The sequence below is a fragment of the Glycomyces sp. NPDC046736 genome (genome assembly GCF_040645615.1).
GTDB lineage: Bacteria > Actinomycetota > Actinomycetes > Mycobacteriales > Micromonosporaceae > Glycomyces.
The window spans coordinates 1-55,115 of record NZ_JBEYYO010000005.1; the positions used below are offsets into that span (position 1 = coordinate 1).

A 55,115-nucleotide genomic window follows, 5' to 3' on the forward strand; every position below is an offset into this window, starting at 1 on the left:
TCTTGGGTCACGAATCCCTTGACGCCGCCGAAGTGGTCGGCGTGGGAGTGCGTGTAGGCCCTGGTCCGATTTCTCGACGCCGCTGGCGGAGGCTCAGACTTCGAGCACGTGCGGGACGATCATGGGGCGGCGGCGGTAGGTGTCGTTGACCCATTTGCCGACCGTGCGCCGCAGGATCTGCTGGAGCTGGTGGGCTTCGGTGATGCCGTCCTGGGCGGCGCGCTCCATGGCGTCGTCGATGAGCGGGAGGACACCGTCGAAGGCCTTGGGGTCTTCGGAGAAGCCGCGGGCCGAGACGGTGGGGCCGCCGACGATCTTGCCGTTCTCGGAGTCGATGACGACGGTGGCGGCGATGAAGCCGCCGTCGCCGAGCATGCGGCGCTCGGAGAGGACCGGTTCGCCGACGTCGCCGACCGAGAGGCCGTCGACGTAGACGAGGTTGTTGGGGATGTGCCCGACCAGGCGGGCGACGCCGTCGACGAGGTCGACCACGTCGCCGTTCTCGATGACGATGACCTGGTCCTCGGGCACGCCGGACTCGATGGCGAGCCGGGCGTGGGCCTGGAGGTGCCGGGCCTCGCCGTGGACGGGGATCATGTTGGAGGGCTTGACGATGTTGAGCACGTACAGCAGCTCGCCCGCGGGGGCGTGGCCGGAGACGTGGACCTTGGCGACGTCCTTGTGGATGACCGTGGCGCCGGTGCGGGCGAGGCGGTTGATGACGCCGTAGACGGCGGTCTCGTTGCCGGGCACCAGGGACGAGGCGAGGATGACGGTGTCCTCGGGTTCGACGGTGATGTGCCGGTGGTCGCCCGAGGCCATGCGGCCCAGGGCGCTCATGGGCTCGCCCTGGGAGCCGGTGGACATGTAGACGATCTCGTCGGAGTGCAGGCGCACGGCCTCGTCCATGCTGACGAGGATCCCTTCGGGGACGTCCATGAGGCCGAGGTCGCGGGCGATCGCCATGTTGCGGACCATGGAGCGGCCGACGAACGCGACCTTGCGGCCGTGCGCGTGGGCGGCGTCCAGGACCTGCTGCACGCGGTGCACGTGGCTGGCGAAGGAGGCGACGATGATGCGGCCCTTGACGTCCTGGAAGAGCTTGTCCAGCACGGGGCCGATCTCGCGCTCGGAGGTCACGAAGCCGGGGATCTCGGCGTTGGTGGAGTCCGACAGGAGCAGGTCGACGCCCTGCTCGCCGAGGCGCGCGAACCCGGCGAGGTCGGTGATGCGCCCGTCGAGCGGGAGCTGGTCCATCTTGAAGTCGCCGGTGCACAGCACCAGGCCCGCGTCGGTGCGCACGGCCACGGCCAGCGCGTCGGGGATGGAGTGGTTGACGGCGAGGAATTCGAGGCCGAACGGTCCGAGCTGGAGGGTCTCGTTCTCGGCGACGACGATCCCGGCAGGCTTGATGCGCCGCTCGCGGAGCTTGGCCTCGACGAGGGCCACGGAGAAGCGGGAGCCGACGACGGGGATGTCGTTCTTGTGCTCCAGCAGGAACGGGATCGCGCCGATGTGGTCTTCGTGGCCGTGGGTGACGACGATGGCCTCGATGTCGTCGAGGCGGTCGAGGATCGGCGTGAAGTCGGGCAGGATCAGGTCGACGCCGGGCTGGTCGACGTCGGGGAAGAGGACCCCGCAGTCGACGATGAGGAGCTTCCCGTCGTATTCGAACAGGGTCATGTTGCGGCCGATGGCGCCGAGGCCGCCGAGCGGGAGGACCCGCAGGGCGCCGTCGGGGAGGGCGCCGGGGGCGCCGAGGTTCTTGGGTCGGGTCAGGCCCATGAGGCCTCCTTCAGGTCGGCGATGCGGGCGGCGATCAGGGCCGCGAGGTCCGGTTCGGCGGGGAGCAGCGGCAGGCGCGGCTCGCCTCCGGGGAGTCCTCGCGCGGCGAGGCCGGACTTGACGGCGATGATGCCGGGGCCCTGGCTCATGAGGGCTTCGGTGGCGGGCAGGAGCGCGTCGTTGATGGCGTTCGCGCGGGCGGTGTCGCCCTCGTCGAAGGCGTCGAACATGGTGTTGAGGTGGCGGCCGATGAGGTGGGCGGTGACCGAGACGACGCCGACCTGCCCGGTGGCGTAGGCGGCGAGGTTGAGCTCGTCGACGCCGCAGTAGTAGGCCAGGCCGGTGCCCACTCGGATGCGCTGCGCTTTGGGGATGTCGCCGGTGGCGTCCTTGACGGCGATGATGCGGTCGTGGCGGGCGAGGCGCTCGAAGGTGGCGTCGTCGATGCCGATGACGGTGCGCGGGGGGATGTCGTAGAGCATCACGGGCAGCTCGGTGGCGTCGGCGATGGTCTCGAAGTGGGCGGCCACGCCGGCCTGGGTGGGCCGGGAGTAGTAGGGGGTGACCAGGAGGAGGCCCCCGGCGCCGGCGGCTTCGGCGGCCTTGGCCAGGCCCACGGAGTGGCGGGTGTCGTAGGTGGAGGCGCCGGCGATGACGTGGGCGCGGTCGCCGACGGCCTCGACCACGGTCTGGACGATCTGGGTCTTCTCGGCGTCGGTGGTGGTCGGGGATTCGCCGGTGGTGCCGTTGACGACCAGGCCGTCGCAGCCCTGCTCGTCGACGAGGTGGCGGGCGAGTGCGGCGGTGCCGGGGACGTCGAGTTCACCTGAGGGTGTGAACGGCGTGATCATGGCCGCGAGTGTTCGCCCGAACGGGCGCGTTGCGTTGCGCATGTGCTTTCACCAATGCTGTGTCCGGCGGCCGGGGCGCCTCGCCTCGGCCGCGCGTTGCGTATTAACTGTCTCAAGTCGCACCGCTTCGCCGCTGCGGTTCGCCGCTTCGCGGCATGCGCGGGCCGGGGCCCGCGGTGCCCGGGGAGGGCGGCGGGCGGGTGCGGGTGTGCCTGTCGGCTCTACCCCTCGGTGACGTAGGGGCTGGAGGCGACCTCGGTGCCGTCGCCGAGTTCCGTGATCTGGAAGTCGGCGAAGACGTTGGGGGCCTTCTCCTTGAGCTGCTTGAGGCATTCGATGGCCAGCGCCCGGATCTCGACGTCGGCGTGCTCGGAGGCGCGCATGGCGATGAAGTGCCGCCAGGCGCGGTAGTTGCCGGTCACGACGATGCGGGTCTCGGTGGCGTTGGGCAGGACTGAACGCGCCGCTTGACGCGCCTGCTTTCGGCGCAGGGTGGCGTTGGAGACGTCGGCGAACTTCTTCTCCAGGCCTTCGAGGAGGTCGTCGTAGGCGCTCTGGGCGGCTTCGGCGGCGGCGAGGAAGCGGTCGTGGAGTTCGGGGTCGGCGGCGATCACTTCGGGCTCGACCATGTGCGCGTCGCGTTCGGGGACGTAGCGCTGCGACAGTTGGGAGTAGGAGAAGTGTCGGTGGCGGATCAGCTCGTGGGTGAGGGAGCGGGAGATGCCGCTGAGGTAGAAGCTGACCGTGCCGTGTTCGAGGACGGAGAGGTGTCCGACCTGGAGGATGTGGTCGAGGTAGCCGGCGTTGGTGGCGGTCTTGGGGTTGGGCTTGGTCCAGGACTGGTAACAGGCGCGGCCGGCGAATTCGGCGAGGGCTTGGCCGCCGTCGGCGTCGGTGTCCCATGGGACGTCGGCCGGGGACTCGAAGTGCGTCCAGGCGATGAGTCGGACGTCCATCGGTACGATTTCGGGCATCCCCGCTCCCCCTCGTTTCATGTTCGGTGCCTGTTAGTGCTGGTTCTCGACTCCCTGAGGGTACTCGTGGTGGGAGTGTGGTCCTGCACGCGCCCGGCGGCGCGCGGAGGTTTCGGTGTTTCGGGCGTGGCGGGGGTGGTGGGTGCGTCGCGGGTCGCACCGCTGGTTTCAGCGCGCCGCTTGACAGACGTCAGAAATGATGTCATCATGGTGTCATGGACTTGACGCCGTATATCGAATCGCTCCGCCGGAGCCTGACCGCCGCGGCCGCGCCCGGCGGCGAGGACGCCGCGCGGACCGCTGAACTGCTGTCGGAAGCACTCGACGCGGGGGCTCGCCTGGCGCTCATGGAGGCCCTCTCCGAAGCCGCCGCCGAGATCACCGCCGGGCTCGACCAGGCCGGTTCCTCGGCGTCGGTCGACCTGCGGGTGCGCGGGAAGGAAGTGGACCTGCGCGTCAGCGGCGGGGAGACCGCCGAGGCCACGCCGCCTCCGGCCCCGCCCATCGACGACGATGTGGCCCGCATCACCTTGCGCTTGCCGGAGTCGTTGAAGGAGGACGTCGAGCGGGTCGCCTCCGCCGACGGGGCCTCGGTCAACGCCTGGCTGGTCCGCGCGATCAACACCGCCGTCCACGCCTCGCGGACCTCCGGGCCCACCGGCGGCGCGAAGTACAGCCAGCGCATCACCGGCTACGCCCGGGCTTAGGGAGCACCAGCGATGAACGAGTACACCGAATTCACCCACGACGGGCCGATCACCGCGGCGATCACGCTGGCCGACGGCTCGGTCACCGTCACCGCCCACGAGGCGAACACGGTGCTGGTGGAGATCAAGCCCGCGCAGCGCCGGCCCGAGAACGAGGACGCGGCCGACCTGGCGCGCGTCGAGTTCGAGAACGGGCACCTGCGCGTGGTCGCCCCCGAGAAGCCCTCGAACTGGTTCTTCCGCAAGGAGATCGGGGTCCACCTCGCGGTGAAGGTCCCGCAGGGATCGGAGGTGTCGGTCAAGACCACGTCGGCGCCGATCAGCCTCCACGGGAAGCTGGGAGCGGCCTCGATCAACACCGTGGCCGGTTCGGCCACGGTCGAGAGCGCCTCCAGCGTGCGGGCCAACACCGTGTCGGGTTCGATCAGCGTCATCGACGCCACCGAGGACTTCCGGGCGAACACCGCTTCGGGCCAGGTGCGGGCCGACCACGTGGGCGGGGACTTCTCGGCGAAGACCGTCTCGGGCGCGATCACCGCCGAGCGGCTGGACGCGAACGCGAACGTGAACACCCTCTCGGGCGGGATCGAGCTGTCGGCGCTCAAGTCGGGCGCGGTCAAGGCCAACACGGTGTCGGGGCGCATCAGCCTCGGGGTCGTGGCGGGCACTGACGTGTGGGTCGACCTGGACGCCAAGGCCGGCACGGTCACCTCCGAGCTGGCCACCGGCGACACCTCGCCGTCCCCGGCCGGCGGCGGCACCAGCCTGGAGGTGCGGGCGCGCTCGGTCTCGGGCGACATCTACCTGCACCGCGCCAGCGCTTACGCCTAAGACTTTCACTCAACACCCACTGCATGCCCGGTCACCGCGAGGTGGCCGGGCTGCTTCGCGTTCACACGTAGAAGAACGTGAACGGTTCCCAAGGGAGGTTGCGGGCGATGAAGAAGACGCCCCAGACGATGAGGAAGACCGTGAGCGCGTTCGGGGTGAGGTGGAAGGTGGGCAGGCGCCAGGTGCGGCGGGTGACGAGGCGCGGGAGGGCCCAGGTGAGGAACATCCACACCAGGAACGGGGCGGCGAACACGGCCATGAGGTGGTGGCGGGCCGCTTCGGGGAGGTTGAAGGTGAGCACGTAGTAGAACGCGCGCGTCCCGCCGCAGCCGGGGCAGTCGAAGCCGGTGGCGATCTTGAACAGGCAGGTCGAGGGGCCGGTGTCGTCGGTCGGGTCGGTGGCGAGCACGCCCGCGGCGGCCGCGGAGAAGCACGCGAGGAGCGCGACGGGCGCGAACCACGGCTGCCCGAAGAACCCGGTGACCCACCGGCGCACGGGATTCCCCCGCGGCTGCTCACTCTGGTCCCGCAGCGTGGACTCCTCGACAGCGCACACATCGCCTCCTGCCCGACAGCCTAACGGCTGGAGGCGAGTCGGAGGGGCGGCGGGAGGCGCAGAACGCGAGAGAGGCGAACGTTTCCACTGGGCCCCCGGTATCAACGATGCGACACGGGTACGACATCGCCTCGGGGACAGGCGGCGCGAGGGTCGAATGCGAGGGCGCCAAGTGTTTTCGATGGGCCCCCGGTTTCAAGGGTGCGCCGGGGGTACGACATCCGTTCGGGAGCGGCGGGCGGTCACGAACGCCAAGGCGGCGAGCGTTTTCGGTGGGCCCCCGGTTTCAAGGGTGCGCTCGGGGTACGACATTCGGTGTCCGGGAGTCGGCGAAAACGGTGGTTCGGGCGTTTCGGGCGCTTAGGCTCGGTTTCATGGTCGGTATTGCTCGTCGGGTCCTCGTCGCCGCCGCGGCGGTCGGTCTGCTGTTCGCCGCTTCGGGGTGCCTGCGCCTCGACCTCGGGCTCCAGGTGCGCTCCGACGACACCGTGGGCGGGACCTTCACCGCCGCGTGGAGCGAGGACTTCATCGACCGCGCAGACGAAGAGGGCCTCGACAAGCGCCAGCTGGATGCGTTCCTCGACGCCCTGCTCGACGGCATCCCCGGCACCGACCGGACCCCTTACAACGAGGACGGGTTCTCCGGGTGGACGGCCACGTTCACCGACCGGCCGCTGGCCGACTTCGCCGAGTTCGGCGGCGACGACTGGGGCTACCTGCGCATCGACCACTCCGGCCGCGAATACGACCTCGAAGGGCACTGGGACCTGCGCGCCGCCGGGTTCCTCGACCCCGACGCGTTCACCGACGCCGAGATCCTCATCAGCGTCGACTTCCCCGCCCGCGTCACCGAGCACAACGGCGAGCTCAACGGCCGCACCGTCACCTGGGTCATGACCCCCGGCGCAGCCTACGACCTCGAGGCCACCGCCGTAGAGAACAACGGCTGGGTCTTCGCCGCCGCGGGGGTCGCGTTCCTGGTCGTGGTGGTCGGTCTGCTGTGGCTGTGGCAGTGGAGCAGGCTGCGCCGGTACTCGGTCGGGCAGGCCCGGAGCTGACCTGTCGACTCCGACACAAACCGTGGGCACCCCGCTCACGCCCCGTATCCTGGTGAGTCGATCCGCGTGACGAGTCGAGGAGCCGGGGGGAGGATCGGTGAGTCAGTACCGCTCGAACAGCAAGGGCCCCAAGGACAAAGAACCGGGCCTGGAACTGAGCATCGGACAGGTCCTGGCCGCCGCGGGCGCCACCGTGGTCGGGGCGATCCTCGCGAAACTCCTCGGCCTGTGGGGCACCGTCGCCGGCACCGCCATCCTCAGCGTCTGCTCCTCCATCGGCGCCGTGCTCATCCTCCGCGCCATGCGCTCGACCGGCAACCGCATCAAATCCCAGATCGCCGCGATGGCCCCCACCGCCGCGGGCAAGGCCACCGCCGTCACGATCGAGCTCCACCCCGACAGCGTCACCGCCACCGCGAAGATCCCCGAAACCGAGCAGCTGCACTCGACGCAAGGCGACACCGTCGAGATGGCCGTCCCCGACCTCGAACCCGAAGGGCACGTCACCGACGCGCACTCGCGCAAGAAGACGCTCCTGACGATCCTCGTCTCCAGCGTGATCGTGTTCTGCCTGACCATCGCCACGCTGTTTCTGATCGGCCTGTTCACCGGCGACTCCGGCCGGTTCATCCACGACAGCGGCGACACCACCACCACGATCATCCAGAGCCCCGAAGGCGAAGGCGCCGACGAGACCGAGACCGTCACCGAGACCGAGACGGACTCAGGCCCGACCGACGAGACCAGCGAGCAGCCCACCGACGAGGGCACCGACCCCGAACCGAGCACCTCGCCGTCGGCCGACCCCACCCCGAGCGAAGCGCCCACCAGCGAGGGCGGCCAGGGCGGGACCGAACCGACCCCGAGCCAGACCCCAGGCTCGGAGGAACTGAGCTCGGGCGAGAGCACCACCGAGTAGACACGACAGCGCCCGCAGGCCTTCCGGCCTGCGGGCGCTGCGCGTTCGAACGTCATTCGAGCAGGTCGTCGATCCCGACCGTCAGACCCGGGCGCTTCACGACCTCGCGGACCGCGAGGATCACCCCGGGCATGAACGACTCGCGGTCGAGCGAGTCGTGGCCGATCACGAAGCGCTCACCAGGGCCGCCGAAGCGGACCTCCTGGCTCGCCACGTACCCGGCCGAGCGGATCGCGTGGATGCGCACGCCCTCGACGTCCGCGCCGCGCGCGCCCTGCGGGTCGACCTCGGTCGCGTCCGGCATCGGCGGGCAATCCGCGTCCGCGCGGGCCGCCGCGATCAAGCGCGCCGTGTGGACGGCCGTGCCCGACGGGGCGTCGACCTTCCTCGGGTGGTGCGCCTCGATGATCTCCGCGGAGTCGAAGTGCTTCGCGGCCTTGGCCGCGAACTGCATCATCAGCACCGCGCCGATCCCGAAGTTCGGGGCGATCACCGACCCGACCTCAGGATCGGCCGCGAGCAGCCCACGGGCCGCGTCCAGACGCGCCGCGTCGAAGCCCGAGACCCCGACCACGGTGTGGATGCCGTGCTCGACGCACCAGGCCAGGTTGTCCATGACCACGTCCGGCAACGTGAAGTCCACGACCACGTCGACCCCGACGAGCTTGTCGAGCGACTCGTCCCGGCCCACCGTCGCGGCCAGCTCCAGACCGTCCGCGGCCTCGACCGCCTCGCACGCCGCCCGGCCCATCCGGCCCCGGGCTCCCAGCACACCGACCTTGATCATTCGAAGTCCCTCTGGTCGAACGGCCCCACGGCCACCGTCGTCATCGGCTGCGACAGGATCGCCGCGGCCACCTCGCGGACCTGCTCGGCGGTGACCGCCTCGATGTCGGCGATCTCCTGCTCCAGGCTCCAATGGTCGCCGTAGAGCAGCTCCTCGCGGCCCAGGCCGTTCATGCGCGAACCCGAGTCCTCCATCGACAGGACCATGCCGCCCTTGCTCATGCCCTTGCCGCGCCGCAGCTCGTCCTCGGTGACCCCCTCGGAGGCCACCATCGCCAGCTCGGCCAGCACCAGGTCGCGGACCTGGTGGACCTTGTCCGGGTTGGCCCCGGCGTAGACGCCGAAGGCGCCCGTGTCGGCGAAGTACGTCGAGAACGAGTAGACCGTGTAGGCCAGGCCTCGCTTCTCGCGCACCGACTGGAACAGGCGCGAGGACATGCCGCCGCCGAGGATGTTGTTCAGCACCTCGAACGCGTCCTTGCGCGGGTCGTGCCGCGAGAACAGCCGGCAGCCGACCACCAGGTGCGCCTGCTCGGTGTCGTGGGTCTCCACCAGCAGCGGCACCGGATCGGGCAGGACCTCGTCGTCGTGACGGCGCTGGCGCGGCACGTCGGCCCCGCCCAGCAGCGGCGCGAACGCCTCGGCCACCAGCTTCACGGTCTTGTCGTGGTCGACCCCGCCCGCGGCGCACACCGTCAGGTTCGGGGCCCGGTAGTGGTGCCGGTAGAAGTCGTGGATCTGCTCGCGCGTCAGCGCCCGCACCGTGCCCGGGTCGCCCGCGATGTCGCGGCCCAGGGCCCCGGGCCCGAACAGCGCCCGGTTGAACAGCTCGTGGACCACGTCAGAAGGCTCGTCGGCCGACGCGGCGATCTCCTCCAGGATCACGTCGCGCTCGATCTCGACGTCGGCGGGGGTCACCAGCGAGGAGCACATCGCGTCGCCGAGCACGTCGATCGCCATCGGCAGGTCGTCGTCGAGGACCCGCGCGTAGAAGCACGTCAGTTCCCGCGCGGTGTACGCGTTCGACTCCCCGCCCACCGATTCGATGGACTCGGCGATCTCCGTGGCCGTGCGCTTGGCGGTGCCCTTGAACAGCAGGTGCTCCAGGAAGTGCGACACGCCGGCGAGTTCGGGGGCCTCGTCGCGGGCCCCCACCCCGACCCAGACCCCCACGGAGGCCGAGCGCATGGTCGGGACGGATTCGGTGAGCACACGCAAACCGCCGGGCAGCACGGTCACACGGACCGTGCCGCCCAGCGGATCGTCGATGAGTGTGCGAGTCTGGGGACGACTCATCTACTCTTCCGAGCCTCCGGCTTCGTCGGTGCGACGGGTCCGGCGACGACGGCGCTCGCCGTCGCCACCACGGCCTTCGCCACGGTCGCCGCGGCCTTCGCCGCGCTCGCGGTCACGGCGCGGGCCGCGGTCGCCGCGCTCGCCCCGGTCCCCGCGGGACTCCTTGCGCTCGGCCGGACGGCCCTTCTTGTAGCCCTCCGGCTCCTGGCCCTCGGGGTAGACCTTGTCCAGGTAGATCTTGCCGCGGTTGTCGATGTCGCCGATCTCGACCTCGATCTTGTCGCCGACCGAGAGCACGTCCTCGACCCGCTCGACGCGCTTGCCGTCGCCGACCTTCGAGATGTGCAGCAGGCCGTCGCGGCCCGGCGTCAGCGAGATGAACGCGCCGAAGTCGGTGGTCTTGACCACGGTGCCCAGGAACCGGTCCCCCACGTTCGGGAGGGTCGGGTTCGCGATCGCGTTGATGGTCTCGACCGCGGCCTGAGCGGCCTCGCCGTTCTCGGCCGACACGTAGATCGTGCCGTCGTCCTCGACGGTGATGTCCGCGCCCGTGTCGTCCTGGATCTGGTTGATCGTCTGGCCCTTCGGGCCGATGATCGCGCCGATCTTGTCGACCGGGATCTTCAGCGTGGTGATCCGCGGCGCGGTGCTCGCCAGCTCGCCCGGCTCGCTGATCGCGTCGAGCATGACGTCGAGGATCGCGTGGCGGGCGTCGTTGGCCTGCTGGAGCGCCTGCGCCAGCACGTCCGAGGGCAGCCCGTCGAGCTTGGTGTCCAGCTGGAGGGCCGTCACGAACTCAGGGGTCCCGGCGACCTTGAAGTCCATGTCGCCGAAGGCGTCCTCGGCGCCGAGGATGTCGGTCAGCGTGACGTACTTGGTCTCGCCGTCGACCTCCTCGGAGATCAGGCCCATCGCGATGCCCGCGACCGGCGCCTTGATCGGCACACCCGCGTTCATCAGCGACATCGTGGACGCGCAGACCGAGCCCATCGAGGTCGAACCGTTGGACGCCAGCGCCTCGGAGACCTGGCGGATCGCGTAGGGGAACTCCTCGCGCGAGGGCAGGACCGGGACCAGGGCGCGCTCGGCGAGCGCGCCGTGGCCGATCTCGCGGCGCTTGGGCGAGCCGACGCGGCCGGTCTCACCGGTCGAGTACGGCGGGAAGTTGTAGTTGTGCATGTAGCGCTTCTTGCTGACCGGCGACAGGGTGTCGATGGCCTGCTCCATGCGCAGCATGTTCAGCGTGGTGACGCCCATGATCTGGGTTTCGCCGCGCTCGAACAGGGCCGAGCCGTGGACGCGCGGGAGGATGCCGGCCTCGGCCGCGAGCGGCCGGATGTAGGCGGGCAGGCGGCCGTCGATGCGGACGCCTTCGGTGAGGACCCTCTTGCGGACCAGCTTCTTGGTGAGCGAGCGCAGGGCGGCGTTGAGTTCGCCTTCGCGGCCTTCGAAGTCGGCGCCGAGCTTTTCGAGCATGACCGACTTGACGCGGTCGAGCTCGTCCTGGCGGTCGGTCTTGTCGGCGATCTGGAGGGCCTGGTCGAGTTCGGCGGTGACCGCGGCCTCGACGGCGGCGATCGCGTCGTCCTGGTAGTCGAGGAAGCGCGGGTAGTCGGCGACCGGCTTGGCGGCCACGGCGGCCAGTTCGGCCTGGGCGCGGACCAGTTCGGCGATGACCGGCTTGACGGCCTCCAGGCCCGAGGCCACGACCTCTTCGGTGGGCTTGGTGCCGCCGGCGGCGATCAGGTTGATCGTGTTGTCGGTGGCCTCGGCCTCGACCATCATGATCGCGACGTCGCCCGATTCGAGGACACGGCCGGTGACGACCATGTCGAAGGTGGCCTTCTCGATCTGCTCCAGGGTCGGGAACGCGACCCAGGTGCCGTCGATGAGGACGACGCGGGTCGAGCCGAGCGGGCCGGAGAAGGGCAGGCCGGAGAGCTGGGTGGACATGGAGGCGCCGTTCATGGCGACCACGTCGTACTCGTCGCGGGCGTCCACGGCGAGGATGGTGCCGATGACCTGGACTTCGTTGCGCAGACCCGACACGAAGGACGGGCGCAGGCCGCGGTCGATGAGGCGGCAGGTGAGGATGGCGTTCTCGCTGGGTCGGCCTTCGCGGCGGAAGAACGAGCCGGGGATGCGCCCGGCGGCGTACATCCGCTCCTCGATGTCGACGGTCAGCGGGAAGAAGTCGAAGTGGTCCTTCGGGTGCTTCGAGACGGCCGTGGTCGAGAGGACGACGGTGTCGTCCATTTGGATGATCGCCGAGCCCTGAGCGAGCTTGGCGAGTCGGCCGGTCGAGAAGACGATCTTACGGGTGCCGAACGCGCCGTTGTCGATGACGGCCGTGGCGTGGTGTTCGCCGAGGTTGTAAGCCTCGGGGGTCCGTTCATTGTCGGACATAGAGTGTCGATCTCCTTGTGTAGTGCTGGGCGCACTGTTGTGCGGAGCGCCGCTCACCCACGCGTTCCGGTCTTCGATCGAAGCACTCGGAAGCCCGTCCCCGCGTCGCGCGGGGCGTTCCGGATGCCACTACCGAGGACCGGCGCGGTCTCAGGCGAGCCGCGCCGCGCCTCGCTCTTCGAGGCGCTGCGGTCGAGCGTGGTGCTCATCGCCCACACTACGTTACCCGGCCGACGCGGCGGCACAGGCGAAGCAAAAGTGAGCGGTGGGGTACGCGAAAGGGAGCGTCCCGGTCGGGGCGCTCCCTTGCTGGAGGTCTTAGGCGTTGTCGCGGATGCCGAGGCGCTCGATGAGCGCGCGGTAGCGCGTGATGTCGGTCTTCTTGAGGTACTTGAGGAGACGGCGGCGCTTGCCGACCAGGAGGAGCAGGCCACGGCGGGAGTGGTGGTCGTGCTTGTGGACCTGGACGTGAGCGGTGAGCTCCTTGATGCGCGTGGTCAGGATCGCGACCTGGACGTCGGTGGAACCGGAGTCGCCCTCGGTCAGCGCGTATTCCTTGATGATCGCGGACTTCTTCTCAGCGTCGAGCGCCATGTTCGAACACCCTTTCTTTCGTGACGGCCGATCCGCGGTGTCGGGCAGACCGGTCGGTTGTTACAGAACTCGGATAACTGTACAGGGGCGTTAGCGCAGCTCCAAAGCCCGGCGGGTGTCTGCGACGTCGGTCTCGATCTGCTCGATGAGCGGTTCGATCCCTGCGAAGGCGACCTGGCCTCTGAGGCGGGCGGTGAAGTCGAGGCGGACCCGCTCGCCGTAGAGGTCGCCGGAGAAGTCGAGGAGGTGGGCTTCGACGGTGCGCTCGTCGCCTTCGAAGGTCGGGTTGGTGCCGACGCTGATCGCGGCGGGGTGGCGCTGGGCGTCGCGGTGGAGCCAGCCGGCGTAGACGCCGTCGGCGGGGATCGCCCTGCCGGGCGGGACGTCGAGGTTCGCGGTGGGGAAGCCGAGCGAGGAGCCGCCGCGGCCCGCGCCGTGGACGACGGTGCCTTCGACGCCGAAGTCGCGGCCGAGGACGTCGGCGGCGGCGGCCACGTCGCCTGCGGCGATGAGGGCGCGGACGCGGGTCGACGAGAACGCTTCGTCGTCAGCGGTGAGGGTCTGGCCGAGCACTTCGAAACCGAACTCTTCGCCCAGTTCGGTCAGGCGCTTGACGTCCCCGGCGGCCTTGTGGCCGAAGCGGAAGTTCTCCCCCACCACCACGGCTTTGGCGTGCAGGCCGCCGACGAGGACGTGGCGCACGAAGTAGTCGGGGGTGAGTTTGGAGAGCTCGGGGGTGAACGGCAGCACGCACACGCCGTCGACGCCGAGGGAGCCGAGCAGCTCGATGCGCCGCTCCAGGCTGGTCAGCTGCGCCGGGACCGCGTGCGGGGCGACCACCGCGGTCGGGTGCGGGTCGAAGGTGACGACCACGCTGCGGGCCTCGCGCTCGGCGGCGGCCTTGACGGCCGTATGGACGAGCGCGGCGTGGCCGCGGTGCACGCCGTCGAACACGCCGATGGCCACGACGGAGGCGGGCCAGTCCTCGGGGGTCGCGTCAATTCCACGCCAGGTTTCCACGGGCGAATCTTCTCACTGCCGCTCGAGTCAGGGCGCGCAGGCGGGCCCCGGCAGTGGCGGCAGCCGCTCACAGCATCATCGACGAATTCGCGTTCCCGCCCGAGGCGAAGATCAAGAGCATCAGGACCCCGACGGCCACCAGCAGCAGCATCCCGGCGAGGAGCCAGGCGGTGCCGGCCGGCCCGGCCAGTCGCGGCTGTTGCTCGGCGAGGACCTGGGGCTCGTCGTGGTCGACGTCGGGCACGCCGGTCTCGAAGCGGAACTCTTCTGGCAGTTCTTCTGCAGCACTGGCACTCATGGGCTTCTCCTCGGAGATCGCAGAGTTCCTACGGGGTCGTATCCATTGATTGTTGAGAGAACGTCGGCTATCCGACCGCCGTTTCTCAGAATCCGCCTGACAACAGCGTCAATTCGCCCTCGTGGAAATTACAAGGCGGTGAGCGCCCCACCACGCGAAACGTCCGGTAGCCGCCGGATCACCCGCCATGTCGCCGAAAGCGTGGGACCTTCATGAATTCATCGACGACAGATTGGGGAGAGGGCATGAGACGGAGGTTCCCCGCGCTGGCCGCGGCAGGGGCGATGCTGGCGATCCTGGCGGCGACGGCGGTGCCGCCTCCCGCCGCGGCCGCCGCCGCGTGCACGCGCACCGGCTCCTACACCGTGTGCAGGACCAATCCGAACGGCGGCAAGGACAACGCGATCGTCGTCGAGATCGCGAAGCAGATCGACGCCACCAAGAAGGGCGACACCGTGCGGGCCGCGGTGTACCAGTGGACGCTCGACAAACCGGTCGCGCCGCTCGCGCAGGCGCTGGTCGACGCCCAGAAGCGCGGCGTGGACGTCAGGGCCGTGGTGGGCCAGCGCAGCGACAAGCCCTCGGGGAACGATCCGGTGATTCGCAAGCTCAAGGCCGCCGGGGTGAAGGTGAGCCAGTGCAAGGGCGGGTGCCTGCCGAACTCGGGCGGGACTACGAAGGGGCCCGACCACAACCGGTTCTTCCTCATCGAGTCAGGCGGCAAGCCCACGGTGCTGGTGACGAGCTTCAGCTTCACCGCCTCGCACGCGACGCAGTCGCACAACCTGCTCGGGGTGCACGGCGACAAGAAGCTGTACGACTTCTACGCCGCGTACTGGTCTCGGCTCAACAGCCAGGACTGGAGCGGGTGGGGCGACAAGCAGAAGAGCACCACCGGGGACCTGGCGCGGGCGTGGGTGTTCCCGCGCGGGGCCGACCCGATCGCCGAGCAGCTGCGTGAGATCACCGGGTGCGCCAAGGGCGACCAGGTGCTGGTGGGGCACGCGAACTTCCAGTCCAACCGGCCCGCGGTGCGCTCCGAGCTCGACCGGATCCAGGGCCTGGGCTGCACGGTGCGGGTGGTGGTGCTCAATGCCGACACCAGCAATCCGGGGTGGCTCGAAGGGGCGCTTGGGGCGTCGAACGTGCGGGTGCACGATTCGAGCCGCAACAAGTTCATCGTGGCCGAGGCGCAGTTCGGGGGCACGCATCGGGCGGTGGTGTGGACCGGGACGCACAACTTGAACGGGAACGCGATGAAGCACGCGGACGACAACGTGCTGCGGGTCGCGAACCAGGGGGTGGCCGATTTGTACGTGTCGTACTTCGGGACCTTGTGGCGTCAGGCTAAGTGAGGCACGGCGAAGGGGAGGGGCCGAACGGCCCCTCCCCTGCTTGGTGTCGCCTCAGCCCTTGACCGAGCCTGCGAGCAGCCCGCGCACGAAGTAGCGCTGGAGCAGCAGGAACACCAGGAGCGGGACGATGATCGCGATGAACGCCGCCGCCGGGAGGCGGGTCCAGCCGAAGCCCCAGGTGCCGGCCATGTCGCCGAGGACGGCGGTGAGCGGTCTGGTGGCCTCGCCGGGCGCGAAGGTGCGCCCGACCAGGAAGTCGTTCCAGACCCACAGGAACTGGAAGATCCCGATCGACGCGAGCGCCGGGGTCACCAGGGGCAGGACGACCTTGCGGAAGATCTGCGAGTGGCTGGCGCCGTCGATGCGGGCGGCCTCCATGACGTCGCCGGGCAGTTCGCGCATGAAGTTGTGCAGCAGGAAGATCGCCAGCGGGAGGCCGAAGATCGAGTGCGCGATCCAGACTTGGATGATCGTGTTGACCCCGGACAGCTCCCAGGCGGGCATGATCGTGACGCCGCCGACCTGGAGTCCCTTGCTGAAGAACGACAGCAGCGGGATGAGCGCCATCTGGAGGGGCACCACCTGGAGGGCGAAGATCCCCACGTACAGCAGGTTGCGGCCGCGGAACTTGATCCACGACAGCGCGTAGGCGGCCATGGCGGCGAACGCGACCGGGACGACCACGCCCACGATGGTGATGACCACCGTGTTGACGAGGTTGACGATGAGGCCGCCGCCCTGGGAGTCGGAGTACAGGACGTAGTTGTAGGTGTCGAGGGTGAAGTTCGGATCGGCGAAGGCCGTCCACCAGCCGGAGGTGCGGATGTCCGCGTCGGTCCGGAAGGAGGAGACGAACAGTCCGAAGGTCGGGATCGTCCACAGTGCGGCGATCACGATCGCGACGACGCTGGCGGCGCGGGACGACAGGACCCGGCGCAGGCGCTCGCCACGGGTCTCGCCGATCCGCGCGACCGGCTCGGGGGCCGGGGCCTCGGGGTCGACTACCGCGTCGATGCTCATCGGGCCTCCAGTTCCTGGCGGCGCATGTTGCGCACCTGGTAGATGACGACGGGGAGGACGAGCAGGAACAGCACGACGGCCATGGTGGCGCCGCGTCCGTCGTTGTAGAGGCGGAAGGCCTGCTCGACCATGTTGTGGGCGAGCACGTCGGTCTTGTAGTGGCCGCCGGTCATCGCGCGCACGATGTCGAAGAGCTTGAGCGTGGCGATGAAGACGGTGACTGCGACGACGACCACGGCCGAACGGATCGAGGGGACGGTGACGTTCCAGAAGATCTGGGCGGGCTTGGCGCCGTCGATGCGGGCGGCCTCGACGATCTCCAGCGGCACGCCCTTGAGCGCGGCCGACAGGACGACCGTGGCGAAGCCGACCTCGATCCACACCAGGACCACCATGAGCAGGAAGTTGTTGCCCGGGAACGAGGTGAGCCAGTTGACCGGTTCGGCGCCGAACCAGACCATGATCTGGTTGAGCAGGCCGATCTGGTTGCCCGAGCCCTTGTACTGGTAGACGAACTTCCAGATGATCGAGGCGCCCACGAACGAGATGCCCATGGGCAGGAACACCAGGGCCTTGTAGATCCGTTCGCCGCGGCGGCCGTCGATGAGGACGGCGTAGACCAGGCCGAGCCCGGTGGACACGGCCGGGACGACCACGATCCACAGTGCGGTGTTGATGAGCGTCTGGAGCGCGTCGGGGTCGGAGACGGCCCACACGTAGTTGTCGAAGCCGACGAAGGAGCTGCCGTCCTTGTTGAAGAACGACATGGCGATGGTGCGCAGGGCCGGGTAGACCAGGCCGACGGCGAGGAAGAGGACGGCGGGCGCCAGGAACACGAAAGCGACCGCACGGCTGCGGTCGCGGCGGGAGGCGAGTTCGGCCAGCCCGTAGAGGCCCAGGAGGATCACGGCGAAGGCCACGAGTCCTACGCCCAGCAGGCTGAACCTGTCGATGAGTGCGGAGATGTCCACGTAAGAGACTCCAGTTGTCCGGACAATGGGCCGAGCGGGGCCCGAGGGCCCCGCTCGGCTTCTCGTCAGCTACACGGGTCGCGGTCTACTGCGGCCAGGACGCTTCGATGGCGTCGGCGACCTGCTGGGAGTTCTTGTCCCCGCTGGTCCACTCCACGATGCCGGTCCAGAACGAGGAGGCGCCGACCTCACCGGGCATGAGGTCCGAGCCGTCGAAGCGGACGGTGACCGTCGGGTCGGTCAGGATTTGCGTGGCGAGCACGTTGATCGGCGTGGTGGCGTTGTTCGGGTCGACGCCCTGGTGGGCCGTGCTCCACGGTCCGGTCTGGAGTCGGGCGTTGTGGTAGACCTCGCTGGCGAGGTACTGGCGGGTGGCCTCGGTGGCCTCGGAGTCGGAGAACGCGGCCACGAACTCGCCGCCGACGAGCATGGTGTTGTCGCCCTCGTTGGTCTCGGGGAACTGGAACGCGAACACGTCGCCGTCCTCGGCCACGTTGGTGCCATCAGGCCACATCGCACCGTAGAAGGAGGCCATGCGGTAGAAGGCGCACTCGCCGTCCACGACCGGCCAACCGGCCTCCTGGAACGCGGTCGAGGAGATCGTGTCGGTGCCGTTGAGGACGTAGTCCTCGTTCAGCAAGATCGTGCCGGCCTTGTCGAAGGCGCCCACGATCTGCGGGTCGTTGAACGGGATCGAGTGGTCGACCCACTGGTCGTAGACGTCGGTGCCCTCGCGGAGCACGATGTCCTCGATCCAGTCGGTGCCCGGCCAGCCGGTGGCCCCGCCGGACTCGAAGCCCGCGCACCACGGCTTGACGCCGGAGGCCGCGATCGTGTCCGACAGCGCGATGAGGTCGTCCCAGGTGGTGGGGACCTCGTACTCGTTCTCGGCGAAGAACGTCGGCGAGTACCAGATGAAGGACTTGGCGTTGGACGAGTTGGGCGCCGCGTACAGGGTGCCGTCGATCGTGCCGTAGTTGAGCCAGTCCTCGGTCCAGCCCTCGGTCGCCAGCGCGGTGACCGCGTCGGAGGCCGGGACCAGGTCGGCGGTGAAGGAGGACATGAGGCCCGGCTGCGGGAAGAGCGCGATGTCGGGGGCGTTGCCGCCGTCGACGCGCACCTTCATGTCGGATTCGAACTCGCCGGTGCCCTCGTATTCGACGTTGACGCCGGTGCACTCTTCGAAGAAGGCCCACGCGGCGGTCATCTCGTCGGCCTCTTGGTCGCGGATGGAGCCGAGGATGTTGACGGTCTCGCCGTCGAAGGAACCGAATTCCTCGTAGTTGGCGCAGTCCTGCGCCTCTTCGGGGACTTCGCCCCGGGAGCTGTCGTCCTCGGGAGCGCCGCAGGCCGTCGCGGCGAGCGCGATGGCACCGGCGGCAGCCGCTAGGCAGGAAATTCGTCGGGTCTTGCTCATCGGGGTTTCCCTCTCTTCGCAGGTGTTGATCGCCCGGCGAGACCGACTGCCTCCCTGCCCCGACCATTCAGGGAACCGCTCTCATCGGTTCTCGCCCTGGTGGGGGCTGCCTCACCCGCCGTTGGGGCGACGCTGGCAATCGTGCTCTGAGTAACATTGAATGTCAAGTCTGCATTGCTGAATCGTTACCGGCTGGAATTGGATCGATATCTGTCGACTCAGGCTCGATGGGAGCGATACCAATGACGTATCATTCCGGGGCCCGGCAAGCGCTGTTCACATCCAGTCGACTCACGTCCGTGAAAGGTGCCACAAACATGACGCAGCTGACCTTCCCCGAGGGTTTCCTCTGGGGGACCGCCACGGCCTCATACCAGATCGAAGGAGCTGCTGACGAGGACGGACGGGGTCCCTCCATCTGGGACACGTTCTCGCAGACGCCGGGCAAGACCTGGAGGGGCCAGACCGGCCGGGTGGCGTGCGACCACTACCACCGCACCGAGGAGGACGTGGCGCTCATGGCCTCGCTCGGCCTGGACACCTACCGGTTCTCCGTGGCGTGGCCGCGCATCCAGCCCGACGGCACCGGGCCGGTCAACCCCGCCGGGATCGACTACTACGACCGGCTCGTGGACCTCCTGGTCGAGGCCGGGATCAAGCCGATGCCCACGCTGTACCACTGGGACCTCCCGCAGTCCTTCGAGGACCGCGGCGGCTGGCCCGAGCGCGAGACGGCCGAGCGGTTCGGCGACTACGCCGCGATCGTGGCCGACCGCCTCGCCGACCGCGTCCACACCTGGTGGACGCTCAACGAGCCGTGGTGCTCGGCGTTCCTCGGCTACGGCGACGGCCACCACGCCCCCGGGCGCACCGAGCCGGTCGCGGCCCTCAAGGCCGCCCACCACCTCAACCTCGCCCACGGGCTCGCCACGCAGGCGCTGCGCGCGGCCGGGGCCGAGCGGGTCTCGATCGCGCTCAACCCGACCCAGCCCCGCGGCGATGAGGAGGCCGTCAGGATCGTCGACACGCTGGCCAATCGCGTGTTCTTCGACCCGATCCTCAAGGGCGAGTACCCCGCCGAGCTCTTCGAGCGCACCGCGGTGCACACCGACTGGTCGTTCGTCCAGGACGGCGACCTGGAGCAGATCAACCAGCGGATCGACCTGCTCGGCGTGAACTACTACAACCCGGCCTGGTTCCGGTACAACCCGGACGCGCCGGAGTCGCAGGTGCAGCCGGGTTCGGCGGGCGTCGAGGGCTACAGGCCCGAGGAGCTGCCGGTCACCGACATGGGCTGGCCGATCGAGCCGACCGGGCTCACCGACCTTCTGGTGCGCATCCACAAGGACTACGGCGTGCCCACGATGGTCACCGAGAACGGCGCGGCCTACCCGACCGGCCCGGGCGAGGACGGCGAGGTCGACGACGTCGAGCGCGTCGACTACCTGCGCTCGCACATCGCCGCCGTCCACGACGCGATCGAGGAGGGCGCCGACGTACGCGGGTACACCGCGTGGTCGCTGATGGACAACTTCGAGTGGGCCTTCGGCTACGACAAGCGCTTCGGCATCGTCCACGTCGACTACGCGACCCAGAAGCGGACCCTCAAGTCCAGCGCGAAGTTCTACGCGAAGGTCATCGCCGACCACGGTGTGGAACGTTAGAGCGCGGCCTGGAGCGCGCGGACTGCTCGCTCCGGGTCTTCGGCGCGCATCACCGCGCCCATGACCGCGACCCCCGCCGCACCCGCCTCCCTGGCGGCGCGGGCGCGTTCGGGCAGGTCGGCGCCGCCGAGCGCGAATACGGGGACGGAGCTCGCCGCACAGAACGCGGCGAGCTTTCGCGTTCCCAGGGCCGGGCCGTAGCCGGGTTTGGACGCGGTCGGCCAGACCGGCGAATAGGTGCAGTAGTCGAGGTCGGGTTCGGGCGTCTCGCCCGCGTGTACGGATCGGCCCACCAGCGCCGGGCGCGGCCGGGGAAACGGGAAGCTCGCCGACAGATGCGCAGCTTCGACCGCGACCGGCGGGTCCGAGACGATGAGCAGACCGCCCGAGGCGGCCAGGAGCGGTCCGAGTTCCTCGGCGAGCGCTGCTCGATCGGTCCACTGGAGGTGCTTGTCGCGCAGCACGAGCGCGAAGGGACCGCCGCGAAGGGCGAGCGCGACCTGTTCGGGGAGCGGGCGCGGGCAGCGGGTCGAGTCGGTGACGACGAGGAGCCGGTGCTGCACGGATCGAGCCTACCGGCGCGCGCGATCGACCCAGAGTGGCCAGTGTTCTGCGAGTCGATTCGTGCCCGACTCGTCAGTGCTACACCGGTTTAACGCTTGTGTATCGGTCCACGCCTCGAACTTGCGTAATTCACGACACAGGTGCGAAACTTCAGGGGATGAACATCGGCGATCAAATCAACGTGCTGCGCACCGAAGGGGAGCGGATCGCTGTCGCTGGTGGGGAACTCTCGCTCAACGCAATCGTGCCCACCTGCCCGGGCTGGGTCGTCAAGGACCTCTTGACCCATATCGGGACCGTCCACCGCTGGGCGGCGGCGATCGTGGGCGGGGCGCTGCGCGAGGACCCTCGGAAAGGCGACCTGCAGCGGATCGTGGGGCCCCTGCCCCACGACGACCTGCTGGTCGACTGGGTCCGGGAGGGCCTCCGAAGGCTCTCGACCACATTGGAGGACGCGCCTGACGACCTCCAGTGCTGGCAGGTGTTCCCCTCGCAGTCGGCGCGCCGCTTCTGGGTCCGCAGACAGGCCCACGAGACCACCATCCACCGAGTCGACGCCGAGCAGGCGCGCGGCGACGAGATCTCACCGGTCGGCACCGAATTCGCTGCCGACGGCATCGACGAACTGCTGCTGGGCTTCCACGGCAGGCCGTCGAGCCGGGTGCGGGCGCTGCGACCGGCAGTGCTCCACATCCACGCCTCCGATCTGCCGCCGGGACGCGGCGACTGGTACATCCACCCCACCGACACGGGCCCGCTCGTGACGTTCAGCGAGGTCGAGACCCCGCACTGCGTCATCGAGGGCCCGGTGGAGCTGTTGTACCTGGCGCTGTGGAACCGGCTTCCATTCGACGACCTGTCCGTGCACGGAGACCCGGCACTGCTCCACTTGTGGCGCAATTACTCCGCGGTCCGGTGGGTCGATCCGGTGGACGCATGAGAGGCGACCACATGTAGGCACTGGAGCGCAACAGGGCGGAGCCGCAGGCAGACGCGCGGTGACCGTCCGAAATGGTCGACTTCGACGCGGCGGCGGCCCCCAGGGGCGCGCTGCTGCGCGCCCGGGCGGGGGCGGGATCGTAAGCTCACGAGCGTGAACGAGGCCTTCGAGAAGCACAGTGACTCCCTGAAGCACAGTCACACCGTCGCCAACGACGCCGTCCCCCGCGCCGCGCTGTGGATCCTGATCCCGGCGGCGGTGATCACCGCGCTCGGCATGGTGCTCCTGTGGCCCCAAGGGGTCGAGGACACCGAGGTCGAGACCTTCGGCGAGGAGATCAAGGGGCACGTGCTCTCGGTCCACGAGACCGAGTGCGAACCGATCGACGCCGAGCTCAACGAGCAGCTCCAGGCCACCGTGTGCGGCGACGTCGTGGTGCGATTGACCAGCGGCGAGTTCGACGGCGAGGAGATCATCGTCGACATCCCCTCGGGGCCGGGCGCGCCCGAGGTCGCGGCCGGGGACGACGTGATCCTCATGCACACTCCCGGCTCGATGTCGGGCCAGCAGTTCCACCTCATCGACCACGACCGCGCGAGCGCGCTGTGGGCCCTGGTGATCGCGTTCGCTCTGGCGGTGGTGGCGTTCGGGCGCTGGAAAGGCGTCAGGTCCCTGGTGGGCCTGGGCTTCACGTTCGCGGTGGTGCTGCTGTTCATGGTCCCGGCCGTGCTCGACGGGTCCGCGCCGATCCTGGTGGCGATCGTGGGCGCCTCGGCGATCATGCTGGTCTCGCTGTACCTGACGCACGGGTGGAACCGCACCACCACGGTGGCCGTGCTCGGGACGCTCGCGTCGCTGGTGATCACGGTGCTGCTGGCCGAGGCGGCGGTGAGCATCGCGAGCCTCAACGGCGTCAACGACGAGAACACCACCAACCTCGCGCTCCAGTACCCGATCGACATGTCGGGGCTGCTGCTCGCCGGGATCCTGATCGGCGCGCTCGGCGTGATCGACGACGTGACCGTCTCGCAGGCCGCGACCGTCGACGAGGTCGCGAAGGCCAACCCGAGGTGGGGCCCGGCGCGGCTGTTCAAGTCCGGCATGCGGGTCGGGCGCGACCACCTGACCTCGGTGGTGAACACGCTCGTGCTCGCCTACGCGGGCGCGTCGCTCCCGCTCCTGGTGCTCATCGCGGCGGCCGGGCGGCCGCTGGAGCAGGTGCTCACGAGCCAGACGATCGCGACCGAGATCGTCCGGGCCGTGGCGGGCACGCTCGGCCTCATCGCGGCGGTCCCGATCACGACCTGGATGGCGGCCGCGCTCGTGCGCAGGCCCCCGAAGGAGACCAAGCCGAAGGAGAAGGACCCGAAACCGAAGCGCCCGGGGCCCGCAGAGGAGAAGAACGAGACATGGGACGACGACGAATCGCCGTACCCGCCCTCGCACCTGCGCTGACCCCAGGCGGCGTGGCGGCGTGGCGGCGTGGCGGCGATGAGTCTTCCCGTTGCGCGCGGACATGCGCCGCGGGGCCCGCGACCGGTGACCGCCGGTCGCCCCCGACCCGCCGCTCGGCGTGCGTCGACGAGCCGTCCCGAGCCTGCGCTCGCCGCCGCTCTCGCCCGCGCGCCCCGGCGGCCGCGTCGCTCGTCCGCTTCGCCTTAGAACCGCTCCGAGGCCTCGATCAGTTTCTTCGCCGCCTGATGCAGCGCCTGGAGGACGGTCATCACCGCCGGGCGGCCGGTCGAGGCCGTTCGGTGGACCACGTAGACGTCCCGGCCCGGCAAAGGCTCGGCGATGCGGCGGACCGCCACATCCCGCCTCTCGGCCGCCGCCATCCAGGGGGCGACCGTGATGCCCAGGCCCTTCGCCACCAGCGTCAGGATCGTGTCCAGGCCTTCGAACTCCGAGACCGGGGCGCTGATGCCCTCCGTGCGCCACAGTCGATCGAGCGCCGCCCTCGACGGTTCGCCGCTCGGGGAGGCGATCCACGACTCGCCCGCCAGCTCGTGGGCCGACAGGACCGATTTCTCGGCCAGCGGGTGCCGCGTGTGGAGGGCGGCGACGAGCGGGTCGTTCACCAAGTGGTGGAACGTCAGCGGGCCCGAGGTCTGGGGGCGGCGCTGGCCCGACCAGTCGTCGATCAGGGCCAGGTCGATCTCGCCCGACCGCACCCGCGCCAGCGACTCGGGGACCGTGTGCTGCTGGCGCAGGACCATCTGGAGCTCGGGGTAGCGGCGCAGCCGCCGCACGATCGGGCCCGCCAGCGCCACGGCCACGGTCGGGAACGCGGTGATGGTGACCCGGCCCCTGGGCTCCCCCGCCTCGGCCGCCAGGTCGGTCTCGGCCGCGTCCATCGCCTCCAGGATGTGGGCGGTGTGCTCGACGAGGCGGCGGCCCGCGTCGGTCAGTTGGGCCGAGCGGGCGGTGCGTTCGAGCAGTGCCACGCCGGTCTCCTTCTCCAAGGCGGCCAACTGCTGTGAGACCGCAGAGGCGGTCTGTCCGGTCGCCACGGCAGTGGCGGATATCGATCCCTGGGCGGCGAATTCGTAGAGAAGCCGCAGGCGGCGCACATCGAGCATAAGCAAATCTTATCCTCGGCGAAAGGTAGAAATACTTGCGTTAATGCTCCGGGGAGAGCAATCTGGGCGTCACACGGCGGCGAAGGCCGCAGTGAGCGACTATCCATCGAGGAGTCACCCGTGACCGTCTCCGCCACCCTCGCCGCCAATGAGGCCATCGCCGCGCGCCGCGCCGCCGGGCAGGAGGTGCTCGCGCTCGGGTTCGGTGAAGCCGGGATTCCGGTGCACCCCTTGCTGGCTCAGCGACTCGCCCAAGCCGCCGCAGGGACCTCGTACGGCCCGGTCGCCGGCATTGACGCCGCCCGTGAGGCGGCCTCGGGGTACTGGACGCGGCGCGGCCTGCCCACCGACCCGTCCCAGGTGCTCCTCGGCCCCGGCTCCAAGCCGCTGCTGTACTCGCTGCTGTACGCCACCGGCGGCGACGTGGTGCTGCCCAAGCCCGCGTGGGTCTCCTACGCGGCCCAGGCCGAGCTCATCGGCCGCGAGCCGATCCGGGTCCCCGTGCCCGAGGGCGAGGGCGGGGTGCCGGAGGCCGAGGCGATGGAGGCCGCGGTGCGCCAGGCCCGCCGCCAGGGCCGCGACCCGCGGATCGTGGTGGTCACGCTGCCGGACAACCCGACCGGGCGGTTGGCGTCCGAGCGTTCGGTCAAGGCCATGTGCGAGGTCGCCCGCGAGCTCGACCTGGTGATCGTGGCCGACGAGATCTACCGCGACCTGGTGTTCGCCGACGGGCCGTTCCCCTCCCCCGCGTCCTGGGCTCCGGAGCGGACGGTGACGACCACTTCGCTGTCGAAGAACTTCGCGCTCGGCGGGTGGCGGGTCGGGGCGGCCCGGTTCCCGGCCTCGCCGCTGGGCGAGCGGCTGCGCGAAGCGGTGCGGGACATCGCCTCCGAGCTGTGGTCTTCGACCCCGATGCCGATGCAGCACGCCGCGGCCTACGCGTGGTCGGACCCGCAGGAGCTGCTCGAACGCGTCGCGGCCTCGCGGCGGCTCCACGGCTCGGTCACCAGCGCGGTGGCCGGGGTCTTCGCGAACGCCGGGTGCGAGGTCTCGGCCCCGCAGGGCGGGTTCTACGTGTGGCCGGACTTCGAGCCGCTGCGCGGGACGCTGGCCGAGAGGTGGGGCATCGCCACGAGCGCCGATCTGGCGCGGGTCCTGTTGGAGCACTTCGGGGTCGTGGTCCTGCCGGGCAGCGCGTTCGGTGACGACCCGCGGTCGCTGACGCTGCGCGTGGCGGTGCCGGGGATCTACGGCGAGTCCGATTCGGAGCGGTTGGCGGCGCTGGTCGCGGCCGAGCCGGCGGCGATGCCGTGGATCGCCGAGACGCTCGACGGCCTGCGGGCCAAGCTGGCGGCGTTGACTGCCTGATTGAACTCCGGAGGGGTGCTGCCGAGGCCGATGCGGCAGCACTCCTTCGGTCTATCGCCAGCGCTCCACCAGGGTGATACCGGCGTAGATGCAGGCCACCACGATGATGAGGGCGACGACGACCAGGACGCCGCCGACGAAGCGCTGGATCTCCAGTTCGCGTCCGTAGCGCACGGGCCCGCGCCAGCGGCCGTAGCGCCAGTGGTCGCGGCCCTGCTTGTAGTCGGCGGCCACGTCTTGGAGGAGCGCTTGGAGCTCGGCCACGGTCTCGGCCCGGCGGGCGAGTTGGCGGCGGAGGCGGTACTCCTCGGTGTCGATCTCGCCGCGGCGGCGGGCGCGGGCGAGCCGGGTGAGGGTCGTGCGCTTGGCGGCGCCTGTGGCGCGGGCGTCGAACGTGTCCATGACGTGCTCCCACCTGTACTGATGTCCATCATGACAGACATGAGGACGTTGGGTGTTCCCCGTTCTCGCAGGTGGTACACATTGGGCGCGCTGGCGCATCACCTTGCGCAGCAGTCACTTCCAGGCGAGCGTCAGGGCCGCGCCGAGACGGCGCGGCCCTGCCGGTTCGGTTCAGTCCAGGAGGTCGGAGATCGCCCGCGCGAGGTCGGTGTCCTTGGCGGAGACCTGGTGCCCGGCCGAGTGGGTGGTGGTGGTGACGCGGAGCTTGTCGTAGTTGATCGCCAGGTCGGCGTGGTGGTTGCGGCGCTCGTTGAGCAGGCCCACCGCGGTGGCGGCGGCCAGCGCGTGGAGGTGCCCGTCGAAGGTCCAGGTGGCTTCGAGGTGGTTGCCGACGTGGCTCCAGCCCGGGAGTTCGGAGAGGGCCAGTTCGATCTCGGCCTCGGTCAAGGGTTGATCGCTCATGTCCCGATTCTCGCAGCAGCCGGGCGCGGCGTCTCGGCCTCGTCCCGTTCAGTCCTCGTCGACGAGGGTGACCTGGCCGGTGTCGAGGTCGTAGACCGCGCCGACGACCAGGACGCCGTCGAGGTGCTCGCGGCGGCTGAGGTCGGCCACGGTGCGGCGCACCTGGAGGCGCAGGGCCTTGGGGGCGGCGTCCTCGCCTTCGGCGGATTCCTCGATGGCCTGGGACGCGGGCTGCCAGAGCTGTTCGACGAGGTAGCCCGAGCGCGGGTCGTGGGTGTCGGCCTCGACGGCGTTGAGGGCGGCGTTGATCGCGCCGCACCTTTCGTGGCCGAGCACGACCACCAGGGAGACGCCCAGTTCTGCGGCGGCGAACTCCAGGGAGCCGACGGCGGCGCGGTCGGGCACGTGCCCGGCGGTGCGCACCACCAGGAGCTGGCCGAAGTCGCAGTCGAAGACGCTCTCGGCGGTGACGCGCGAGTCGATGCAGGTGAAGACCACGGCGCTGGGGGTCTGGTCGGGGGCCGCGTCGCGGGCGGCGACGATGTCGCGCTTGTAGCGGGGCTCTCCGGCCACGAATCGGCCGTTGCCTTCGAGGAGGCTCAGCAGGGTCGAGGCGGCTCGGTGGTGCTCCATCAGCGAGGAGGCGGTCAGTTCTGGCACGCCCTGAATGGTGCCGTACTCGAAGGGCTGGTGCAAGCGCGACGGGCGAGGCGTCACGCACCTTTAACCGACCTCACGTTACCGGTTCGAGATCTTCAGGTCATTTAGGAGGACTTGCCGCTCGCAGAAGCGGACCATAGGATGGACGCACACTACCGCGAGGCGGTCTGCCTGCGGTTTCATCGTCTTCTTCGTGCGGCCCGCGAGTGGCCTCGAATCCCGGGAGGAATCCGTGCGCACTTACGGCGACGGCTGTCCGGCCGCCCACGCGCTCGACCTGGTGGGCGAGCGGTGGTCGCTGCTCATCGTCCGCGAGCTGCTGCTGGGGCCCAAGCGGTTCACGGATCTGCGCGGCGGGCTGCACGGCGCGAGCGCGAACGTGCTCTCGCAGCGGCTGCGGGAATTGGAGGCGCACGGCGTGATCTCCAAGCGGCGGCTGCCGCCGCCGGCCGCGTCGAAGGTGTACGAGCTGACCGAGTGGGGCCGCGAGCTCGAAGCGCCGATCGTGATGCTGCTGCGGTGGGGCGCGCGGTCGGCGGCGATCCCGCTGGACGCGCCGATGGGCGCCGACGCGCTGATCCTGGCGATGCGCAGCCTGTTCATGCCGGTCGCGGCCCGGGGCTTCGACGCGGCGTTCGAGCTGTGGGTCGGGGACCGGCCGTTCATCGCCGAGATCATCGACGCGCAGCTGATCCTGGCCCCGGGCAGGCCCGAGCACCCGCACGCGGTGATCCGCACCGACGCCGAGACGTTGAAGCGGCTCACCCTCGGCGGGCGCAGCCTCGACGTGTCGCTGCACGCCGGGCGCGTCACCGTCCAAGGCGACCAGGCGATGGCCGAGCGGTTCCTCGGGCTGTTCCGCCTGCCCGAACCGGCCGCCGCCTCCGCGAACGCCATGTAGCTCAACGGGTCGAGGCCGGGACGGTGCCGGCGAACTTGATCCGCCGGTCGGTGATGAGCATGTGCCCCGGCGCGTGCGTGATCGCGAACGGCAGCTTGGCCCCCACGACCGCTTCCTGGAGCGTCACGCCGCAGGCCCAGAACACCGGGACGTCGTCGGGCCCGAACTCGACCGGGTCGCCGAAGTCGGGGCGGGAGAGATCTTTGATCCCCAGCGCCGCCGGACTCCCGATGTGGATCGGCGCGCCGTGGGCCAGCCTCAGGTCCCGGGTGACCGAGATGGCGCGGTTGACCAGTTCGGCGGGGATCGGCCGCATGGTGACCACGAGCGGGCCGCGGAACCGCTCGGCACCCAGGCACCGCCGGTTGGTGCGGTACATCGGCACGTTCAGGCCCTGTTCGGTGTGGCGCAGCGGGACCCCGGCGCGTTCCAGCAGCGGCTCGAACGTGAAGCTGCACCCCAGCAGGAACGTGACCAGGTCCGAGCGCCACAGGCCGACCACGTCGGTGCGGGTGCCCAGGAGCTGGCCGCGGCTCCACACACGGTAGGCCGGGAGGTCGCGGCGCAGGTCCGCGCCCTCGGCGAGGTCGGTCGTGAAGCGCCCGGCCCCGACCACGGCCAGCAGCGGGCAGGCCCGCGGGTTGCGCACCGCGAAGCGGCGCAAAGCGATCGCGTGCTCCCGTGGCACGCTCACCAGGTTCGCCTGGACGTATCCGTGGGACCAGCCGCTCGTGGGGGTGACCAGTCCGCTGCGGAACTCGGCGCGGGCCTGGTGGGGCAGGGCCATCGCCTCGGGACGCTGTCTCGTGAACATCGTTCCTCCTCTGCTCGACACTTCGAGCTTCGAGTCCGACGCGTCAAGACCTTCACGAGTCCTTCACGAGAGCGAGACCGGCGACCGGATCGTCACGCTCCGAAACCCATTGCGACCGTTCCCAAATGATCACCAATTGCCCATAGACTGGAATCTGCCCACGCCTCCGCCCCGCATTGGAGGTCGCGCTTGGACTTTGCGATCCTCGGCCCGTTGCAGCTCGCATGGGAAGGCCAGCCCGTGCCGCTGCCGGGCCGGACCCTGCCCAGGCTGTTCGCCGTGCTGCTCTTGGAGGCCGGGCACGTGGTGGCGCTGCCGCGCCTGGTCGACGCGCTGTGGGAGGACGACCCGCCCGCGACCGCCAGGCGCCAGGTCCAGAACCTCGTGGCCGCCGCCAGGTCCAAGCTCCAACCGGCCGAGGGCTGCGAGATCGAGAAGATCGGCGAGGGCTACCGGCTGCGCGTCAGGCCCGAGAACGTGGACGCGCTCAGATTCCAACGGGCCGTGCGCATCGCACGCGAGCAGGTCGCGGCCTCCGAACCGGGGGCCGCGCTCGCGACGCTGCGGGAGGCGCTGGCGATCTGGCGCGGGCCCGCGCTCACCGGGTTCAGCGGGCGGATGCTCGAATCGGGGGCGCTGCGCTGGAACGAGGAGCGCGCCGCCGCCGAAGAGGACCGCGCCGAACTCGAACTCGACCTCGACACGAAGGCGGCGGTCGTGGCCGACCTGCGACGAGTCCTCGACGACCACCCCTATAGGCAGAGGGCCGCCGAGCTGCTCATGACCGCGCTGCACCGCGAGGACCGCACCGTCGAGGCGCTGGAGGCGTACGAGGCGATCCGCCGCCGCCTCGCCGACGAACTCGGCATCGACCCCGGGCAGCGCCTCAAGGACCTGCACACCGCGATCCTGCGCGACGACCCGGCGCTGCGCGCGAGCCCGGGCCCCGAGGCCGGGCCCGCGCCCCGGCGCAAGCTCCCCGCGCCCGCGCAGCTCCCGGCCGACAGCGTCCACTTCACCGGCCGCCGCGACGAACTCGCGGCCCTCGACCTGCTGCTGGAGCCGGGCCCGCGGAAGGCGGTGCTGTCGGGGATCGGCGGCGCGGGCAAGACCACGCTCGCGCTGCACTGGGCCCACCGGGTGCGCGAGCGGTTCCCCGACGGGCAGCTCTACGTCAACCTCCGCGGATCGGGCCGCAGCGCCCCGCTGACCCCGCTCGACGCCATCGCGGGTTTCCTGCGGGCCCTCGGGATGGGCTCGGAGGCGATCCCCTCGGACACCGACGAGGCCGCGGCGCTGCTGCGCTCGCGACTGGCCGACACCAAGACGCTCATGGTCCTCGACAACGCAAGGGACTCATCGCAGGTCACGCCGCTGCTGCCGGGGACCGCCGGGTGCGCGGCCGTGGTCACCAGCCGGTCCCGGCTGCCCGACCTGGCCGCGCGGCACGACATCCGGCAGATCACCGTGGGCGCCCTGGCCGCGGGCGAGTCGGTGCGGCTGCTGGAGAGCCTCATCGGCGAGACCCGCGTCGCGGCCGAACCCGAGGCCGCTTCACGGATCGCGGGGTTGTGCGGCGGGCTGCCGCTCGCGCTGCGGATCGTGGGCACCAACCTCGCCGGGCAGGCCGGGACCACGCTCGCCGAGACCGCCACGGCGCTCGCCGGGCGCGACCGGCTCGCGCACCTCGCCGTCGAAGGCGACCCCACCACCACGGTCGCGGCCGCGTTCGACCTGTCGTTCCAGGCACTCGACCCCGAAGAGGAACTGCTGTACCTGAACCTCGCGTGCCTGCCCGGCGCGGACTTCTCCAAGGGCCTGGCGGTGGCCTTGGCCGCATGGGAACCCGAAGCGGCCGAACGGCTCCTGGCCCGGCTCGTGGCCTCGCACCGCATCGACGAGTACCGGCCGGGCCGCTACCGGTTCCATGACCTCGTGCGCGACTACGCCCGCCGCAAAGCCGAATCGGGGTTCGACGCCGCCGCGCTGCAACGACTCAGAGAGCAGACCGTCGACTGGTACGCCAAGGGCACCGCGCGGCTGCCGGTCGAGGAGTACCGCAACATCGTGGCCACGTTCCTCGAATGGAACGGGCACCCGACGGTGTCGCGGCTGCTCAGGAGGCTCATCGCGTTCGCCAAGACCGGATACCGCGACGAGACTTCGCTGTCGGACTCGCAGTACGAGCTCCCCGGGCTCGCGCACGTGGCCGAAAGGGGCATCGAGACCGGGGTGCGCTCGGGCGACCCGATGGACGCGGCCAGGGCGTACGCACTCGCCGACGCCGTCGCCTACGCGTCGGGCGACCTCAACTCCTCCAAGGTCTACGCCGAGAGGACCCTGGACTACCTGCGCCGCACCCCCGACGGCGACCGCACCGGCAAGGCCCGCAGCGACCTCGGGACCACCTTGACGCAGATGGGCCGCTACCGGGAGGCCGTGTCGATCCTGCGGGAGGCCGCCCTGGCCGCTGAGCGGTCCGGGGAGCGCTGGGTCCGCGTGGAGGTGCTCACCTCGCTGGGGACGGTGCTGCGGCGCATGGGACTCTTCCCCGAGGCCGAATCCCACCTGCGCCGGGCCCGCGATCTCGACGCGAGCGCGCCCGAAGGCCCGACCACGGTGTACCCGCTGCTGGCGCTCTCGGAGCTGTACGTCGACCAGGGCCGCATCAGCGCCGCCGAGGACCTGTGCCGCGAGATCGCCGAGATGCTGCGCGTCCACCCGTCGAACTACTACCGGTCCCGGCTCTACTTCCGGCAGTTCGCCGTCCACCGCGCCGACGAGGACTACCTGCGGGCCGAGGCCGCGCTGCTGCACGGGCTCGAACTCGTCGAGCAGGTCAACAACTCGCGTCACCAGCTGGTGTACACGTACTGGCTCGCGGAGCTGTACGTCGACACCGAGCAGTACGACCAGGCCGAGGACGCGATGCGCCGCGTCGCGCACCTGAACCGGTACGAGACCTCCGAGTCACTGGCGGTGAAGGCCCGGGTCATGTGCCGCCTGCTGACCGCCACGGGAGACCTGGGGCGGGCCGTCAAGATGGGCCGCCAGGCCTGCGACGTGTTCGCGGCCATGCCCGACCCGCTGCGGCAGGCGCGGAGCCTGCGGGCGCTGGCGCGCGCGTACCGGGCCGCCGGGCTGGAGGAGGCGGCGGGCGAATGCGAGGCCGAGGCGCGGGACCTGTTCGAGGCCTTGGGGATCGACCCGAGCCGCTGAGTCCAGTCGGTCGACTGATGCGGTCCCAGTCGGCCCGCTCCTAGGGTTGGGCGCACACCCACCGATGAGAAGAGGTCGACATGCACGCCATCCGCCACCATGCCTTCGGCGGCCCCGAGGTCCTCGTCTACGAGGAGGTCCCCGAGCCCGAGCCGGGCCCCGGCCAGCTGCGCATCGCCACCCGGGCCGCCGGGGTGCACCTCTTGGACACCACGTTCCGCACCGGCGCGAAGGACAGCCCGTACCCGCTGCCGGAGCTGCCAGCGATCCCGGGCCGGGAGGCGGCCGGGGTCGTGGACGCGGTCGGCGAGGGCGTGGACGAGTCGTGGATCGGCAAGCGCGTGGTCGCCCACCTCGGGTTCGCGTCGGCCGGGTACGCAGAGAAGGCCGTGCGCGAGGTCGAGTCCGTGCACGAGATCCCCGGCGACGCGGACTTCGCCGAGGCTGTGGCGATGATCGGCACCGGCCGCACCGCGCTGCTGATCCTCTCGGTCGCAGCGGTGACGAAGGAGGACGTGGTCCTCGTCCCGGCCGCGGCCGGTGGCCTGGGCACGCTGCTCGTGCAGGCGTCGAAGCGGGCCGGGGCGTACGTGATCGGCTTGGCGGGCGGTGAGGACAAAGTGCGGCAGGTGGCCGCGAACGGCGCGGACGCGGCGATCGACTACCGGGCCGAGGGCTGGACCGACGTGCTCGACCGGGCCTTGGAGGGCCGCGAGGCGAGTCTCTTGTTCGACTCGGTGGGCGGCGAGGTGGGCCGGGCGACGTTCGACCGGCTGGCGTTCGGCGGTCGGATGGTCGTGTTCGGCTGGTCGGCGGGCAAGGCGACCGAAGCGACGGTCGAGGACATCGTGGGCAGGGGCCTGACGGTCACCGGAGCGCTCGGCCCGAAGCTGCTGGCGAAGTTCGGCGGCCTCAAGGCGCTGGAGGAGCGATCGCTTGAGGAGCTGGCGGCGGGACGGCTGCGCCCGGCGGTCCACAGGTTCAAGCTGTCGGAAGCGGCCGAAGCGCACCGGGCGCTGGAGCACCGGGGCACGACCGGCAAGGTGATCCTGGAGCCGTGAACGCAGTTCGGAGGACCCTTTCGGGTCCTCCGAACTGCGTTATGACGCATGCGGTCGAGCGGCGAGTGCGACGGAATCGCGACGGCAAGGGCCACAGCCTGGCGGCCGCCCCGGCCGAGCCGGTGACCCTCCGACGCGAGCGGGACCGCCACGCAAAGGTGACCTCGGCCGGGTTCACGCCACATGCGCGCTGAAACTCGCCCGCCGCGCAGCGACCGCCCCGGCCGAGCCGGTGACCGCCACCGTGAGCGAGGCGCTCACGGCCGACCGAACCGGCGTCACCGCGACCGCGAGCCCGACTGCTGCGGCCGCCCCGGCCGAGCCGGTGACCCGCCGACGCGAGCGGGGCGCTGCACGCTCGACCGAACTGAGCTCACCGCGACTGCGACCACGAGCGGAATCGCGACGGCCGCCCGGAGTCATCGCGACCGGGAGCGAGACTGCGGCGGCCGCCTCAGTCGAGCCCGTGAGCGCCACCGTGAGCGAGGCGCTCACGGCCGACCGAACCGGCGTCACCGCGACCGCGAGCCCGACTGCTACGACCGCCTCGACTCGCTCCGCCCGCGTCGCCCGCTTTCGCTTCGCCTCTGCTTACGAGGCCGTGACCAGTTCTGCCGGGGCCACCGTCGGGACCGTGGACTGGGCGTGGACCCTTGCCAGCGGGATCGACAGGGCCAGGCCCGCGAGGGCCAGGCCGACGCCGACGAGGATCGGGGCCGTCAGGCCCAGGCCCGCCGAGAGGGCCAGGCCGCCGAGCCAGGCGCCGTTGGCGTTGGCGAGGTTGAAGGCGGCGTGGTGCATCGAGGAGGCCAGGGACGGGGCCTCGTGGGCGCCGTCGAGGAGCAGGCGCTGCATGATGGGGCCCACCAGCGAGGACGAGGTCGCCATCAGGAAGACCCCGGCGATCGCCAGGACCGGGTTCGACATCGAGAACGCCATCATCGTGAGCACCACCGCGATCGCGATGAACGCGCCGAACAGGCCGCGGATCGGTGAGCGGTCGGCGATCTGGCCGCCGAGCACGTTGCCCACCGTCAGGCCGAGGCCGAAGATCGCGAGCGTGACCGCGATGGCCACCGCGCTCAGACCGGTGATCTCTTCGAGGATCGGCGTCAGGTACGTGTAGGCGGCGAACATGCCGCCGAAGCCCACCGCGCCGGTGATCAGCGGCAGCAGGACCCGCTTGGAGCCGATCGCGCGGACCTCGTCGCGGGCCCGGGTCGCCACGATCGTGCCGCGCGTGTCGGGCACGGTCAGCCAGATCGCGGCGGCGGCCACCAGGCCGAGCGCTGCCACGGCAGCGAAGATCCACCGCCACGAGACCTGGCCGACGACCAGGGTGCTGATCGGGACGCCGACGATCGTGGCGACCGTGAGTCCGGACATGATCCCGGCGATCGCGCGGGCGCGGCGCTCGTAGGCGACCAGACTCGCGCCGACCACCGCGGCCGCGCCGAAGAACGCGCCGTGCGGCAGGCCCGCCACGAAACGCGAGGCGAGCAGCGTCGAGAAGTCGGGGGCCAGCGCGGTGGCGAGGTTGGCGACCGCGAACGCGCCCATGAGGCCGATCAGGAGCGGCTTGCGGGGGACGCGGGTGGTGAAGACGGTGAGCAGCGGCGCGCCGAGCACGACGCCGATGGCGTAGGCGGAGACGGCGAGGCCGGCCTGGGCGAGCGAGACGCCCGCGGAAGCGGCGAGCTGGGGAAGGATCCCCATGACGACGAATTCGGCGGCGCCGATGCCGAACGCGCCGATGGACAGGGCGAACAGAGGCATGCGCATTGGAAGCAGCTCCGATGGATGAGGAGGGACGCTGAGGCTGTCACCGGCTGCGTCCTTGCCGTACCGGTCGCTGATCAAGATCGGGAGGTTGTGGTTCCTCCACGCCAAGCATAAGAACACTCGTTGGTCGAGCAAAAGTCCCGGAGGTGAAATCCGGGCGTGATGTCCGTCGCGGCGCGGTTACGAGCGGCGCACGGGGGCGTCAATCGTGACCGGCATCGCCTCACGCACCGAAGCGAACGCGTGAGCTGTGGGTGAGTCCGGTTGCGGCACATAGACGATGAGTCGCAGCGCGGTGCCCGGCACGTCGAGGACCTGGCAGTCGAACTCCAGCGGCCCGTACTGGTGGTGGTCGACGCGCTTGGTCTGGACGCGGCGCACGGCCACTTGGTGGTCGGCCCACATCTCGCCGAACTCGGGACTCGCGCGCAGGAGCTCGTCGACCAGGGCGCGCAGGTGCGCGTCCCCGGGGCTGCGGGCCAGCGAAGCGCGCAGGTCGGCCACGCAGTCCTGGAGGAACGCGACCGTGGTCGGGTCGGCGAGGTTCCGCGCGGCGTGCGGGCCGGTGAAGTTGGTGCGCAGGATGTTGCGGTTCCCGGGGGCGAGCAGCGAGAGGAAGCCCATGAAGCGGTCGGCCACGGAGTTCCAGGCGAGGATGTCGTACGACGCGTCGATCGCGTACGCGGGGTAGTCGCCGAGTCCGGCCAGGAGGTTCGCGATCGTGGGCGTCACGGTGCGGCTCGACTCGGATTCGGGCAGCTCATCCACGAGGTGGAAGAGGTGGGCGCGCTGGTCGCGGTCGAGCATGAGCGCGCGGGCGAGCGCGCCGAGGACCTGCCGGGAGGGTTTGGGGCCGCGGGCCTGTTCGAGCCGGATGTAGTACTCGATGGAGATCCCGGCGAGCTGGGCGACCTCCTGGCGGCGCAGGCCGGGCGTGCGGCGCCTCGGCCCCTCGGGCAGGCCCACGTCGCCGGGCCGGATGGCGGCGCGGCGGGTGGTGAGGAAGTCGGCGAGCTGCTTGCGGTCCATGCGTCAATGGTCCCGCGTTCGGGGCCCGGGAGCCAGGTACGGGAAGTACCACCATAAGCGGTGCTCTTTGCGGGTCGCGTGATCGGGCGCAGGCTCGGGGCATGGACAAGAGAACTGCACTCATCACCGGAGCGAACAAGGGCATCGGCCTGGAGATCGCGCGCGGCCTCGGCGAGCGGGGCCTGCGGGTCCTCGTCGGGGCCCGCGACACAGGACGCGGCGAGGCGGCCGCGGCGCTGCTGCGCGGGGAGGGCCTGGACGCGGTGTTCGTCCACCTGGACGTCACCGACGAAGCGACGATCGCCGTGGCCGCCCAGCGGATCGCGAGCGAGTTCGGGGGCCTGGACGTGCTGGTCAACAACGCCGGGGTCGCGCTGGGCGAGATCGGCGACCACACCAGCGACATGGCCACGGCCACTGCCCGGGCGGTCTTCGAGACCAATGTCATCGGGGTCATCGCGGTGACGAACACGCTGCTGCCGCTGCTGCGCGAGTCGGAGGCCGGGCGGATCGTGAACGTCTCCAGCGAGGTCGGCTCGTTCGGTTTCATGACCGATCCTGAGCAGCCGTTCGCGGGGATGGAGGTGGGCGCCTACGGGGCTTCGAAGTCGGCGCTGAACATGATGACCATCTCCTACGCCGTCGAGCTCAAGGACTCCACGGTGAAGGTCAACGCGATGACCCCGGGCTACACCAAGACCGACTTCAACCACAACACCGGCTGGCGCTCCCCGCAAGAGGCCGCGAAGGTCGCGATCGACCTGGCCCTCATCGGCGAGGACGGCCCCTCGGGCGGGTTCTTCCAGGAGGGCCTGGACTACCACGCGGACACGAAGGTCCCCTGGTAGATCGACCGTCGAGCCTTTAGGTGGTGCGAGTGCCGCACCGCGACCCCGGCAAGCCGAAGGTCAACGCACGCAGTGTGAGACTGCCGGGCAACCAACCCCGACGAGGACGCCAGCAGCGCCAGGACGACAAGTTATCCACAGCCCCAGGCTTGAACGTGTCACCTGCTCACGGAGTTATCCACAGCCAAAAAGTTTTCCTTGAGGCTGTTGACTTTCTGTGTAAAGCTTGCCCCAGTTTTGGTGTAGGTAGGCGGTGAGTAGGGGAACCGCGCGGACCGCCACAAGACTCGGGCGCGGGGTGGCTCCCGCGTCCGGGCACCTCCACCAGACCGCGCAGCGCACAACTGGATACGAAGCGAGGGCCGGAGCCCCGCCAGGCCCCGGCCCTCGCTCACACACACGACATCGGGGATCAGCGGATGCCCACGGTCGATCGGTCAGCTGGTGAAGTCGAACTCGCCGTCTTTGGCCCCGGCGAGGAAAGCGGACCACTCGGCCCGGGTGTAGACGATCACGGAACCTTCGGGGTGATGCGAGTGCCGCACCGCGACCCGTCCGGAGCCATCAGCGAGGGGACCGGCCTCCACACACTGCCCGCCACCACTCTGACTGCGGGTGCTCTTCTGCCAGCGGATACCCGCCAGTTCAAGTGCGGTGAGCTGCTGTTCGGTCGCCACGGGGGCCTCCGGGTTACTCGGTGAAGTCGAACTCGCCATCCCTGGCTCCAGCCAAGAACGCAGTCCATTCTCCCCGGGTGTACACGATCACGGAACCCTCAGGATGATGCGAGTGCCGCACCGCGACCCGCCCCGAGCCATCAGCGAGGGGACCGGCCTCCACACAGCTTCCGCCGTTATTGGTGCTGCGAGTGCTGATGCGCCATCGGATACCGGCCAGCTCTTCGCCCGAGAGCTCTTGCCTGGTGCCGGTCGTCATCACTTGATCTCCCTCAAAACGGCTTTGATCAGGGCATTCGATTGCTCGGGGTTGAGCGCGCTCCTCCACAGATCCTCCCACGCACGCTCGAAGCGCTCGACGCGAGGTGCTTCGATGTACAAGCCTCCACCCAGCGATTCGACATAGGCGACGCTGGACAGCTCATACGGCATTTCGAACAGTGTGAAGCTGCCAAGGTGCCCTGAGTGGGGGCCGTGATCGGTGGGCATGACCCGGATTTCGACATTGTCGCTCTCGCCGACTTCGACTAGACGCTCAAGCTGCTCCCGCATGACCTTCAGCCCGCCGATGGGGCGGTGAAGCACATGTTCCTCGATCAACGCCGCGAACGGCTTGGAGTGTTCGCCGCTAAGCACACGTTGGCGTGCAACCCGAAGCTCAAGCCACTGCGCGATCTGTTCCTCAGATTCGGTGTCCTTCTCGGCGTTGCGGATCACAGCTTCGGCGTAGCTGGGAGCCTGGAGGAGACCGTGGAGAACCAACGCTTGATACTCACAGATGCGTTCCGCGCGCGATTCTAGCCACGGAACATTGATGAAATCGTCCACAACCGCTGTGGCGTAGGGGTCCCACCAGTCGGTTCGCCACAGGTCTTCGCATAGCTGCATTACACCCGCGCGGGTTGACTCGTCTGAGACCCGATAGAAGGTGAGCAGCGCGATGACATCGCTGCGGCGGATCGGGTATTCGCCGTTCTCGTACCTGCTCAACACCGATCCGTCGCGCTGGATGAAGTCGGCAGCCTCATTGAGGTTGTAGCCCTTGGCCTTGCGAAGGTCACGAAGGATCTTGCCGAGCCACTGCGACCGCAGGCTGGGTTCCGGTCCGGGTTTGCGTGCCATGCGACCTCCCGTCGCAGCGTGTCGCATACCCGACACGCCGACATTTTTCCTTCGACACAAACTTGTGCCAACAGCATGGTTGTGTCATGATACCAACTAAGCATGAGAGGCTCATCGCGGGATTCCGGTGACAGGGTTCGCGGGATGGGACATTTCGTGTCCACCAGAAAAAGCCGACCGGGGCGGGATCAGGTTCCTACGCCAGTGGCCCCGCCCCGGTCTCGTAGACAGCGGAGGTAGATCCGTGTCCAGAACCATTGTCGCGCACACACCCGACAATCCCAACCGAGATGGCCGCCCGGCAAGTCAACTCGTGCGCGGGACCTTCGGGGACCAGCAGCAGCACTTCACCGTCCGGGCCTCCTCCGAGACCGCGCCGGACTCGTTCCATGTCTCGGTGGCCGACAACCCGGCCGACCTCGTCCTGATCGTCTCCGGCCTGACCACCGGCCATCTGCACGCCACCTGGGGCGAGGGCTGGCGGGCCTTCGCACCCGAGTGGAAGGCCTGGTTCGAAGACTGCGCGTTCGGCATCTTCTACAACGGCCGCGTCGCGGGCCGGCCCAGGCCCGGGCAGGTGAGGTTCTGTGAAGGATGAATCCGCCAAGTCCGACCCGCACCCCGACCAAGACGGCTGGCTCGGCGACTTCCGCCGGGGCCCGGCCGTGTTCTCGGTCCACCGGGAGCTGTCCGGGGCCCATCCGCTCGGCCCGTCCGACTACCGCATCGAATGCAACGACGGCGCCGGGCCTCGCCTGATCTGCCGCTTCACCGACGAACCCGAAGCCGTCCCCGAATGGCTCGGCGCGTGGCGCGGCGACCAATGGTGCCCGTGGATCCTCGCCCAAGCCCACCGGCTCATCGCCGCACCCGAGAACACCTGAAGAACAGCGACACACCGCGACAGGCGCAGGGCCCGGGCTTCGCCCGGGCCCTCGTCTCGCGGAGGCGCGGCGGGTGGAAGTGGCTGGAGTGGAATAGGCTCGCCGGGCCTTTACACCACCCGTTCGAAGGGAATCCATTTTGAGCGCCCCTGTTTCAAGACCCGAGGCGACCGGTTCGCCTTGGGTCCCGCTCGTCGTGTTCGTGCTCGCGTCGTTCGTGTTCTCCGGGGTCCTGGGCGTCGTCCAGGGCCTGTCCGGGGTCGACGCGGAGCTGTTGACGTTCGCGCAGTTCGGTCCCGCGCTCGGGGCCGCGTTGACGTGGATCGCGTTCCGCAAGCGGCTGCGCGCGTTCATGCCCGAAGCGGTGTCGGGTCGCCAGGTCGGCGCGCACACCGTCCTGATGGTCCTCGCGGTCGCGGTGTTCGCCGCGATCAGCGTCGCTCTGGTGCTCGCGACCGGCGGTGAGATCGAAGGCGTCGCAGCCGTGGCCGGTTCGCCGTTCGTGCTGTACCTGGTGTTGCAGCTGGTCGGAGCGACCGGCGAGGAGATCGGGTGGCGCGGTTTCATGCAGCCCGCGCTCGAATCGCGGATGCGCCGGTTCACCGCCGCGCTGGCCACCGGCGCGGTCTGGGCAGTGTGGCACGTGCAGATCTTCACCGCGGGCCCGGCCGTGGCCGGGGCGTTCATCGTCTCGACGCTGGCGTTCTCGGTGCTGTTGGCGTTCATGGGCAACGGCTCGGCGTGGCAGCGGATCCTCACCGCCGCGATCGGGCACTGGCTCATCAACGTCTCACTGCACACCGTGGCCGGCGAGCGCGTCAACGAGTCGCCGCAGGTCTACATCACCGTGGCCGCGGGCGTGGTCACCGCAGCGGTGTTCCTGGCGCTGTTCGCCGCGGCGCAGCGCAAGCGTCGCGCCAAAGCCGTCCCGGCGTAACGCCGACCCGGCGACCGGCCCTCGTCTCGCGGAGGTGGGCTCGCGGCGGCGGCCTTCAGCTCGGTCGCAACCGACCGGCCCTCGTCTCGAGAAGGTGGGCTCGCGGCGGCGGCCTTCTACTCGGTCGTTCCCGACCGGCCCTCGTCTCGCGGAAGCGGGCTCGCGGCGGCGGCCTTCAACTCGGTCGTTCCCGACCGGCCCTCGTCTCGCAGAGGCGGGGGCCGCCGCGTCGATAGACTCCCCCGATGAGCGAGGAACGATCGGCTTCGGGGCCAACGGCACTGGTCACCGGCGCGGGATCGGGGATCGGGGCTGCGTTCGCGCGGGCCCTTGCGGGCGAGGGGTATCGGCTGGTCCTGGTCGATCGCGACGAGGCGCGGCTGAAGGCCGTCGCGGGCGAGTTCGGCGCGGAGACGGTAGTCGCCGACCTGACCGCCGAAGCCGACCTCGCGCGCGTCGAAGCGCGGTGCCGCGAAGGCGTGGACCTGCTGGTCAACAACGCCGGGTTCGGGCATCCCACCGAGTTCCTCGCCACCCCGGTCGAGGCCGAGATCGCGATGGCCCGGCTCCACATGGAGGTGGTGCTGCGCCTGACGCTCGCCGCGCTGCCATCCATGATGGAGCGACGCAGTGGCGGCGTCATCAATCTCGCCTCGGTGCTCGGGTTCTTTCCGAGTTCGACCTATTCGGCCAGTAAGTCGTGGGTCGCGAATTTCAGTCGGTCGGCGGCCCGGAGCACGCTTCCTGCGAATGTCGCCGTCACCGCGCTGTGCCCCGGTTTCACCCGCACCGCCTTCCACGACAGCGCCGGGATGGACATGACCGGCATCCCCCGCTTCCTGTGGCTCGATGCCGACACGGTCGTCGCCACCGCGCTGCGGGACTGGCGAAGAGGCAGGTCGCTGAGCATCCCCGGGTGGCAGAACAAGACCATCGTGGCCCTGGCCCGCCTCCTACCGATGCGGCTGGTCGACCGGATCATGACCACCTCCGGCAAGCGCCCCCTGGCCGTCCGGGCCCGGTGACGCGGAAGGCCCCGCGATGCGGGGCCTTCTCGGTAGGGCAGGCAGGACTTGAACCCGCGACCCAGGGATTATGAGTCCCCTGCTCTAACCAGCTGAGCTACTGCCCCGAGCGGGCAATATCGTCTCACACCCGGCGGTCGCCCGGTGGCCCCAGGGCCGCGGGCCCGGCCGCTGACACGCGATGTTCACAGGCACCGCATCGTCCGGCAACGGAGTCGTGGCACACGAGCGAGCCGCCGCCGTCCCCAGCGGTAACATCTGGGCCACATTTGCAACGGTTCTATAACGAGACCCGTGTTTGTAAGCCAGGTCTCTTTAAGATCCGACTCACTCCCGCCTTTTTCGTGTTTCTCGAACGTTCCACGGAGGCGGGTTCCGACGCCCGAAACCTCCCGAGGGGGCCCATTGAGACGTGCAGTGTTGTTGATGTCGGCTGCGTTCGCCGGCCTGTTGCTGGGGTTGGGGGTGAACAGCAGCGCGGTGGCGCAGGATGCCTTCGGCGTCCGCGGCACCCTGGAGAACCAGCAGGACGAACCCATCGCAGGGGTCTCCATCACCGTGACCGACGCGACCGGCAACGAAGTCGCCACCGCCCAGAGCGCCGAAGACGGCACCTGGGCCATCCCGCTCGAATCCGGCGGGACCTACACGGTCACGCTCGACGAGTCGACCCTGCCCGACGGGCTGCTGGTCCGCAACGGCCGGCCGCAGCTCGAAGTCGAGGTCAGCTCCGACCGGACCGTCCTGTTCCCGCTCGACACGCAGCTGGCCGAGGGCGTCACGCCCCAGGACCCCGGCGAGTCCACCACCGGCGAGGACGGGGCCACCAGCGCCCCTGAAGACGAAGACAGCGCAGACCCCGACGAGGCCGCCGACGGCGAGGCCCTCGGCGAGATCGAGGACGAGAGCGGCGCGACCCGCGTCGTCAGCCTCCTCGTCTCCGGCCTCCACTTCGGCCTGATGATCGCCCTGGCGTCCGTGGGCCTGTCCATGGTCTTCGGCACCACCGGCCTCACCAACTTCTCCCACGGCGACCTGGTGACCTTCGGCGGCGTCATGGCGCTGCTGTTCAACATCACCTTCGGCCTGCCCGTGTGGCTCGCGGCCATCGCCGCGGTCGTCCTAGGCGCCGCCTTCGGCTGGGCCCAAGACGCGGGGCTGTGGAAACCGCTGCGCAAACGCGGCACCGGCCTGGTCACGATGATGATCATCTCGATCGGCGTGGCGATGCTCATCCGCTACGCCACCTTGTTCTTCGTCGGCGGCGAACGCCAGCGCTACAACGAGTACGTGGGCCAGAAGCCCTGGGACTTCGGCTGGCTCGTGGTGACTCCCAAGGAGGTCGTGACCGGCTCGATCGCTCTGGTGGTGTGCATCCTGGTCGGCTTGGCGCTGGTGTTCACCAGGCTCGGCAAGGCGACCCGCGCGGTCGCCGACAACCCGGCCTTGGCGTCCTCGACCGGCATCGACACCAACAAGGTCATTCGCCTGGTGTGGATGATCGGCGGCGCTCTGGCGGCGATGTCGGGCGTGTTCCTGTCGATCAGCGATGGCGTCAAGTTCGACATGGGCCAGCACCTGCTGCTGCTGATCTTCGCCTCGGTGGTCCTCGGCGGCCTCGGTACCGCGTTCGGCGCGTTCCTCGGCTCGATGATCATCGGGGTGTTCGTGCAGATGTCGACCCTCGTGGTCGCGCCCGAGCTCAAGTACGTCGGCGCGCTGGCCATCCTCATCATCATCATGCTCACCAGACCCCAGGGCATCCTGGGCCGACGCGAACGAATCGGTTAGGGGGCTTGGCGATGGATTGGCAATTCGTATTCAGCCAGGCGCTGACGCAGGCCATCGGACCGACGATGATCGTGTACGCGCTCGCTGCGATCGGCCTGAACCTCCAGTTCGGTTACACCGGGCTGCTCAACTTCGGCCAGGCCGCGTTCGCCGCGATGGGCGCGTACGGTCTGGCGCTCACCGTGGCGTCCTTCGGCCTGCCGTTCTGGTGGGGCATCGCGATCGGCCTCGTCGCGGCCGTGGTCATGGCGTTGCTGCTGGGTATTCCGACGCTGCGGTTGCGGGCCGACTACCTGGCGATCGTGACGATCGCCGCGGCCGAGATCGTGCGGCGGCTCATGCGGGCCACCGTGTGGTCCGACACCACCGGCGGCTCGGACGGCATGCGCGGCTTCTCGGAGCCGTTCTTCAAGATGAAGCCGTGGTCGGACGACGCGACCTGGTCGTTCGGGTTCGTGTCCATGGACAACGGCCGACTGCTGGTCGACCTGGGCATCGTGAACTTCCAGTACTCCAACCGCGACCTGTGGATCCTGGTCGTCGGCTGGGTGCTCATCGCGGTCATCCTGGTCATCATGGGCCTGCTCGTGCACAGCCCGTGGGGCCGCGTCCTCAAGGGCATCCGCGAGGACGAGGAGGCCGTCAGGAGCCTGGGCAAGAACGTGTTCGCCTACAAGATGCAGGCGCTGGTCTTCGGCGGCATCATCGGTGCGATCGCGGGCTTCATGTTCGCGCTCAGCCGCGCGAACGTCCAGCCCGACACGTTCTCGACGGACTTCACGTTCTACTTCTACGTGGTGCTCATCCTCGGCGGCGCGGCGCGGCTCTTCGGGCCCGTGCTCGGCGCGGCCCTGTTCTGGTTCCTGTACAACCTGATCGCCCAGGGGCTCAACCAGGCCATCCGGGCCGATGTGATCCCTTCGAGCGTGCTGGACTCGACGCAGGTCGGGCCGCTGGTGTACTTCCTGCTGGGGCTGGGCATGGTCCTGCTGCTGATCTACCGGCCGCAGGGGCTCATCGGCAACAAGAAGGAGCTGATGTTCGATGTCCGATGAACAGCAGATCGAGCCCGGCGAGCAGTCGGAGGTCGAAGTGGACGAGGCGTCCGAGCCGATGTCCGGGGAGCAGCGCACCGGCATCACCGCGGCGCGCGAGGCGCTGGCCGGGGTCCCGGCCGAGCCTGGAGCGCCGAAGGCGGACGCGATCCTCACCGCGACCGGGGTGCGGCGCGCGTTCGGCGGCCTCGTGGCCGTCGACGTCGAGCACCTCGAGGTGCAGCGGGGCTCCATCACCGCGCTCATCGGCCCCAACGGGGCTGGGAAGACCACGTTCTTCAACCTGCTCACCGGTTTCGACCGGCCGAGTCAGGGCGAGTGGGACTTCAACGGGCGCAAGGCCAACCGGATGCGGTCCTATCAGGTGGCGCGGGCCGGGATGGTGCGCACGTTCCAGCTGACGAAGGCGCTCACGCGCATGTCGGTCATGGACAACATGCTCATCGGCGCGTCCTCGCAGATCGGGGAGCGCATGTGGGCCGGGCTCATCCCTCCTTTGTGGAAGCAGCAGGAGGCGGCGAACCGCGAGAAGGCCCTGGAGCTGTTGGAGCGGTTCAAGCTCATCGACAAGCGCGAGGACTACGCGGGCGAGCTCTCGGGCGGCCAGCGCAAGCTCTTGGAGATGGCGCGGGCGCTCATGCTCGACCCGAGGATGGTCATGCTCGACGAGCCGATGGCCGGGGTGAACCCGGCGTTGAAGCAGTCGCTGCTGGAGCACATCAAGGGGCTGCGCGAGGAGGGCATGACGGTCCTGTTCGTGGAGCACGACATGGACATGGTCCACGAGATCGCCGACTGGGTGGCCGTGATGGCCGCCGGGCAGCTCATCACCGAGGGCACGCCGGACCAGATCTCGGCCGACCGGCGCGTCATCGACGCCTATCTGGGCGCGCACCACGACGCGGCCCAGCGTTAGGAGACGACATGAGCGACAACGAGAACCAGCCGGTCGAGGGCGTGGTGGAGGGCATCGGCCCGACGGGCGCCCCGATCGACGAGTCCATCGAGTCGGACACCGAGGTGTGCAGTCGCGAAGGGCACGTGGCGGCTTCGGTCGACGCGTTGCTGCGCGTCGACGAGGTCACGGCCGGGTACATCCCGGGCGTGTCGATCCTCAACGGCACCGACCTGTACGCCAACGAGGGCGAGCTGGTCGGCATCATCGGACCCAACGGGGCCGGGAAGTCGACGCTGTTGAAGGCGATGTTCGGCCTGGTCGGGATCACCTCGGGGACGGTGGAGCTGCGCGGTGAGGACATCACGAACCGCAAGGCGCACCAGCTGGTCCCGCTGGGGGTCGGGTTCGTGCCGCAGACGAACAACGTGTTCGCGACGCTGACGGTGGAGGAGAACCTCGAGATGGGGGTCTTCTTGCGGCCGAAGGCGTTCCGGGAGCGGTTCGACTTCGTGACGGACCTGTTCCCGGTGCTGGGCGACCGCCGCACGCAGCGGGCCGGTTCGCTCTCGGGCGGCGAGCGGCAGATGGTGGCGATGGGCCGGGCGCTGATGATGGAGCCGTCGGTGCTGCTGCTGGACGAGCCGTCGGCGGGGCTGTCCCCGGCGATGCAGGACGAGGTCTTCTTCAACACGAAGCAGATCAACCAGACCGGGGTGACGGTGGTGATGGTGGAGCAGAACGCCCGCCGTTGCCTCCAGATCTGCGATCGCGGTTACGTGCTCGACCAGGGCCGCAGTGCCTACACCGGTCCGGGTGCGGGCCTGATCGACGACCCGAAGGTCGTGGAGCTGTACCTGGGCACGCTCGGGAAGGCACGCTAGAGGAAGCGAGAGAGCGCCCCCGGAGTCCGAGAGGACGCCGGGGGCGTTTCGCTTGCGGCGGGCGAGGAACGGTGGCGGTCGACGACACGCTGCCCCACGGGAAAGGCCGACCGCCGCCACTGGCGAGGGCGAGAAGGCGTGCCGCCCCGCTCGCTTCGCAGGGCGTGCACCGCCGAGACCGAGCTTCGCTCGCCGCGAGCGATCGCGGTTCGCCGCCTCGCGATGCCGCCGCTCGCCGCCGCCCGGCTCCACCCGCCGCGCCGCTCACTCCACCCCCGCCTCGCTCCCGTGCGCTGCGGCCTCCACCGTCCTCGTACGGGCACGATCGAGCCCCCCGGGTCCTGTGGTCCCGGGGGGCTTTCTGTTCGCGTGCGGTCGGCCTTGGGGCTCGCTTAGCCGTTCAGGTCGCCGAAGCGGTACTCGAGGTTCTGGTAGGTGTTGTCGGCGAGGTACTCGTAGATGCCGATGGTGGCGGCGGTGACGTCACCCTCGGGCGAGAACTCGATCGGGCCGGAGTAGCCCTCGTAGTCGATGTCGGCGGAGCTGTCCTCGGCGAGGAGCGTGGCGCACTCGGTGAAGCCGGTGCACTTGGTGCCGCCGGAGCTGACGTCGATCAGGTTGTCCTTGATCGTGTCGGAGTCGAAGCTGCCGCCGGCGATCGCCGCGAGCGCGGCCAGGGCGGTGGCGTCATAGGACTCCGAGGCGTAGGTGAAGTCCTTCAGGTCCGGGTTGATGTCGAGCAGGCGCTCGCGGATCGGCGTCGGGTCGGCGCCGGGGAAGGTGCCCTTGGTGCCCACCAGGAAGCCCTCGGGGAAGTCCGCGGTGTAGTCGGCGAGGTTGCCGTCCACGAAGTACCACGGGATGTCCTGCGAGGAGAGCCCGCCTTCGGCGAGCGCCGGGCCCAGGTTCACGATCTCGTTGAAGGTGATGAGGACGACCGCGTCGGCGTCGGCGGCGGCGAGCTCGCTGACCTCGGCGGAGAACTCGGCGGCGTTCGGGTCGTAGATGGTCGTCAGGACCACTTCGCCGCCGAACTCGGTGAGGTTCGCCTCGATCGAGGCGGCCAGGCCGGTGCCGTAGGCGTCCTGGAGGGCCAGGATCGCGATCTTCTCGTGGCCGTCGGCGATCAAGGTGTCGGCCATGACGCGGCCCTGGAGGATGTCCGAGGGCGCGGTGCGGAAGTAGTAGTCGCCGCGCTCGTACGTGGTGAAGTCCGGCGAGGTGTTCGCCGGGGAGATCTGGACGATCCCCTCTTCGTAGAGCTTGTCGATGAACTGGAACGACACGCCCGAGGAGGCCGCGCCGATGACGACGTCCACGCCCTGCGAGATGAGCGCGTCCGCGGCCTGGCTGGCGATGTCGGTCGAGGTGTCGCCGGAGTCCTCGTGGAGGACCTTGACGCAGTTGTCGAGGACCCCGCCGAACTCGTTGATCTCCTCGATCGCGAGGTCGACGCCGGCGAACTCGGGCGGGCCGAGGTAGGCGAGCGAGCCGGTCTGCGGCAGGATCGTGCCGACGGTCATGCCGTCGCCTTCGGTGCAGGCTCCGCTGCTGTCGGAATCGGAGCCGGCGTCGTCGCCGCAGGCGACGAGCGCGAACGCGGCGACGCTCGCCGTACCTATGGCGAGTAGCGCTCGGGGAAAGCGGGACATGGTTTCTCCTAGCTAGTGTTCGAGATGGATCCGCAGGTGGTCATGGAGGTTGACGTGATCCGAGTTACACCCTAAGGCAGGCGGGGTGGTGACACCAGACACTGTGACCACACCCGGCCCTGTTTGTGATGGCTCCGTGACCTTTCCGAGCGGGTATTGCAATTCCTTTTCACCCTTGGGAAGGACAGGTTCCGAGATCGTTTCCGGTTCGCTTCGCGAAGGGACGCGTGAGACGCATGTGGCGAAAGGGGCGAACGGGACGCACTCCCCCGGCGAGTTCCCCCGCCAGGGGGAGCCGCCTCGCCCGCTCGCGGGATTGAACCGGGCCCGCAGGCCGCGAGCCTGGAGTCATGACAGCGAACACCATCGCCCCGCGCATCGAAGCGGGCCGCACCCAGGACCGGCTCGGCCGCGTCGCGGTCATCGCCGCGTTCCTCTGGTCGCTCACCGCGATCCCGATCGGACTCTGGCAGCTGCTCGACCCCAGCGGCGGCCCCTTCACGCACGAGCTCTACCAGCCCTCGTTCTATTTCCCCGCCTCCGCGCCCGACTGGATCGGCCCGGCGCTGCTCATCACCGCAGGCGTCATCGGGCTCCTCGCGGCCCGGGCGAAACCGAAACTGTGGCCGCTCACCGCGCTGTACGCGGTCGTGTTCGGCCTGGTCCTGAGCACGATCTCGCCGATCTCGCTCGCCGGTTACCTGTGCGCGTTCCTCATGCCCGCGCTCATCGTGGCCGGGCCGACGCTCCTGGCCCGCGGTCGCGTGTGGCGCACCGTGGCCGCCCTCGCCACGGCCGGGGTCTTCGCGGCGCTGGCCGTGACCGGCGTGATCGACCTCGTCGCCGCCGGTGAGTTCCTCAAGATGCTCGGCGGCAGACTCGCCGAGATCGGCGCGTACATGGCCGTCCAGGTCTGGATCGTCGTCGGCGCCGGGATCTGGACCGCGCTCACCTTGATCCTGCTGCTCACCGGCCGCGAGGACCGGCCCGCCCCGGCGTGGCTGGCCCCCGAACGGGCCGCGAAATGGGGCCGGGCCGCCAGCTGGCTCGCGTTCGCCAGCTCGCTGCCCTACGGCGTGACGCGGTTGACGTGGCTGACGCCGTGGGTGTGGGCCGGCGGGCCGCTCGAAAGCGCCGACATCGACATGGCGACGCGGGTGTGGGGCCTGAGCCTCGGGTTCGCCGCGATCGGCGGCGGAGTGCTGTGCCTGGGCCTGACCCAGCGCTGGGGCACGCGGTGGCCCGCGTGGATGCCGGTCCTCAAGGGCAGACCGGTGCCGCCGAAGGTGGCGATCGTGCCCGCCACGGCGATGGCAGTGCTGTTCACGTTCATGTCGGTCCCGATGGTGGCGTTGGGGATCCGGCAGGACGCGCTCGAACTGGTCTGGGGATTCCCGTTCTACATCTGGGGCCCGGCGCTCGGGGCGGCGACGCTGGCCTACGCGATCAGGCGGGGCTCGGTCACCGTCAGGTGACGAAGGCGCCCAAGCGGGCGGCGGCCGCCGCGGCGGCCGCCGCCCGCTTGCCCGTGTCCGCGTCGAGCGGGTCGCCCGAGACCAGGAGACGGTAGTACAGCGGGGCGGAGACGGCGCGGATCACCTCGGCCGCGTCGGTGCCCTCGGGGACGTCGCCTCGTTCGATCCCCAGGTCCACGCAGGGGGCCCACTCGGCGATGCGGGCGCGGTAGAAGCCGCGCAGGGCCACGGCGGTCGGCTCGTCCCAGGTGGCGGCGGCGATGACCGCTTTGAACAGGGGCCCTTGGCGTTCGTCGGTCAGGGTCGCGACATTGAGGGCCGCGAGGGCGGCGAGGTCTGCGTCGAGGGAGCCGGTGTCGGCCCGCGGGAGCGAGGACTCGGCCATCTCGGCGAGCATGTCGGCCACGAGACCGGGGACGGTGCCCCAGCGTCGGTAGACGGTGGTCTTGCCGACTCCGGCGCGGCGGGCGACCTCGGCGAGGTCGACGCCGCCGAGTCCGTTGTCCACCAGCGCGTCCCCGGCGGCGCGGAGCACGGCCTCGCGGACGCGGGCGGTGCGTCCGCCGGGCCGGGCGGTGCCCGGGGCGCCTATGGGCTCACTCATAACGGGACTCCAGTTGCGTTAGCGATGGGCTCGGAGCTATCTTAGGGGGCACATGTTAATGAAACTGTAGTTCCTTTAGAAGGGTCCTGTCATGGAATACCGCCGCCTCGGCCGCTCCGGCCTCCACGTGCCCGCCCTGTCCTTCGGCGCCGGGACCTTCGGCGGGTCCGGGCCGCTGTTCGGCGCCTGGGGCACCATCGGGGTCGAAGGGGCCCGCCGCATGGTCGACATGGCGATCGACGCCGGAGTCACGATGTTCGACTCCGCCGACGTGTACTCCGAGGGCGCTTCAGAGGAAGTCCTCGGCGCGGCCCTGAAGGGGCGCCGGGACCGCGTGCTCGTCTCGACCAAGGCCGGGCTCCCGGTCGGCGAGGGCCCGAACGAGGCCGGGGCCTCGCGGCAGCATCTGCTGCGGGCCGTCGAGGACGCGCTGCGGCGCCTGGGGACGGACTACATCGACCTGTTCCAGTTGCACGCCTTCGACGCCCGGACTCCAGTCGAGGAGACGCTCGCGGTGCTGGACGACCTGGTGCGGGCGGGCAAGATCCGCTACACCGGGGCCTCCAACTACGCAGGATGGCAGCTCATGAAGGCCCTGGATGCGGCCGACCGCGACGGGCGGACCCAGTTCGCGGCCCATCAGGTGTACTACTCGCTCGTGGGCCGCGACTACGAGTGGGAGCTCATGCCGCTGGGCCTCGACCAGGGCGTCGGGGCTTTGACGTGGAGCCCGCTGGGCTGGGGGCGCCTGACCGGGAAGATCCGGCGCGGGGAGCCGATCCCCGCGGGCAGCCGCCTCCACCAGACCGCCGAGTTCGGGCCGCCGGTCGAGGACGAGGCGCTGTACCGGGTCGTGGACGCGCTGGAGGAGATCAGCGCTGAGACCGGGAAGACCGTGCCGCAGATCGCGATCAACTGGCTCCTGCGCCGCCCCACCGTCGCGTCGGTGATCATCGGGGCCCGCGACGAGCGCCAGCTGGAGCAGAACCTCGGCGCGGTCGGCTGGGAGCTCGACGCCGAGCAGGTCGCGCGGCTCGACAAGGCGAGTGCGAAGCCCGCGCCGTATCCGTACTACCCGTACGAGCGCCAGGAGGGCTTCGCGCGGGTCAACCCGCCGGTGGTCTGAGCACGGAGAAGGCCGGGGCCCAGCGGGTCCCGGCCTTCGATGCGTTCAGCCGAAGAGCCTGCGGGCGACGGCGACCACGCGCTTGGTCTGGATCGCGACCGCGACGCGGTTCTTCTCCCCCACCGGGCCTTTTCCTCCGATGTGGCTGGCGCCGTAGGGGTTGCCGATGTCGAGGTCGAACTGGAGGGGGTCGGTGTAGCCGGGGCTGACGATGATCGCGCCCCAGTGGTAGAAGGTGTTGTTCAGCGCGAGGATGGTCGACTCCTGGCCGCCGTGGCTGGTCTGGGTCGAGGTGAAGGTGGACATGACCTTGTCGACGAGTTTGCCCTGCTGCCACAGGGGCCCGGTGGTGTCGATGAACTGCTTGATCTGGGCGGTGGGGAGCCCGTAGCGGGTGGGGGTGCCCCACAGGACCGCGTCGGCCCAGTCGAGGTCGTCCAGGGTGGCCTCCTCGATTTTCGCCGAGGCCTCGTGGTGATTGGCCCAGGCCTCGTTCGAGGCGATCGCCTCGGGCGGCGCGAGTTCCTTGACCTTGCGCAGGCGCACTTCGGCGCCGGCGTCCTCGCCTTCCCGCGCGGCCGTCTTGGCCATCTCGTACACGTTCCCGGTCTGCGAATAGTGGATGATCGCAAGCTTGACCATTGCCGCTCCTCTTGCGTGAGAATTCGGTCTTGACCCTCGCACAGTCACCGCCTTAGGGTTGCTCTCGCAAGGGATTCCAAACCTCAGAAAACTTCTTTCAGGAGATGCAACACCATGCTGGACATCCTGGTCGTCGGCGGCGTCGGCGTCGACACCATCGTGCGCGTCCCCGAGCTCGCCATCGGCGAGGGCGACTCGCTCGGTGTCGAACCGATCCGCGACTACGTGGCGCACACCGGCAACGGCGTCGCGCTCGGCTGCCTGCACCTGGGCCTCGACACCCGGTTCATCGACTACATCGGCGAGGACGAGCAGGGCGCGCTCGTCAAGCGCCACTACGAGAGGCACGGGCTGGACTTCCGGTACCTGATCTCCCCCAACGGGACGTCGCGGTCGGTGAACCTGGTCGACGCGGGCGGGCGGCGGTTCTCGTTCTACGACTACCGGCACGACCCCGAGCTGCGCATGCCCGCCGCGTTCTTCGGACCGCATGTGGCCGAGGCGAAGCACGTCCACGTGTCGATCCCGAACCACACCCGGGACGTGCTGGAGGCGATCCCCGAGGGCGTGACCGTCTCGACCGACCTGCACGGCTGGGACGGCGAGGCCGAGCACCAGAAGGCGTTCGCGCTGCGGGCCGACCTGGTGACGCTCTCGGCCGCGCGGCTCGGCTCGAACCCCGAGAAGGCCATGCGGTGGATCGTCGACCACGGTCGGGCCTCGGTCGTGATCGCGACCGACGGCGAGCACGGCGGGTACGTGCTCGAACGCGAAGGGGCCCTTGAGCGCTACGACGCCATCGAGCCGGTCTCCGAGCTCGGGGCGGTGTCCCCCGAATGGGCCGACTGGTCCCCTGTGGACTCGAACGGGGCGGGCGACGCGTTCGTCTCAGGGCTCCTGTGGGCCCGGAGCAAGGGCCTGGACCTCGCGCAGGCGATCGACGCCGGGCGCGTCTCGGGCGCGTACGCGTGCCGCACCGAAGGTACGAGCACGTCGCTCATCGGCGAGGAGCTGATGAGCGCGAGCCTTGCGGCGCTGAGGAAGTGAGGGTCGGCCGCCGAGGCGGCCGACCGCTACTGCGATTCGGACTTGTTCGCGGTCATGGCCTTCGCGCGGGCGATCACGTCGTCGAACGGCGAGGGCTCGACCGGGACGCTGCGCGGCTCGCGGCGCTGCTCGGGCTGGACCACCAGCATGAACAGGGCCCCGGCCACGGCGGCCACGACCGGAGCGCCGATCCCGATCTCGGCCACCGGCCACGTGTCGGTGGCCGAACCGGTCGCGATGAGGAACCCGGCCCACACCGGCAGCGCCCAGGCCCCGGCGAACACCAGGAGATCGCGGCGGCGACGGAGCTCGGGCCGGATCGTCCACACCAGGAAGTCGAGCCACGCGCCCGAGACGATGAAGACCCACACGTACGGGCCGTTCTCGAACCCGGTCAGCGCCGCGCACATGAGGGCCGCGGGCGCGAGGGCGACGGTGAAGAACCCGGTCGGAAGCCGGAAACGGCCCGAGACCAACAGCACCAGGGCCAGCGTGAACACGGTGGTGAACACCATGCCCGCCACCGGGATCGGCACGTCGGTCTCCAGCATCAGGGCGGTGGCGGCGGGCGTGCCCGCGTACGGCACGAGGTAGTTGAGGAACAAGACGAGCGCCGCCACGACCAGGCCCAGCGACAGCGCGGGCGCGGCCATGCGGGCTTCGAGCGGGATCGACTCGGGGTCGACGCCGAGGGCCTGGCGCCTCCAGGCCGAGAGCCAAGGCGCGCCCGCGATCAACACCGCCGCGGCGATGAGCACGAGATGGGTGGGGCTCAAGAGGGAGGCGAACGCGGACTGGGAGCCGAGGACCTGGTGCCACAGCAGATCGGCGAGCCCGGCGACGACGAACAGCGGCGCGCCCACGATCGCGGGCCCGTAGCCGTGCGGCACCGCCGAGGCCCCGGTGCGGCCGTCGCCTCGATGCGCGCGCACCAGGATCCACGCGATCCAGGCCGCGGTGGCCAGGAAGCCCATGAAGAACACCAGGTGCGGCCAGGTGAGGAACCCGTCCTCCCAGCCGCGCGCGCGGGCGTTCACAGACAGCGCCAGACCGGCGAAGAACCAGGTGGCGAAGCCCGCGGTGGCGAGGTCCTGCCACCAGGTGGCGAAGACGCGGGGCTGCCGGGAGTCCGTCAAGAGGTGCATCTTGTACTCCAGCAATCGGTCAAGGGGTGTGATGGCCATGCGCACATCATGGCGCAGCCGCACCAGCCGCGCAATTACCGATTCGTCACCGACTGCCTACTGTGCACCGAAATCCGTTGCGGCCGAAGCGGTCAGGCCTCGGGCTTGGCGAGCGTCAGGACGCGAGTGGTGCTCCCGTCGTCCTCGGTCTTGTCCCTCACGTGAACGAAGCCGAGCTTGCCCATGACCTTGAGGGACGCCTCGTTCGGGGCGGCCACGGTCGCGTGGACCTCGCTCAGGCCGAGCTCGTCGAAGCCGTACGCGATGATCGCGTTCGCCACCTCGGTGCCCAGGCCCCGGCCCCAGGCCTCGTACGCCAGCGCGTAGATCAACTCGTGGCCGCCGGTGTCCTCGACGTGCTTGATCTCGGCGTGGCCGACCAGGCGGCCGTCCTCGCGCACGGCCCACACGTCGAACTTGTGCTCCGCGTAGACCTTGGTGAAGATCCGGCCGAACAGCGCGCGGGTCTGCTCCTCGGGCTCGGGTCCGTCGCCCATCCACTGGGAGACGCGGTCGTCGCCGAAGAGCGCCACGAAGGCCTCTTCGTCGGCGGGGACATAGGGTTCGAGCACGAGGCGTTCGGTGCTGATCTGGGGAGTCACGAGCGGCAACGCTGCCACACCGGACCCGAGGCGGCAACGGATTTGCGCGCGTCAGGGGACGAATCGCACCAGGAACAGTTTCGGCCAGTGCTTGCCGGTGACGTAGAACGTGCCTTCGTCGGGGCCTGCGGCGATGCCGTTGAGGACGTCGGCGCCCGGTGAGTCCTCGGCGCTGAGCAGCCCGGCCGCGTCCACGACCGCGCCGACCTCGCCGGTGGCCGGGTCGATGCGCACGATCTGGTCGGTGAGCCAGAGGTTGGCCCAGACCTGGCCGCCGACGCATTCGAGCTCGTTGATCTGGGAGACCGGTTCGCCGTCGAGCGTCACTTCAACGGTTCCGTTGGGGGCGAAGGTGACCGGGTCGCGGAAGGTGAGC

54 protein-coding genes and 1 tRNA gene (1 of these 55 running past the window's edge) are annotated in these 55,115 nt (G+C 69.8%); 24 read left to right on the forward strand and 31 right to left on the reverse strand.

Going from position 1 to position 55,115, the window contains the following annotated elements:
• Positions 1 to 93 precede the first annotated feature (93 nt).
• The 3 genes from AB0B28_RS06945 to thyX all read right to left on the reverse strand — a co-directional run bounded on the left by AB0B28_RS06945 (position 94) and on the right by thyX (position 3,610).
• On the reverse strand, positions 94 to 1,785 hold the full coding sequence (locus AB0B28_RS06945; RefSeq protein ID WP_360117791.1) for a ribonuclease J: 1,692 nt from the start codon (positions 1,783 to 1,785) through the stop codon (positions 94 to 96).
• Positions 1,776 to 2,636, reverse strand: coding sequence for a 4-hydroxy-tetrahydrodipicolinate synthase (gene dapA, locus AB0B28_RS06950; protein WP_360117794.1), 861 nt, complete (start codon positions 2,634 to 2,636; stop codon positions 1,776 to 1,778). Before dapA ends, AB0B28_RS06945 begins: the two co-directional genes overlap by 10 nt.
• Before the next feature lie 221 nt (positions 2,637 to 2,857).
• Positions 2,858 to 3,610: an FAD-dependent thymidylate synthase gene (gene thyX, locus AB0B28_RS06955; protein ID WP_360117797.1), complete on the reverse strand. Its 753-nt coding sequence runs from the start codon at positions 3,608 to 3,610 to the stop codon at positions 2,858 to 2,860.
• A gap of 215 nt (positions 3,611 to 3,825) precedes the next feature.
• Between thyX and AB0B28_RS06960 the strand changes: the two genes are divergently transcribed.
• The gene (locus AB0B28_RS06960) at positions 3,826 to 4,317 is read left to right on the forward strand and encodes a hypothetical protein (RefSeq protein WP_360117800.1); all 492 of its coding nucleotides are present in this window, start codon (positions 3,826 to 3,828) and stop codon (positions 4,315 to 4,317) included.
• Positions 4,318 to 4,329: 12 nt separating this feature from the next.
• Positions 4,330 to 5,148 carry a DUF4097 family beta strand repeat-containing protein gene (locus AB0B28_RS06965; RefSeq protein WP_360117803.1) on the forward strand — a complete coding sequence of 273 codons (819 nt, stop codon included), beginning with the start codon at positions 4,330 to 4,332 and terminating at the stop codon, positions 5,146 to 5,148.
• Between the two features lie 61 nt (positions 5,149 to 5,209).
• Here the strand turns inward: AB0B28_RS06965 and AB0B28_RS06970 are convergent, their stop codons facing one another.
• Complete coding sequence (locus AB0B28_RS06970) at positions 5,210 to 5,704, reverse strand: DUF2752 domain-containing protein (RefSeq protein ID WP_360117806.1); 495 nt, start codon at positions 5,702 to 5,704, stop codon at positions 5,210 to 5,212.
• A gap of 374 nt (positions 5,705 to 6,078) precedes the next feature.
• Here AB0B28_RS06970 and AB0B28_RS06975 point away from each other — a divergent pair, with 374 nt between their 5' ends.
• Positions 6,079 to 6,762 carry a hypothetical protein gene (locus AB0B28_RS06975; RefSeq protein ID WP_360117809.1) on the forward strand — a complete coding sequence of 228 codons (684 nt, stop codon included), beginning with the start codon at positions 6,079 to 6,081 and terminating at the stop codon, positions 6,760 to 6,762.
• Between the two features lie 97 nt (positions 6,763 to 6,859).
• The gene (locus AB0B28_RS06980) at positions 6,860 to 7,681 is read left to right on the forward strand and encodes a hypothetical protein (protein ID WP_360117812.1); all 822 of its coding nucleotides are present in this window, start codon (positions 6,860 to 6,862) and stop codon (positions 7,679 to 7,681) included.
• 52 nt (positions 7,682 to 7,733) lie between these two features.
• Here the strand turns inward: AB0B28_RS06980 and dapB are convergent, their stop codons facing one another.
• The 6 genes from dapB to AB0B28_RS07010 form a co-directional block, all read right to left on the reverse strand.
• Positions 7,734 to 8,468: a 4-hydroxy-tetrahydrodipicolinate reductase gene (gene dapB / locus AB0B28_RS06985; protein WP_360117815.1), complete on the reverse strand. Its 735-nt coding sequence runs from the start codon at positions 8,466 to 8,468 to the stop codon at positions 7,734 to 7,736.
• Entirely contained in the window at positions 8,465 to 9,763 is a 1,299-nt protein-coding gene (locus AB0B28_RS06990) for a pitrilysin family protein (protein WP_360117818.1), read from the reverse strand. Before AB0B28_RS06990 ends, dapB begins: the two co-directional genes overlap by 4 nt.
• Positions 9,764 to 12,169, reverse strand: coding sequence for a polyribonucleotide nucleotidyltransferase (locus AB0B28_RS06995; RefSeq protein ID WP_360117821.1), 2,406 nt, complete (start codon positions 12,167 to 12,169; stop codon positions 9,764 to 9,766).
• Between the two features lie 318 nt (positions 12,170 to 12,487).
• Positions 12,488 to 12,763 (reverse strand): 30S ribosomal protein S15, encoded by a 276-nt coding sequence (rpsO, locus tag AB0B28_RS07000; protein ID WP_360117824.1) that lies wholly within the window; start codon positions 12,761 to 12,763, stop codon positions 12,488 to 12,490.
• Between the two features lie 90 nt (positions 12,764 to 12,853).
• Positions 12,854 to 13,783: a bifunctional riboflavin kinase/FAD synthetase gene (locus tag AB0B28_RS07005; RefSeq protein ID WP_360117827.1), complete on the reverse strand. Its 930-nt coding sequence runs from the start codon at positions 13,781 to 13,783 to the stop codon at positions 12,854 to 12,856.
• A 67-nt stretch (positions 13,784 to 13,850) separates the two neighbouring features.
• On the reverse strand, positions 13,851 to 14,081 hold the full coding sequence (locus tag AB0B28_RS07010) for a hypothetical protein (RefSeq protein ID WP_360117830.1): 231 nt from the start codon (positions 14,079 to 14,081) through the stop codon (positions 13,851 to 13,853).
• Positions 14,082 to 14,326: 245 nt separating this feature from the next.
• On the opposite strand from AB0B28_RS07010, the gene AB0B28_RS07015 reads away from it, so the two are divergent.
• A complete protein-coding gene (locus tag AB0B28_RS07015; protein WP_360117833.1) occupies positions 14,327 to 15,436 on the forward strand; it encodes a phospholipase D-like domain-containing protein in 1,110 nt (369 codons plus the stop codon).
• Between the two features lie 51 nt (positions 15,437 to 15,487).
• Here AB0B28_RS07015 and AB0B28_RS07020 read toward each other — a convergent pair whose 3' ends face one another.
• The 3 genes from AB0B28_RS07020 to AB0B28_RS07030 all read right to left on the reverse strand — a co-directional run bounded on the left by AB0B28_RS07020 (position 15,488) and on the right by AB0B28_RS07030 (position 18,844).
• Positions 15,488 to 16,456, reverse strand: coding sequence for a carbohydrate ABC transporter permease (locus tag AB0B28_RS07020; protein WP_360117835.1), 969 nt, complete (start codon positions 16,454 to 16,456; stop codon positions 15,488 to 15,490).
• On the reverse strand, positions 16,453 to 17,427 hold the full coding sequence (locus AB0B28_RS07025) for a sugar ABC transporter permease (protein ID WP_360117838.1): 975 nt from the start codon (positions 17,425 to 17,427) through the stop codon (positions 16,453 to 16,455). The genes AB0B28_RS07020 and AB0B28_RS07025 overlap by 4 nt, the downstream gene beginning before the upstream one ends.
• 85 nt (positions 17,428 to 17,512) lie before the next feature.
• Positions 17,513 to 18,844 (reverse strand): ABC transporter substrate-binding protein, encoded by a 1,332-nt coding sequence (locus AB0B28_RS07030; RefSeq protein ID WP_360117841.1) that lies wholly within the window; start codon positions 18,842 to 18,844, stop codon positions 17,513 to 17,515.
• Between the two features lie 317 nt (positions 18,845 to 19,161).
• Here AB0B28_RS07030 and AB0B28_RS07035 point away from each other — a divergent pair, with 317 nt between their 5' ends.
• A complete protein-coding gene (locus AB0B28_RS07035) occupies positions 19,162 to 20,508 on the forward strand; it encodes a GH1 family beta-glucosidase (RefSeq protein ID WP_360117844.1) in 1,347 nt (448 codons plus the stop codon).
• Here AB0B28_RS07035 and AB0B28_RS07040 read toward each other — a convergent pair.
• The gene (locus tag AB0B28_RS07040) at positions 20,505 to 21,071 is read right to left on the reverse strand and encodes a thiamine phosphate synthase (protein ID WP_360117847.1); all 567 of its coding nucleotides are present in this window, start codon (positions 21,069 to 21,071) and stop codon (positions 20,505 to 20,507) included. The genes AB0B28_RS07035 and AB0B28_RS07040 overlap by 4 nt on opposite strands.
• A gap of 158 nt (positions 21,072 to 21,229) precedes the next feature.
• On the opposite strand from AB0B28_RS07040, the gene AB0B28_RS07045 reads away from it, so the two are divergent.
• A complete protein-coding gene (locus tag AB0B28_RS07045) occupies positions 21,230 to 22,012 on the forward strand; it encodes a maleylpyruvate isomerase family mycothiol-dependent enzyme (RefSeq protein WP_360117850.1) in 783 nt (260 codons plus the stop codon).
• A gap of 153 nt (positions 22,013 to 22,165) precedes the next feature.
• Complete coding sequence (locus AB0B28_RS07050; protein ID WP_360117853.1) at positions 22,166 to 23,467, forward strand: YibE/F family protein; 1,302 nt, start codon at positions 22,166 to 22,168, stop codon at positions 23,465 to 23,467.
• 203 nt (positions 23,468 to 23,670) lie between these two features.
• On the opposite strand, the gene AB0B28_RS07055 is transcribed toward AB0B28_RS07050, so the two are convergent.
• Positions 23,671 to 24,591 (reverse strand): LysR family transcriptional regulator, encoded by a 921-nt coding sequence (locus tag AB0B28_RS07055; protein ID WP_360117856.1) that lies wholly within the window; start codon positions 24,589 to 24,591, stop codon positions 23,671 to 23,673.
• Positions 24,592 to 24,711: 120 nt separating this feature from the next.
• On the opposite strand from AB0B28_RS07055, the gene AB0B28_RS07060 reads away from it, so the two are divergent.
• Complete coding sequence (locus AB0B28_RS07060; RefSeq protein WP_360117859.1) at positions 24,712 to 25,959, forward strand: pyridoxal phosphate-dependent aminotransferase; 1,248 nt, start codon at positions 24,712 to 24,714, stop codon at positions 25,957 to 25,959.
• Positions 25,960 to 26,010: 51 nt separating this feature from the next.
• On the opposite strand, the gene AB0B28_RS07065 is transcribed toward AB0B28_RS07060, so the two are convergent.
• The 3 genes from AB0B28_RS07065 to AB0B28_RS07075 form a co-directional block, all read right to left on the reverse strand.
• Entirely contained in the window at positions 26,011 to 26,361 is a 351-nt protein-coding gene (locus AB0B28_RS07065; protein ID WP_360117862.1) for a hypothetical protein, read from the reverse strand.
• Between the two features lie 171 nt (positions 26,362 to 26,532).
• Entirely contained in the window at positions 26,533 to 26,823 is a 291-nt protein-coding gene (locus AB0B28_RS07070; RefSeq protein WP_360117865.1) for a 4a-hydroxytetrahydrobiopterin dehydratase, read from the reverse strand.
• A 48-nt stretch (positions 26,824 to 26,871) separates the two neighbouring features.
• Entirely contained in the window at positions 26,872 to 27,483 is a 612-nt protein-coding gene (locus tag AB0B28_RS07075) for a carbonic anhydrase (RefSeq protein ID WP_360117868.1), read from the reverse strand.
• A 232-nt stretch (positions 27,484 to 27,715) separates the two neighbouring features.
• Here AB0B28_RS07075 and AB0B28_RS07080 point away from each other — a divergent pair, with 232 nt between their 5' ends.
• Positions 27,716 to 28,384 carry a winged helix-turn-helix transcriptional regulator gene (locus tag AB0B28_RS07080; protein WP_360117871.1) on the forward strand — a complete coding sequence of 223 codons (669 nt, stop codon included), beginning with the start codon at positions 27,716 to 27,718 and terminating at the stop codon, positions 28,382 to 28,384.
• 1 nt (position 28,385) lies between these two features.
• On the opposite strand, the gene AB0B28_RS07085 is transcribed toward AB0B28_RS07080, so the two are convergent.
• Positions 28,386 to 29,198 carry a putative hydro-lyase gene (locus AB0B28_RS07085; protein ID WP_360117874.1) on the reverse strand — a complete coding sequence of 271 codons (813 nt, stop codon included), beginning with the start codon at positions 29,196 to 29,198 and terminating at the stop codon, positions 28,386 to 28,388.
• A 189-nt stretch (positions 29,199 to 29,387) separates the two neighbouring features.
• Here AB0B28_RS07085 and AB0B28_RS07090 point away from each other — a divergent pair, with 189 nt between their 5' ends.
• Positions 29,388 to 32,417: a BTAD domain-containing putative transcriptional regulator gene (locus AB0B28_RS07090; RefSeq protein ID WP_360117877.1), complete on the forward strand. Its 3,030-nt coding sequence runs from the start codon at positions 29,388 to 29,390 to the stop codon at positions 32,415 to 32,417.
• A gap of 80 nt (positions 32,418 to 32,497) precedes the next feature.
• Entirely contained in the window at positions 32,498 to 33,478 is a 981-nt protein-coding gene (locus tag AB0B28_RS07095; RefSeq protein WP_360117880.1) for a zinc-binding dehydrogenase, read from the forward strand.
• 591 nt (positions 33,479 to 34,069) lie between these two features.
• Here AB0B28_RS07095 and AB0B28_RS07100 read toward each other — a convergent pair.
• On the reverse strand, positions 34,070 to 35,260 hold the full coding sequence (locus AB0B28_RS07100) for an MFS transporter (RefSeq protein WP_360117883.1): 1,191 nt from the start codon (positions 35,258 to 35,260) through the stop codon (positions 34,070 to 34,072).
• Between the two features lie 180 nt (positions 35,261 to 35,440).
• Positions 35,441 to 36,289, reverse strand: a complete 849-nt coding sequence (locus tag AB0B28_RS07105; protein WP_360117886.1) for a helix-turn-helix transcriptional regulator — start codon at positions 36,287 to 36,289, stop codon at positions 35,441 to 35,443.
• Between the two features lie 101 nt (positions 36,290 to 36,390).
• Between AB0B28_RS07105 and AB0B28_RS07110 the strand changes: the two genes are divergently transcribed.
• Positions 36,391 to 37,137, forward strand: a complete 747-nt coding sequence (locus AB0B28_RS07110; protein WP_360117889.1) for an SDR family oxidoreductase — start codon at positions 36,391 to 36,393, stop codon at positions 37,135 to 37,137.
• 437 nt (positions 37,138 to 37,574) lie between these two features.
• Here the strand turns inward: AB0B28_RS07110 and AB0B28_RS07115 are convergent, their stop codons facing one another.
• The 3 genes from AB0B28_RS07115 to AB0B28_RS07125 are packed head-to-tail and all read right to left on the reverse strand — an operon-like array spanning position 37,575 to position 38,936.
• Positions 37,575 to 37,781, reverse strand: coding sequence for a DUF397 domain-containing protein (locus tag AB0B28_RS07115; protein WP_360118309.1), 207 nt, complete (start codon positions 37,779 to 37,781; stop codon positions 37,575 to 37,577).
• A gap of 46 nt (positions 37,782 to 37,827) precedes the next feature.
• Positions 37,828 to 38,073, reverse strand: coding sequence for a DUF397 domain-containing protein (locus AB0B28_RS07120; RefSeq protein ID WP_360117892.1), 246 nt, complete (start codon positions 38,071 to 38,073; stop codon positions 37,828 to 37,830).
• Positions 38,073 to 38,936, reverse strand: coding sequence for a helix-turn-helix transcriptional regulator (locus AB0B28_RS07125; protein ID WP_360117895.1), 864 nt, complete (start codon positions 38,934 to 38,936; stop codon positions 38,073 to 38,075). The genes AB0B28_RS07120 and AB0B28_RS07125 overlap by 1 nt, the downstream gene beginning before the upstream one ends.
• A 313-nt stretch (positions 38,937 to 39,249) precedes the next feature.
• Here AB0B28_RS07125 and AB0B28_RS07130 point away from each other — a divergent pair, with 313 nt between their 5' ends.
• The 4 genes from AB0B28_RS07130 to AB0B28_RS07145 all read left to right on the forward strand — a co-directional run bounded on the left by AB0B28_RS07130 (position 39,250) and on the right by AB0B28_RS07145 (position 41,782).
• Complete coding sequence (locus tag AB0B28_RS07130; RefSeq protein WP_360117898.1) at positions 39,250 to 39,534, forward strand: hypothetical protein; 285 nt, start codon at positions 39,250 to 39,252, stop codon at positions 39,532 to 39,534.
• Complete coding sequence (locus AB0B28_RS07135; RefSeq protein WP_360117901.1) at positions 39,524 to 39,820, forward strand: hypothetical protein; 297 nt, start codon at positions 39,524 to 39,526, stop codon at positions 39,818 to 39,820. Before AB0B28_RS07130 ends, AB0B28_RS07135 begins: the two co-directional genes overlap by 11 nt.
• 139 nt (positions 39,821 to 39,959) lie before the next feature.
• Positions 39,960 to 40,757: a type II CAAX endopeptidase family protein gene (locus AB0B28_RS07140; RefSeq protein ID WP_360117904.1), complete on the forward strand. Its 798-nt coding sequence runs from the start codon at positions 39,960 to 39,962 to the stop codon at positions 40,755 to 40,757.
• Positions 40,758 to 41,002: 245 nt separating this feature from the next.
• Positions 41,003 to 41,782: an SDR family NAD(P)-dependent oxidoreductase gene (locus tag AB0B28_RS07145; RefSeq protein WP_360117907.1), complete on the forward strand. Its 780-nt coding sequence runs from the start codon at positions 41,003 to 41,005 to the stop codon at positions 41,780 to 41,782.
• A gap of 33 nt (positions 41,783 to 41,815) precedes the next feature.
• Here the strand turns inward: AB0B28_RS07145 and AB0B28_RS07150 are convergent.
• Positions 41,816 to 41,889 (reverse strand) — tRNA-Ile (locus AB0B28_RS07150).
• Between the two features lie 319 nt (positions 41,890 to 42,208).
• Here AB0B28_RS07150 and AB0B28_RS07155 point away from each other — a divergent pair.
• From AB0B28_RS07155 to AB0B28_RS07170, 4 genes are read left to right on the forward strand one after another with little or no spacing between them, the layout of a single operon-like run.
• Entirely contained in the window at positions 42,209 to 43,573 is a 1,365-nt protein-coding gene (locus AB0B28_RS07155; protein WP_360117910.1) for a branched-chain amino acid ABC transporter permease, read from the forward strand.
• A gap of 11 nt (positions 43,574 to 43,584) precedes the next feature.
• Positions 43,585 to 44,628: a branched-chain amino acid ABC transporter permease gene (locus AB0B28_RS07160; RefSeq protein WP_360117913.1), complete on the forward strand. Its 1,044-nt coding sequence runs from the start codon at positions 43,585 to 43,587 to the stop codon at positions 44,626 to 44,628.
• A gap of 58 nt (positions 44,629 to 44,686) precedes the next feature.
• Positions 44,687 to 45,544, forward strand: a complete 858-nt coding sequence (locus AB0B28_RS07165; protein ID WP_360118312.1) for an ABC transporter ATP-binding protein — start codon at positions 44,687 to 44,689, stop codon at positions 45,542 to 45,544.
• Positions 45,545 to 45,552: 8 nt separating this feature from the next.
• On the forward strand, positions 45,553 to 46,407 hold the full coding sequence (locus AB0B28_RS07170) for an ABC transporter ATP-binding protein (RefSeq protein WP_360117916.1): 855 nt from the start codon (positions 45,553 to 45,555) through the stop codon (positions 46,405 to 46,407).
• A 392-nt stretch (positions 46,408 to 46,799) separates the two neighbouring features.
• Here the strand turns inward: AB0B28_RS07170 and AB0B28_RS07175 are convergent, their stop codons facing one another.
• Positions 46,800 to 48,059, reverse strand: coding sequence for an ABC transporter substrate-binding protein (locus AB0B28_RS07175; RefSeq protein WP_360117919.1), 1,260 nt, complete (start codon positions 48,057 to 48,059; stop codon positions 46,800 to 46,802).
• Between the two features lie 350 nt (positions 48,060 to 48,409).
• Here AB0B28_RS07175 and AB0B28_RS07180 point away from each other — a divergent pair, with 350 nt between their 5' ends.
• Complete coding sequence (locus tag AB0B28_RS07180) at positions 48,410 to 49,534, forward strand: hypothetical protein (RefSeq protein WP_360117922.1); 1,125 nt, start codon at positions 48,410 to 48,412, stop codon at positions 49,532 to 49,534.
• Here the strand turns inward: AB0B28_RS07180 and AB0B28_RS07185 are convergent.
• Complete coding sequence (locus AB0B28_RS07185) at positions 49,527 to 50,138, reverse strand: TetR/AcrR family transcriptional regulator C-terminal ligand-binding domain-containing protein (protein WP_360117925.1); 612 nt, start codon at positions 50,136 to 50,138, stop codon at positions 49,527 to 49,529. The two genes, AB0B28_RS07180 and AB0B28_RS07185, sit on opposite strands and share 8 nt — an antisense overlap.
• A gap of 91 nt (positions 50,139 to 50,229) precedes the next feature.
• On the opposite strand from AB0B28_RS07185, the gene AB0B28_RS07190 reads away from it, so the two are divergent.
• A complete protein-coding gene (locus tag AB0B28_RS07190) occupies positions 50,230 to 51,264 on the forward strand; it encodes an aldo/keto reductase (protein WP_360117928.1) in 1,035 nt (344 codons plus the stop codon).
• A gap of 45 nt (positions 51,265 to 51,309) precedes the next feature.
• Here AB0B28_RS07190 and wrbA read toward each other — a convergent pair whose 3' ends face one another.
• Positions 51,310 to 51,906: an NAD(P)H:quinone oxidoreductase gene (wrbA, locus tag AB0B28_RS07195; RefSeq protein WP_360117931.1), complete on the reverse strand. Its 597-nt coding sequence runs from the start codon at positions 51,904 to 51,906 to the stop codon at positions 51,310 to 51,312.
• A gap of 114 nt (positions 51,907 to 52,020) precedes the next feature.
• Between wrbA and AB0B28_RS07200 the strand changes: the two genes are divergently transcribed.
• Positions 52,021 to 52,953 (forward strand): carbohydrate kinase family protein, encoded by a 933-nt coding sequence (locus AB0B28_RS07200; RefSeq protein WP_360117934.1) that lies wholly within the window; start codon positions 52,021 to 52,023, stop codon positions 52,951 to 52,953.
• Between the two features lie 26 nt (positions 52,954 to 52,979).
• On the opposite strand, the gene AB0B28_RS07205 is transcribed toward AB0B28_RS07200, so the two are convergent.
• The 3 genes from AB0B28_RS07205 to AB0B28_RS07215 form a co-directional block, all read right to left on the reverse strand.
• A complete protein-coding gene (locus AB0B28_RS07205; protein ID WP_360117937.1) occupies positions 52,980 to 54,137 on the reverse strand; it encodes a hypothetical protein in 1,158 nt (385 codons plus the stop codon).
• A gap of 92 nt (positions 54,138 to 54,229) precedes the next feature.
• Positions 54,230 to 54,739: a GNAT family N-acetyltransferase gene (locus AB0B28_RS07210; protein WP_360117940.1), complete on the reverse strand. Its 510-nt coding sequence runs from the start codon at positions 54,737 to 54,739 to the stop codon at positions 54,230 to 54,232.
• A 51-nt stretch (positions 54,740 to 54,790) separates the two neighbouring features.
• Positions 54,791 to 55,115: the 3' end of a glutaminyl-peptide cyclotransferase gene (locus AB0B28_RS07215; protein WP_360117943.1), read on the reverse strand. The gene runs 542 nt beyond the window's last position; only the last 325 of its 867 coding nucleotides appear in the window; its start codon lies off the right edge, out of view; it ends in the stop codon at positions 54,791 to 54,793.

What these genes read in the sequence shown, in the direction of transcription:
- dapB (WP_360117815.1), bottom strand. Translation starts at nt 8,468, where the DNA reads ATGATCAAGGTCGGTGTGCTGGGAGCCCGGGGCCGGATGGGCCGGGCG.
- AB0B28_RS07035 (WP_360117844.1), top strand. Translation starts at nt 19,162, where the DNA reads ATGACGCAGCTGACCTTCCCCGAGGGTTTCCTCTGGGGGACCGCCACG.
- AB0B28_RS07030 (WP_360117841.1), bottom strand. Translation starts at nt 18,844, where the DNA reads ATGAGCAAGACCCGACGAATTTCCTGCCTAGCGGCTGCCGCCGGTGCC.
- AB0B28_RS07020 (WP_360117835.1), bottom strand. Translation starts at nt 16,456, where the DNA reads ATGAGCATCGACGCGGTAGTCGACCCCGAGGCCCCGGCCCCCGAGCCG.
- AB0B28_RS07175 (WP_360117919.1), bottom strand. Translation starts at nt 48,059, where the DNA reads ATGTCCCGCTTTCCCCGAGCGCTACTCGCCATAGGTACGGCGAGCGTC.
- AB0B28_RS07205 (WP_360117937.1), bottom strand. Translation starts at nt 54,137, where the DNA reads ATGGCCATCACACCCCTTGACCGATTGCTGGAGTACAAGATGCACCTC.
- AB0B28_RS07055 (WP_360117856.1), bottom strand. Translation starts at nt 24,591, where the DNA reads ATGCTCGATGTGCGCCGCCTGCGGCTTCTCTACGAATTCGCCGCCCAG.
- thyX (WP_360117797.1), bottom strand. Translation starts at nt 3,610, where the DNA reads ATGCCCGAAATCGTACCGATGGACGTCCGACTCATCGCCTGGACGCAC.
- AB0B28_RS07015 (WP_360117833.1), top strand. Translation starts at nt 14,327, where the DNA reads ATGAGACGGAGGTTCCCCGCGCTGGCCGCGGCAGGGGCGATGCTGGCG.
- AB0B28_RS07110 (WP_360117889.1), top strand. Translation starts at nt 36,391, where the DNA reads ATGGACAAGAGAACTGCACTCATCACCGGAGCGAACAAGGGCATCGGC.
- dapA (WP_360117794.1), bottom strand. Translation starts at nt 2,636, where the DNA reads ATGATCACGCCGTTCACACCCTCAGGTGAACTCGACGTCCCCGGCACC.
- AB0B28_RS07155 (WP_360117910.1), top strand. Translation starts at nt 42,209, where the DNA reads ATGTCGGCTGCGTTCGCCGGCCTGTTGCTGGGGTTGGGGGTGAACAGC.
- rpsO (WP_360117824.1), bottom strand. Translation starts at nt 12,763, where the DNA reads ATGGCGCTCGACGCTGAGAAGAAGTCCGCGATCATCAAGGAATACGCG.
- wrbA (WP_360117931.1), bottom strand. Translation starts at nt 51,906, where the DNA reads ATGGTCAAGCTTGCGATCATCCACTATTCGCAGACCGGGAACGTGTAC.
- AB0B28_RS07125 (WP_360117895.1), bottom strand. Translation starts at nt 38,936, where the DNA reads ATGGCACGCAAACCCGGACCGGAACCCAGCCTGCGGTCGCAGTGGCTC.
- AB0B28_RS06945 (WP_360117791.1), bottom strand. Translation starts at nt 1,785, where the DNA reads ATGGGCCTGACCCGACCCAAGAACCTCGGCGCCCCCGGCGCCCTCCCC.
- AB0B28_RS06960 (WP_360117800.1), top strand. Translation starts at nt 3,826, where the DNA reads ATGGACTTGACGCCGTATATCGAATCGCTCCGCCGGAGCCTGACCGCC.
- AB0B28_RS07180 (WP_360117922.1), top strand. Translation starts at nt 48,410, where the DNA reads ATGACAGCGAACACCATCGCCCCGCGCATCGAAGCGGGCCGCACCCAG.
- AB0B28_RS06975 (WP_360117809.1), top strand. Translation starts at nt 6,079, where the DNA reads ATGGTCGGTATTGCTCGTCGGGTCCTCGTCGCCGCCGCGGCGGTCGGT.
- AB0B28_RS06995 (WP_360117821.1), bottom strand. Translation starts at nt 12,169, where the DNA reads ATGTCCGACAATGAACGGACCCCCGAGGCTTACAACCTCGGCGAACAC.
- AB0B28_RS07010 (WP_360117830.1), bottom strand. Translation starts at nt 14,081, where the DNA reads ATGAGTGCCAGTGCTGCAGAAGAACTGCCAGAAGAGTTCCGCTTCGAG.
- AB0B28_RS07120 (WP_360117892.1), bottom strand. Translation starts at nt 38,073, where the DNA reads ATGACGACCGGCACCAGGCAAGAGCTCTCGGGCGAAGAGCTGGCCGGT.
- AB0B28_RS07145 (WP_360117907.1), top strand. Translation starts at nt 41,003, where the DNA reads ATGAGCGAGGAACGATCGGCTTCGGGGCCAACGGCACTGGTCACCGGC.
- AB0B28_RS07065 (WP_360117862.1), bottom strand. Translation starts at nt 26,361, where the DNA reads ATGGACACGTTCGACGCCCGCGCCACAGGCGCCGCCAAGCGCACGACC.
- AB0B28_RS07070 (WP_360117865.1), bottom strand. Translation starts at nt 26,823, where the DNA reads ATGAGCGATCAACCCTTGACCGAGGCCGAGATCGAACTGGCCCTCTCC.
- AB0B28_RS06990 (WP_360117818.1), bottom strand. Translation starts at nt 9,763, where the DNA reads ATGAGTCGTCCCCAGACTCGCACACTCATCGACGATCCGCTGGGCGGC.
- AB0B28_RS07045 (WP_360117850.1), top strand. Translation starts at nt 21,230, where the DNA reads ATGAACATCGGCGATCAAATCAACGTGCTGCGCACCGAAGGGGAGCGG.
- AB0B28_RS07095 (WP_360117880.1), top strand. Translation starts at nt 32,498, where the DNA reads ATGCACGCCATCCGCCACCATGCCTTCGGCGGCCCCGAGGTCCTCGTC.
- AB0B28_RS07190 (WP_360117928.1), top strand. Translation starts at nt 50,230, where the DNA reads ATGGAATACCGCCGCCTCGGCCGCTCCGGCCTCCACGTGCCCGCCCTG.
- AB0B28_RS07165 (WP_360118312.1), top strand. Translation starts at nt 44,687, where the DNA reads ATGTCCGGGGAGCAGCGCACCGGCATCACCGCGGCGCGCGAGGCGCTG.
- AB0B28_RS07170 (WP_360117916.1), top strand. Translation starts at nt 45,553, where the DNA reads ATGAGCGACAACGAGAACCAGCCGGTCGAGGGCGTGGTGGAGGGCATC.
- AB0B28_RS07105 (WP_360117886.1), bottom strand. Translation starts at nt 36,289, where the DNA reads ATGGACCGCAAGCAGCTCGCCGACTTCCTCACCACCCGCCGCGCCGCC.
- AB0B28_RS07185 (WP_360117925.1), bottom strand. Translation starts at nt 50,138, where the DNA reads ATGAGTGAGCCCATAGGCGCCCCGGGCACCGCCCGGCCCGGCGGACGC.
- AB0B28_RS06965 (WP_360117803.1), top strand. Translation starts at nt 4,330, where the DNA reads ATGAACGAGTACACCGAATTCACCCACGACGGGCCGATCACCGCGGCG.
- AB0B28_RS07100 (WP_360117883.1), bottom strand. Translation starts at nt 35,260, where the DNA reads ATGCGCATGCCTCTGTTCGCCCTGTCCATCGGCGCGTTCGGCATCGGC.
- AB0B28_RS07160 (WP_360117913.1), top strand. Translation starts at nt 43,585, where the DNA reads ATGGATTGGCAATTCGTATTCAGCCAGGCGCTGACGCAGGCCATCGGA.
- AB0B28_RS07200 (WP_360117934.1), top strand. Translation starts at nt 52,021, where the DNA reads ATGCTGGACATCCTGGTCGTCGGCGGCGTCGGCGTCGACACCATCGTG.
- AB0B28_RS07085 (WP_360117874.1), bottom strand. Translation starts at nt 29,198, where the DNA reads ATGTTCACGAGACAGCGTCCCGAGGCGATGGCCCTGCCCCACCAGGCC.